This window comes from Hymenobacter sp. H14-R3 (assembly GCF_030063445.1).
GTDB lineage: Bacteria > Bacteroidota > Bacteroidia > Cytophagales > Hymenobacteraceae > Hymenobacter.
Map to the genome: position 1 here is coordinate 1 of NZ_JASITD010000018.1, position 57,671 is coordinate 57,671.

Here is a 57,671-nt window from a genome sequence, read left to right on the forward strand (position 1 = left end):
TCCGAACTGGTTTGCAGGGCCCGCCGGATGGCCGGCGTGGTGCGGGCGCTTGCGTGAAGTACTTGTTCCATAATTTTGCCTGACAGTCGCGGGTTAAAGGTACGCCATGACTCTCTGGGACCATACAGATAATTTCCAACTATCGGAGATTAATACGATGATAGTATTCTGCGAAAGCCCGGGAACTGACCCGCTCTGTTTCGATTTTAAAACCGGTGGTGTTTACCTGTTCTCGCACGACCCAACAAAGAAGGCGAAAGTATTCAGCGACTTGAGCCAGTACGTACTGCACGAGCTACTGGAAACCGAGCGCTTGGTAGGCGATAGCGACCTGAGAGAAGATGAAAGTAACCAACTGATTGACAAGTATCTATCAGGCGAAGGTATAGATTATAATTTCCGAAGGATGAAACTATAAATTCCGAAATTATTCGCCCTAAAACACAGTGCGTAATAACCCAGGGCGACGGAGATATCCACGACCAGAAATCGATGTATAACGGGTAAGCCCGGCGCACGGCTACCCGCCGCGGGCACCTTGATAATCGGCTAAAAAACCCAGATTCTTTTACCGTGCAATTACTTTTAATAAGCCTGCTATTTTTCAATGCTTTGTGCTTCTCCCTGTTTGCGCTAGATAAGCGCAAGGCCCGGCTGGGCCAGCGGCGCATTTCCGAAAAAACGCTGCACTTGGCTACGCTGCCGGGGGCAGCACCGGGCGCGTGGGCAGCCATTTTTTTACTGCATCATAAAAACAGAAAAGCGGCTTTTTGGAGCATTACCCTGCTGCTTACGCTGCTCCAGGGCGCGGTTGTTTACGTGATTATGCAGCCGCACCGGGCGCTGGGCTAGCGGCCCAAAACGCCCGCAGCCGGACCGCTATTTCCGGGGCCCGCGTGAGCACCATCCAGTGCGGCGCGCCGGGCAAAATCGTCACCTCCGCGTGCGGAATCTGGGTGGCCAAAAAGTGCGCCTGTGCCACCGGGAAGTGCTTGTCTTTTTCGCCCCACAAAATGAGCGTGGGGCAGCTCACCTGCTGGTAGCGGGCGGGCAAGCGCGGCAGCTGCGCCTCGTAGCCGGCGCACATGCGCACCACCACCTCGCGCACCGCCCGCCGCCGGAACGTGCGCCACAGCTCGCGGCGCAGCGCCGGGGCCAGCCCCGCCCGGCCACCCGGCAAAAACGTGTGCAGCGCCCGCTCAAACACCAGCCGGGGCAGGTGCCGCAGCAGCAGCTTGTTCACCCCGAAGCGCCGCAACCACTTGATTTCCCAGGAGGTAGCTTCCTCACCGCCGGCCAGGCAGTTCATCACCACCAGGCTGCGCACGCGCTCGGGGTAGGCGGCCGCGAACACCAACGCCGGCTGCCCGCCCATGTCCTGCCCCACAAGGTGGATTTTGGCCAAGCCCCAGGCGTCGAGTAGCGTCAGCAGGTGCCGGGCCAGCACCACCGGCGTGGCCCCGCCGGGCCAGGCATCGCTGTCGCCCTGGCCCGGCCAGTCGAAGGCAATAACTTGATAATCAACAGCTAGTAGCGGGGTTAATTCACTGTAAACCTGCAAATTATCGGGGTAGCCGTGCAGTAGCACCACGGCCTCGCCCTGGCCCTGGCGGGCCACCCGCAGCCGGCCGGCGGGGTGCGGCTCCAGGGTGGTATCAAGCAGCATGGGGCACGGGCAGGTCGTGGGCCAGGCAATCGGCGGCCAGCACGCCGGCAATGGCGCAGAAGCTCACCCACTGGCCGGGGTGCGTGCTGCTGCCGGTGAGGTAGAGGCCCTTCACGGTGGGGCTGCGGTGGGCCAGGCGGCCCTTCAGCATCAGGCGCGAGGTCATCACCGGGTTCATGCTGTCGCGGTAGAGGTTATAGTCGCGGCCCCACTCGAAGGTGGTGCGGCGGTGCAGCACTTTGTATTCGATGATGCCTTCCTGCCACCAGGTTTCGGCGAGCTGCTGGTCAATGAGTTGGCTCTGGCCCTCGGGGCCCAGCGCTTCGGCTTCGGCGTGGGCCAGGGGCGAGATGAGCCGGGCCGGAAACCAGTCCTCCTGGGCCAGTTCGGGGGCCAGCAGGCCGGGCTGCACGAAGGCCGTGCAGCCCGCGCCCCGCAGCTTAAAGCGGATGTAGTACGGCGGCTGCCGGCCCCGCACGGCCAGGTAGGCGCAGGTACCCGGCGATTGCAGCGGCAATTGCTGCAATTTCTCCTTTTCGGGAGTCGGAAAATCCTCCACCAACTCCACATACGTACCGATACCGCTGGAATCAGACATAACGGCCGCGGCGGGCCAAAACTCGCCGGCCACCGTGGTCACGCCCGCCACCCGGCCACCGGGAGCCTGAATGGCTTTCACCTTAGTATTATACTGAATATCAACGCCTTCCTTTAAGGCCGTAGCCGTAAGCAGTTCGGCCACGGCGCGCATGCCGCCTTGCGGATAGTATGCGCCCACGCCGTGAAACAGACCGGGGACGAACGCCATCGGGGCCGGGGCCTGGGTCATGGGCTGCCCGGCAATGTGCGTCCAGATGCCGATACTCTCCTGCAATTCGGGCGGCAGCGCGGCCTTATCGAGCACCGAGGCCAATGAGCTGAGCATAAACGGCACGCTGCTCAGCGAACCGTTGCGCAGCACATCCCACACCCCAGGGTGCGAGTGAAACGTGAGCGGCTGCACGTTGGCGTGGACAGCCATCATCTTGATTACGAACGCTTTATATCGCTCCCCGCTGCCGGGGTAGCGCGCCTCGAAGCCCGCCGCCGTGGTATCGAGGCTGCGGTCGAAGGCCGTGGCGGTGCCGTCTTCGTGCAGCACGTGGTACACGTGCTCGATGGGGGTGAATGGCAGCGCGCCGGCCGCAATACCCAACTCATTAAACGCCCATTCCAGCCCCGGCTTATCGAGCAGAATATACGGCCCGGCATCAAACGTAAAGCCCTCGGCCGTGAAGCCCGACGCCAGGCCGCCGGCCTGCGCCCGCGCCTCCAGTAGCTGCACAGCGTAGCCCTGCCGCGCCAGCCGAATGGCGGCGCTCAGGCCCCCAACGCCCGCACCGATGACGATAATTTTATTGGCAGTTGGGTTTTGGCTAGTCATATTGCGTTGCTGGTTTTTATTGGTCGTTAATTCACTAAGTCGCCCGAAATAATTTTAATAACTGGCGACTGATTTATGCTCCAATTGATTAATTATTTTCAGAATGGCCTCCCGATTTTTAGCAACTTTTATAAACGTCGGCAAGCGTTCTACCATTTTCGTATAAGAATGCAGCTGACGCTCCCGTAAAGTAGCCTGTATGTAGACTTTTATATCTACCAAATGCGTCCGGTTATGAGCCCAGAATACGTCGTTTTTTAGCGAATGCTGCAACCACAGCGGCAAATTAAAAACGGGGTCGTTTACCGCGCTAGCTGACTCGTATTTACTGACATATTCCTCGTGGCGAGGCTTGACTTTGTACGGCGTCTTGCAGTACGGACAGCTAATTAATAAGCTCGTGGCCTTTTGCTTATTATTCGGAATAGTTACTGCAATCGGGCGGCCGCAATTTGTGCAATTCATGTTCACAAGCTGCGTGAAGCGAACGCGGCTGGCGATATTTTCGGCGTGGTGGCAATTACCACAATAAAGCTCACCCCCGCACCGAAAACGGGCATCATAATTTGTTACCAAGGCATCTTTCTGGCACTTCGGGCACACCACTAAAAATTCGTTTCTATAAAAAAACGAGCGCTTTTTAGGACCGGTATAACGGCTATTTTCTGCGGAAAAATCCATTGGTTTCAGCGCATTAAAATTACGGATTACTTACTGTGCCGGTGGGCAATACTATTGCTCCTCTCCTACCCAGCCGCCGGCGGCGCGTACCCGCGCCAGCAGGGCGGCGTGGTGCGGACCGCGGCTCAGTACCAGCTCATTACCCAGCAAGATTACTTGCTGGCGCGCGCGCGTTACGGCCACGTTGAGCTTGCGGTCGACCTGGCCGGTTTCGTCGGGCGATACCATCAATTCCAATTGGTGCTCGTGGTGGCAGCAGAAGCTCACGATAATCACCTCGCGCTGCGAGCCCTGGTAGCGCTCCACGGTATCGACGCTGACCTGGGCCAGCGCGGGTAGCCCGTGCTCCTGGGCCAGCTGGGCCAGCCGCGCGCGGATGCGGGCCGCCTGGTTGCGGTAGCTGGCGATGATGCCCAGCGTGGCCTCGGGGTCGAAGGCCGGGCCGTAGCCCTGCACCACGGCGAGCGCAGCGCGAGCGGCCAGCTCGGCTTCCTGGCTCGATTCCTTTTGGGAAAGGTCGTCGGGCTGGCGGCGGGTGGGCACGAACACGAGGCGCTGGCGGCGCAGGGCCGCATCGAAGGCATCGGTGGGGTCGGCGGGCGCGGGCCAGGCGTGGGGGTTGAGGCTGGCGTGCTGCCAGGGCATAGGGCTACGCAGCTGGCCGTCGTAAAAATCGTCGTTGACGAGCGCGGCCAGGTCGGCGTGGGCCCGGTACTGGTTGGCGAGTGTGCCGTGGGCGTAGGGCCACTGCGCCTCGGCCCGGCGAAACAGGCGCTCGAAGTACGAATTACGCAAGTTGCTGAGGCCCAGCTGCTCGCGCAGCAGCTCGGCCACGGCGGGGGCGATGGCGCTCACCTCCGCCTCCTGGGTTACCACGGCGGGCAGCTGGCGGTGGTCGCCGATGAGAATGAATTTCTTGGCCTTGGCCAGCAGCGCCAGCATGGGGCCTTCGAGCACCTGGCTGGCCTCATCCACCACGGCCACGTCGAAATTCTTGAGCTGAAACAGCTCGGGCCGGCCCAATAAGCTGCTGATGGTGCCCACGTAGAGCGGCGTGCTGGTGAGGCGCGCCCGCACCATCTGGCGGGTGGGCAGGTCGCGAATCATGTTATCCAGCAAATACGGGCGGTAGGCCGGCGAGGTGCCCAGCCGCGAGCCGATGCGGATAAACGGCAGCCCGGCATCGAGCAGCTGCTCGCAGATTTCGTCCACGGCGCGGTTGGTGTAGGCAGCCAGCAGCGTCTGCTTATCGTCGGCCACGAGGCGCACGGCCAGCTCGCGCAGCACCGAGCGGGTTTTGCCGGTGCCGGGCGGGCCGCAGAGCACAAACCAGTCGGGCGCGGCCAGGGCGCGGGCCACCACCTCGGGCGCGGCGGTGGCGGGCACGGCGTGGGCGGCGTCCCAGCCTTCGGGCGGGCGCGGGGCGGTGCGGGCCAGCAGCTGGCGGCGGCGCGCCGGCGGCAGGCTGAGGAAGCTGGTCAGCCCCGCCCACTCGCGCCGAAAGGTGTCGTAGGTATCTGGTTCTAAGGCCCAATGCGAGTGACCGTGCAGGTAGCGCGGGGCCATGCGGCGGTTGCGCACGGCCAGCACCACGCGGCCATCGGCCCCGAGGTCCTCAGCCAGCGTCACTTTCACCACTTGGGCATCGAGGGCGCTGAGCGTCTTAAGGTTGTGGCTAGGCTGAATAAGTGTGCCAGCCATATTTTCCGCGGCCTCGCCTTCCGTTGCCGCCTCTGCAAGCGGCTGGGTTTCGGCGGTAGTACCACGGCGGCGTGGGTAGAGGATGAGCGTGTCGCCGGCGCGAAAATTGACTTCGCGCCCGCCCACCGGGCGCTGAAAAATGAGGTGCGGCCCCAGGCCCTCGCGGGCATCGTCGGGGGCGTTGCTGTGGTCTTCGATAAGCTCCAGTTCATCTAATAAACTGAAATTCTGGTGCTTACGGGCTTGCGGCAGCAGCCAGAGGCCGGCCTGGCCGCCGGCGTCGCCGGGGCGGCCTTCGTCGCCGAGCAGGGCCAGGCGCATTTCGCGGGCCGCGAAGCGGGTCATTTCCAGGCAGTAGGCGCGCTCGGTGCGGTCGGCGTCGGCCCACACGCGGGCGGTTTTTTCGGCCTTTTCTCGGTTGAAGGGCGGCACGGCCTGCAAGTTGGGGCGCAGCACGGGGGCCAGCAGGGCCGCTACCTGGCCGGGACTGGTGGCGCGGGCCAATTGTAACTCGGTGCCTACCAAGTGGTTGCGCGCGGCCAGCAGCTGGTCCACAAAGTCCTGGTTTTGGATGACCGGGCGCACGGCGGGCTGGTCCTCAGCGGCGTTGGAGTACAGGATGCTGGTGCGGCCCCGGCCGGCGGTTTCACCATCGGCCCCAAACACCGATTCTAATAATAAGCGGTAGAGCTGGGCCTGGGCGGCGTGGTTGGTCCAGGGCTCGGCGGCGGGCACTTTCACCGAGCTTTTGAGCTCCACGAGGTCATAGCCGGTGGGGCTTTCGTGCAGCAGGTCGAGGCGGCCTTGCAGGCCGTAAGTAGCTGACAGGAAAGTGGGTTCCAAAAAGCAATCGACCAGGCGCAGGGGCTGCTGCTGATAGCCGGTGCGCGAGCGGGCCGCGAAGCCCTGCTGCTGGGCCAGGCGCAGCGTGCGGTGGTGGCGGCGCAGGTCGTTGAGCAGCTCGGGCACGCCGGTGCGGGTCTGAAACTCGGGCAACGTGCTCAGCGTGAGCGGCTCAGCCCGAAAAAGCTTCTTGGTCAGAAAGTGCTCCAGGTCGAAATCAGCGGCCGGTGCGGGGCTGGCGGCCGGCTGGGGCTCGGCGGCGGCTTCGGCTGGGCGCAGCAGGGCCAGCGCTGCCACTACCTGCGCCTGGCGCGCCACTACCTGCTGGGCCGCGTGGCTCACTTCCTCGTCGAGCAGACGGTTTACCAGGTTTCCCACCACCAGCGAGCGCGAGGTTTCATCGGGCAAAAAAGCCTTGAGCAGCGCCAGCTCGCCGTAGGTGCCGTCGCGCTGCGCGCACTCGGCTAAGGTGGTGACGCTGATGAGGTAATCGGGCTCCAGCACCACGCGGCGGGGCCGCACGCGGCCGCCCGGCAGCACCACCGGGCCGATGAGGTTGAGGGCCGGGTGCAGCGCGGCGGCGGCCAGCAGCAGGCCGTCGTAGGCGGCCGGCAGCTCCAGCTGAAACGGGCCGGCCGGGCGGCCGTCGGCCGGCGTGCTCAGCTCCACGGTGATGACGCCGGTAGGCAGGTCGGCGTGCAGCACCTGCACCCGCCACACGGCGCGGGGGTCGGCAACCAGGGCGGCGCTGGCCGGGTCGGCGGGCGTGGCGGCCGGGCTGGCCGCCACCGCCGCCGGCGTTTCGGGGGCGGCGGGTTGCGGCGGATGCGGCCCCGTATAGGGCTCACCCGTAAGCACTTCCAGCAGTTCGGCCACGGCCGCGAAGCCGGCCGCTACCTCGGCGGCGGTGCCCCGGTAGCTTTCGTGCAGCACCAGGTTGGCGGTCAGGCGCAGGTCTTGCAGCTGGTCGCGCAGGGCGCTGGGCAGCTCCAGCGAGTAGCAGGCCCCGCCGATGGCCTGAAACAGGTTGCCAAACGGCGCTTTGCGGCGCTTGTAGTCGGCGCGCAGCAGGGTTTCGAGCAGCTTGCGCAGGCGCGGCAATTGGTCGGCGGGCGCGGCGAGCGGGTCGGCCAGGGCGGCAAGGCGGGCGTGGGGCGTGTCGGACAAGGGAAGGATAATCGGGCAGAACCTAAAGATAAGCCCAGGCCACAAAAATAGCGATTCCCGCATTCAGCCCCGGCCCGCCCGCTCGCCATATTAACCGCCGCTACGTGAGGTAATAATGCTGAATGCGGTTGAAATCATCGTCCAGCTCATACACCAGCGGCACGCCGGTTGGGATGTCCAGCGCCGTCACTTCCTCGTCGCTCAGGTGGTCGATGTACTGCACCAGGGCGCGCAGGCTGTTGCCGTGGGCGGCGATAATCACCTGCTGGTTGCGGCGCAGGGCGCCCATTATTTTCTCGGTCCAGAAGGGCATTACGCGGGCCAGGGTTTCGCTCAGGTTTTCGGTGGTGGGTAATTCGCGCTCCGTGAGGTGCTGGTAGCGCCGGTCGTGGCCGGGGAAGCGGGGGTCATCTTTGGTCACGGCGGGCGGGTGGGCATGCGGCGAGCGCCGCCACTCCTGCACCTGCTCGGCCCCATACTTAGCGGCGGTTTCGGCCTTGTTGAGGCCTTGCAGCGCGCCGTAGAAACGCTCATTCAGCCGCCACGATTTTTGCACCGGAATCCAGAGCTCGTCCATGTTTTCGAGGGCGATATCCAGCGTTTTAATGGCCCGCTTGAGCACCGACGTGAAGCCGATATCGAAGGTGAAGCCGTGCTGTTGCAGCAGCTGGCCCGCGTGGGCGGCCTGCTGCTTGCCCAACTCCGAGAGGTCCACATCGGTCCAGCCAGTAAAGCGGTTTTCCTGGTTCCACACGCTTTCGCCGTGGCGCAATAGCACGAGCTTTTGCATAATTATTTGATTAGCAGATAGTTATTAATACAAATAGAGAACGTCATGCGGAGCTTGCCGAAGCATGTCTACCGCACCGTTGGCTTGGCACCAGGAGGCGTGGTAGAGATGCTTCGGCAAGCTCCGCATGACGTGCTATACTGCGGATGAAGCCGATGGGCTACTTCACCATGAAATCAACCTCCGTTTTGGCCCACAGCAGCGCCACTTTGCCGGTTTTGTCGGCCGTGATGGTGAACTGCTCGGCGGGGGCGGCTACGGTTTTGGGCTTCACTTTCACGCGCAGGGCGTCTTCGGCGGCCTTGTAGTCGTAGGCGCCCCACTGCTTGGCGGTTTTGTTGAAGATGACGGTCCACTCGGTGGCCCCGGGGATGGTGAACAGGCTGTAGGTGCCAGCCGCCAACATTTGGCCCTCAATTTTGACCGGCTTGCTCACCGTGAAGGTGGTGGCCTCGTTGGCGCCCGTGCGCCACACCTCGCCGGTGGGGGCCAGGGGCGTTTTGGAGCCAAATGCCTCGCGGCTCTTCAGCGCGGGGCGGCTGTAGTCGATGGTGACATCGGTGCTGCCTACGGTGGTTTTTACCATGGCCGGCGGGCTGGGGCGCTTCGACTTGTCTTCGGGCATTTTGCCCTGAGCCAGGGCCGCCGACGTGTTGAAAAGGAGCGCCGCGCCCGCCAGGGCAGCTACGAAAGGAGTGGGCGAAAAGAAACGCATGAGACAACAGGGTAAGGTGTAGGCAGGTAAGCCCGCAGGCCGGCAAATGGTTTAAGGTAGCGTGCTACGCCGTTGCCCCGGTCCGCCGGCTTGAGTACTGGCCTCGTCCATGTGGCCCCTGGCCCGGCTCTCGCCCATGCGCCAGTACACGAGCAGCGAGAGCAGGGCGCAGCCCGTCACGTACCAGTAAAACCACTCTTCGCGGCCCTGCGCCTTGGCAAAGAGTGCCAGGTACTCGGCGGTGCCGCCAAAAATGGCCACCGTGAGCGCGTAGGGCAGCCCCACGCCCAGCGCCCGCACCTGGGTCGGAAACAGCTCGGCCTTTACCACGGCCGAAATACTGGTGTAGGCGCTCACCACAAACAGCGCCGCCACCAGCAACCCAAACGCCGCCCCGGCGCTGCGCGCGTGGGCCAGCAGCCGCAGCACCGGCACCGTGCCCAGCGTGGCCCCCACCCCAAAAAACAGCAGTACCGGCCGCCGCCCCACCCTATCCGACACGGCGCCCAGCAGCGGCTGAAACAGCAGCGCCACCGCCATCGCCCCAAACGAAATAAGCGTGGCCTGCTCCTTGCTGAAACCGCTGGTATTCACCAAAAACTTCTGCGCGTAGGTAGTAAAGGTGTAAAACGCCAGCGTGCCGCCCAGCGTGAGGCCCACCACCGTGAGCGTTTCGCGGGGGTAGGCCAGCAGCTGCTGAATGGCCGACGGCCGGGCCGCGCGGGCGGCGGGCGCGGCGGTGGCTTCGTACTCGAAGGCGGCGGTTTCGCGCATGTGCTGGCGCAGGTAGAGCGCGCCCAGCGCCGCCCCCGCCCCTAGCACGAAGGGCACCCGCCAGCCCCAGCTCGTCATTTCGGCGGGCGATAAAAACTGTTGCAGGGTCAGCTGCACGCTCAGGGCCAGCAGCTGCCCACCCATGAGGGTAAGATACTGAAAACTAGACCAGAAGCCCCGGTGCCGCGCCCCCGCCATCTCGGAGAGGTAGGTGGCCGAAGTGCCGTACTCGCCGCCCACGCTGATGCCTTGCAGCAGCCGCGCCAACAGCAGCAAAGCCGGCGCGCCCAGCCCGATAGTGGCGTAGCCGGGGGCCACCGCAATGAGCAGCGAGCCGCCCGCCATCAATTGCACCGAGCGCAGCAGCGCCGCCCGGCGGCCCCGGCGGTCGGCATACGCGCCGAGCAGCGCCGCACCCAGCGGCCGCATCAAAAAGCCCACCGCGAAGATGGCCGCCGTGTTCAGCAGCTGCGCCGTGGGGCTGGCCTTCGGGAAAAAGACCGGCGCAAAATACAGGGCGAACGCCGAGTACACGTACCAGTCGTACCACTCGACCAGGTTGCCGATGGAGCCGGAAATGATGGAGCGAAGTGGGGAAACAATAGCAGTGGACATGCGCCAAAAGTAGCGGCGCGGGCACCTACTGCCAACATCCTATTGCCAGGATTTTCGTTTAAAAAACCTGGTCAGTTTGCTGTTAGTGGGGTAACTCCGGTGCTTGGTTAAGTTATTGAATACCAGCGCCACCAGAAGCAGGATGCTTACGCCCGTCAGCACGGGCGAAAAGGCGTACATATACCCCAGCGATTTAATCTTCTCCGTTCCGGTAACCGCTAGCAGGGCCGTGGCGCCCCCAGGAGGGTGCAGGGTTTTGGTAAACTGCATGGCAATGATGGAGAATGCCACGGCCAGCGGGGCCGTCAGCCAGACTATATCCGGAAATATTTTATAAACCGTCACGCCAATCAGGGCCGACACTACGTGCCCGCCAATCAGGTTTCTCGGCTGGGCCAACGGGCTCTGAATTGCCCCGTAAACCAGCACGCTTGACGCCCCGAAAGAACCAATTAAAAAAACGTTTTCAATCTTGGGCAAAAAATCAGCTTGACAGAATGCAATCAGGCCAACCCCTAAAAAGGCCCCCATGAAAGACCAAAACTTCTCTTTATAGTCAACCAGGGTTTCTTTATATAGTACGTATTTTGAAACCCTTACTGCTCTTCTTATTTTCTTCTTAACCACTTTATCAGCTATCTAATCCCGAACCCGTTTGGGGTTTCTGCCAGCAGGCGGGTCTACTACGAAGGAACTCCCCCGGAAGTCGGGAATTTGTAGTACATCCCACTCAGGCGCTTATCCTCCAACAAAATTTCTTCGCAAAGGCATTATTCGCACCGGGCTACTGCCCTCCCGAAGCCCGGTGCCGGGCTGCCAGTAGCGGCTAGGGTCGCTAGGGAGCTGAGGGAGCGGGGAAGAAGGGCGCGAAGTGGGGAGGCGGGTATAGCGCCGAAGGGAGGGGCGGGATTGATTTAAATTAAAAAACGTCTGTTATGCTGCGCTTGTCGAAGCATCTCTACCGCTTCATTACAATGCCGTTCATTTAAGCACTAAGCCCGCTTTTTTGCCAAACGCCTATTAATAGTTTGACTTTTTACGTATTTATCATTCCGTTATTTATTATTGCCCCAAAATAATAAGTCAAATTTGATGATATTTTTTCAAAAACGCCAGGAATATAGTTTGTTATGCTTTCAACAGTTAGCTCATTACCTATCGGAAAATGATGATATTTATTAAGGTATTTTTTTACATCTGATTTCTCTGTTTCGCTAAGTTTATCAAATGGGTTTATTGTTGCATAGTTGTGAAAATCAGACAAGTGAATAAAACCACATCCAAATTTGTAAACATATTGAACATAGCCCATCAACTCGTTTGCCTTGTCCACCATGTCTTTATCAGTAACTTGCTTCCACTTGTTATTCGGTGTCAAAATTGTCCATTTTTCACCCGATAAAGTTTGTTTAATCAGTCTTTCTCTTTCATTAATGTTAGAAATTCTTCCTAGATACATAACTCGAATAAAGGAGTCTAATTCTGTCCTTAGCGTTTCCATACATTTTCCAATTCGTCTTTTAGCAAAATCATCTCTCAACGATTCGAAGTTTTCTTCACTTCGATTTCGGATTAGTTCTACAAATTGTTGTTTTATGTCTACCATTGTTTTAGTGTTGTTCTTGAACTGACCGCCAACATTACGATTCTCACTACTCACCACGGCAGCAGTAGAGGGTATCATACCACTTTGGTATAACACACGCAAGTATAAGCCACAACCCACACCCAAAACCCACCCATCCCGCCCCCCATCGTAATTTTGCGCTTGCTTAACGGCTAACTCCCGTTCGCCTGCTTTATGAAACAAGAACTAGACCTGGCCCTACCCCCCGAGGTGGCCTACGACGAGCTGGCCCGCTACGCGGCCATTCTGGCCGCCGCCGGCCTGCGCCCTGGCGAAGCCGACTTCGTGCACATCCGCAAGCGCTCGCTCGATGCGCGGGGTCGCCGGCCGCTCATCCGGCTGCGGGCCGACGTGTACGACCGCGCCACGCCCGCCCCCGCCCGCGAGCTGCTGGGGCCGTGGTTTGAATACCCCGATGTGCGGCAGGCGCGGCGGCGCGTGCTGATTGTGGGCGCGGGGCCGGCGGGGCTGTTTGCGGCGCTGCGCTGCATCGAGCTGGGTATCAAGCCGATTGTGCTGGAGCGCGGCAAGGACGTGCGCACCCGCCGCCGCGACCTGGCCGCCCTTAATAAGGACCACGTGGTGAACCCCGACTCGAACTACTGCTTTGGCGAGGGCGGCGCGGGCACCTACTCCGATGGTAAGCTCTACACCCGCGCCACCAAGCGCGGCGATGTGGGCCGCATCTTGCGGCGGCTGGTGCAGCACGGCGCTACCCCCGATATCCTGGTCGATGCCCACCCCCACATCGGCACCAACAAGCTGCCCGCCGTGGTGCAGAGCCTGCGCGATGCCATTATCGAGGCCGGCGGCGAGGTGCGGTTTGAGACGCGGGTCGAAGATTTAATCCTGGATAACAACTACTTGCGCGGGGTGGTCACGCACACCGGCGAGGCCCTGGAGGCCGAGGCTACCGTGCTGGCCACCGGCCACTCGGCCCGCGACATCTACGAGCTGCTGCACCGGCGCGGGGTGCTCATCGAGGCCAAGCCCTTCGCGCTGGGCGTGCGCGTCGAGCACCCGCAAGCGCTCATCGACGCGGCCCAGTACGGGCGGCCCGAGCGCGGGCTGCTACCCGCCGCCAGCTACGCGCTGGTAGAGCAAACGAAGGTGCGCGATGCCCAGCGGGGCGTGTTCTCGTTTTGCATGTGCCCCGGCGGCTTCATTGTGCCGGCAGCCACCGCGCCCGGCGAGGTGGTGGTAAACGGCATGAGCCCCAGCCGCCGCGACTCGCGCTTTGCCAACTCGGGCATCGTGGCCGCCGTGGAGCTGGCCGACATGGACGTGGCCCGTTACGGCGCGCTCGCCGGCCTGCACTTGCAGCAGGAAATAGAGCAGCGCGCCTGCCAGCTGGCCGGCAATACCCAGCTGGCCCCCGCCCAGCTCCTGGGCGATTTCCTGCAAAAAAAGCATTCTGCCACCCTCCTCGAAACCAGCTACCAGCCCGGCCTGGTAAGCGTGGAAATGGACGCCGTGCTCGGCCCCGCCCTCAGCGAGCGGCTGCGGCAGGGCTTCCGCGCCTTCGGCCGCAAAATCCCCGATTTTGCCACCAATGCCGCCCAAATCGTGGGCGTGGAAAGCCGCACCTCCTCCCCCGTCCGCATCCCGCGCGACACCGACACGCTGCGCCACCCGGTAGTGGCGGGCCTGTATCCCTGCGGCGAGGGCGCGGGCTACGCCGGCGGCATCGTGAGCGCGGCCATGGACGGCGAGCGCGTGGCAGAAGCGCTATCGGTTGTGAGGGTAAGAGGGTAAGAGGGTAAGAGGGTAAAAAACTATCCCTCCGCCAAAAGCTCACTACCCACCACCCGCACCTCAACCGCCTCCCAATCCGTACACCCCACTTAACCGTAGCCAGCTTGCGAAGCAAGCGTATCTGCGAAATCTGTTTAATCCGTTATAATCTGCGATGACGACCCTAGTTCTTGGTGCTACTGACAATCCCGACCGCTACGCCTACAAGGCGGTACATTCGCTCAAAAACCACGGCCACGAAGTAATACCCGTGGGCATCCGCAAAGGCCAGGTGGCCGGTCTCGACATTCATACCGACCGCCCCGCCACGCCCGGTATCGACACCGTCACGCTCTACGTGGGCCCGCAAAACCAGCCCGCCTGGTACGATTATATCCTGAGCCTCAAGCCGCGGCGCATCATCTTCAACCCCGGCACCGAAAACCCCGAGCTGGAGCAAAAGGCCCAGGCTCAGGGCATTATGACCGAGGAAGCCTGCACGCTGGTGATGCTGAGCGTGGGGCAGTATGAGTTGTAAGCCAGGAGCTAGTGCTGGTAAACTTTCTTCTGGCTAACGCGCTGGTACAGTCTTGGACAGCTTTCCAATCGAACTATTGACGAGAGCTATTTCTTCTCATAAATTGCTGATTCACTTTTACTTTTCTATGAAAATGCTTTTGCTTTTGGCTACGGCTTACGCCTCAATTATCACTGCTGGAGCTACGCTGCCGCCAAATCCCCGCACTGCAGAAATGCACAAGCTGCATGAGTATGTACTGGCGAAGGGCAAACATATTACTGGCCAGATTTCGGGTTCGCCGACAGCGCAGGTGCAGGCTTCTCAGCAAGACTTTACCAAACTCATGAAGCAGAGCACAGCGACTTTGCTGGCGCTTGACCAGCTAGACCATGCGGCAACGTTAACCTCCACTCAATTGGCGACGCAGGAGAAGCTTTTTAAGCAGGAGGGCAGCACCCTTGGCACGGCCAACAATGTCTTGGCCCGTACCGCTAATCTCTTGCAGGAAGCTCGCGATAAAGCATCGATGAAAGCGCTGATGGGTGGTAAATAAGCAACGCACCCAGCGTTTGGGAAAGGCTACTGCCTATCGCAAAATGAACGGCGAGCGGTGCTATAGAAGGGCCTTCCACTCTGCGTTTGCAGGCACCCTACCTTCCTAAAAGCTTCGGCCGCATCTGGCCGAAGCTTTTTTTGTAAACTTTATAATTTAAACTACCCAGGCAACCCCCGGCCGGCCGGCCGCATCTACCACGCCAAACATCCTTTCGCCGCTGCCCTACTTCTACCTTTTTCCGTGACTGAGCCCGACCTCATTGCCGCCTGCCTGCGGGGCGAGCCCCGCGCCCAGCGCCAGCTCTACAACCAGTTTGCGGGGCTGATGCTGACGGTGTGCCGGCGCTACCTCAAGCGCCCCGAAGACGCCGAGGAGGCGCTGCTGCTGGGCTTTGCCAAGGTGTTTCGGGCGCTGCCCACGTTCCGGCAGGAGGGTTCGTTTGCGGGCTGGGTGCGCCGCATTATGGTGAACGAGGCGCTGATGGAGCTGCGCCGCCGCGAGCCCCTGCACCTCTCGTTTGAGGACTTTGCGCAGCCCGAAAACCTGGCCACCACCCCCGCCACCGCCGATACCCAGCTGCAAGCCGAGGAGTTGCTGGCCCTGCTCCAAACCCTGCCCACCGGCTACCGCACCGTGTTCAACCTCTACGCGCTGGAGGGCTACTCGCACCCCGAAATCGCGGAGCTATTGGGCATCTCGGAGGGTACCAGCAAGTCGCAGCTCAGCAAGGCGCGGGCCATGCTGCAACGCCGCCTCCAGCTGGCCACCAGTAGCTAGGCCGCAGCATTCTTACTTAACTAATTGATAAGCAATAAATTATAGCATAATGGCCGTTAACGACCTCGACGACTTGTTTCGCCAGCAGCTGGATGGGCACGCCACGCCGCCCGGCCCCGGCTTGCAGCAGCGGCTGGCCGAGCTAGCGGAGGCCGAGCGCCTCGACACCCTGTTTCGGACGGGGCTGGGAGCCCATGCTTCCCAGCCCCGCCGCGCCGTGTGGGAGCGCCTGGAGGATGAGCACCTGCACCCCCAGCCCCGCCGCCGCCGGGTGGTGGCCTGGTGGCAATACTCGGCCGCGGCGGTGCTGCTGCTACTGCTGCTGGCCGGCGGGGCCGGGCTGTGGCGCGGGCAGCTGAGGCAGCCAGCGGGGCCCGTAGCTACCGCTACTACTAACCCTCAGCCGGCAGCACCCGCCACGGCTGCTCAGCCTAGCGCACCCGGCCGCCAAGCATTACCAAGCATTATTTCTGAAGCACAAATTATTGATAGTAAGATTATTGCGAATAACACGACCAGCACTTCTAAAAAAAATCAGGAAAATATTTTTTCCCAGGCAACGGCCCCGGCGCTTTCCCCATCTAGCCCCCCGATAGCCACTACTACCCGGCCGCGCCGCCCCGCCCCGGCACCCCAGGTAGCCAGTAGCTCTCGCCCAAAAACCCGGCGGCCGGACGCGGCCGCCGGCCAGTTGGCCACCACCGGGGGGCGGAAAGCCCCGGCTGGCCAGCCCCTCACTACCTCGCAGGAGACCCCGGCCACAATCGGTGCGCCAGCCCCCCGCGAAAACGCCACCCTCGCCGTAGCGGCCTTTACGGCCGCCACCGCCCCAGCTGGCGTGATTGAAGTAGACGTGCGGCGCGGCCCCGAAACCGCTCGCCCCGCCGCCGCCCCGGCCCCCACCGTGGTAGCTGAGGCGGCCCCGCGCCGCCGGCCCCGCCTGCGCCTCGGGGGCCTGCTACGCCAGGCCGACCAGCTGGTGCGTGGCGAATCGGTGAGCCTAGCCGAGGCCACCGGCCTGCCCGAGACCCTGACCGTGCACGCCCGCTTCGGCGGCCGCACGCTTAGCAAAACAATTGCCCTGTAGCCGCTGGCAGTAGCTTATTGCCAGCTTTAGTTTTCGATTTCCTTGCCTCTCCATCGGGGCAGCCTTCTTTTTTACAGCCTTTTCTCAACGCTCTTTCCCTGATGAAACCTGCTCTTTTTTCTGCTGCCTTGCTGGCGCTGTTTGCCGCCGCTACTACGGGCCAGGTCCGGGCGCTGGCCCTGCCCAAAATGCCCCTGGCCGGCACCGCGCCCACCGATACGATTGTGGTGCGGCTGCCCAACAAGGCGATTATGACGCTGGTGGTGCGCGATGCCGCCCAGCTGCGCCAGTTGCCCCAGTACCACCTCGACTCACTGGTGGCGCGGCTGGGGCCCTACATCAAGCGGGCCGATGAGGCAGCCAAAACGGCCACTACCGACCGCGTAACTACCCAGTTTTTTCCTAACCAGGACGCGCCCGGCCAGAGCCTGCCCGAAGAAATCCGCATTACGACCCACAGAGCGAGCGGTACGGGCCTTGGTTCCAGCAACCGGGTGGAGGTACTGCTGGATAAGGACAAAACTGCCGATGCGGGCAGCAAGCGGTCCCGGAAGGTAAATATTACCATCGGCGGCGGCAGCCAGGCCGCACGCGACTCGATGCGTGAGGCGCGCAATGACCGTAAGTCGTCTTCGACAAACTTTATATTTGACCTGGGGCTTAACGCGCTCGTTAATAACCATATAGACCGCGTGATGCCGGCTGGGCAGGTGCCCACCAGCCCGCTCGACCTGCGTACCGGCGGCTCACGCTACGTCAATCTCGGCTTCAATTTCAAGCAGCGGCTAGGCGCGCGGCGCAGCCCGCTCTACCTGATGGTCGGCCCCGAGCTCGCGTTTAACAACTACATGCTCGAAGGCAATTACAAGTGGATGAACCAGAATGGCTTGACCAGCGTGGTGCCCGAAAGCAGCAGCCGGCAGTACCAGAAAACCAAGCTGGCAACCTCTACCCTCACCGTGCCGCTAATGCTTCAGCTCAACACGCACGGCAGCAGCCACTTTCACCTGGGCGCGGGTGGCTTTGTGGGCTACCGCCTGGCCAGCTGGACCAAGCTCAAGTATTTTGAGGAAGGCACGACTTACAAGGACAAAGATTATGGCTCGTACAACCTCAACGACTGGCAGTATGGCCTGCAAGGCATAATCGGCTTTAAGTCGCTGACCTTCTTTGCCAAGTATAACCTCAATCCGCTCTTCCGCGACGGCCAGGGCCTCCAGGCCCAGACGCTGAGCTTCGGCCTGCGCCTGTTTCAATAGCGCGAAGTTTCCGCTTCGTACGCGAGCGCAGCGAGCAGGCGGCACCGGGCGACCGCATACGTAACTGCTCGCTGCGCTCACTCGCAAGCTGAAGCTTACGCTACGTCTCCTGGGCGACCGCATACGCAAGTTGCTCGCTGCGCTCGCTCGCAAGCTGAAGCTTACGCTACACTGCCCGGAAGAAGTTATCCAGCAGGATGGCGGCCGATACGGCTACGTTGAGGCTTTCGGCGCGGCCGCCGGGGCCGTGCGGAATGTGCAGCCGGCGTGTGAGCTGCGCGCCTACCTCGGGGCTGAGGCCGTGGCTTTCGCTGCCCATTACCAGCACGCCGGCCGGTTGCAGGTGCAGCTTGTGCACGTTATCGCCTTCTAAATCAGCCCCGTATATAGCCGCTTCCTTGGGGAGCGCGGCCAGCCAGGCGGCCAGGTCGCGGTCGGCCCACACGGGCACGCGGCCGAAGGCACCCATGCTGGCGGCCACGGCTTTGGGGTTGAAGGGGTCGGCGCAGTTTTCGCTCAGCACCAGGCCGGGCAGGCCGTACCAGTCGGCCAGGCGCCAGAGGGTGCCCAGGTTGCCGGGGTCGGCCACGTTGTCGAGGGCCAGCACGAGGCGGGTGGTGGGCAGGGCGGCGGGCAGCGGTATTTCGGGCGGGCGGCGCACTACGGCCAGCGCGGCGGCGTTGGTTTGCAGGGTGCCGAGCTGAGTGAGCTCGTCTTCGGTGGCGAGCTGCACCAGCAGGCCGGGCGTGGGCGGCAACTGCCCGGCAAAGGCGGGCGTGGCGAGCAGGTGCTCGATTTCGAGGCCCGACCCAAGCAATTCTAGCACGCTTTTCGCACCTTCGACCAGGAAGGCGGCGTGGCGTTGCCGATATTTGCGCTGGTGTAGCGACCGAACGTATTTGGCGAGAGCTTTTGAAACCATTAGTGCAACAAAGTAACGACCGGCCGCGCGTTGGCCCTACCAGCCTGGCCGCCGCGCTGCTGCTGGCCGTGGTGGCCCTGCTGCTGGCGGTGGGCTGCTCGCCGCTGCGCCTGCTCACGCCCCAGCAGCGCCTGCTCACCAAGGTGGAGGTGCAAAGCGAAGGCCTGAGCACGGCCCAGCAGGAGCGCCTGCTCACGCTGGTGCAGCAAAAGCCCAACCGCACCATTCCCATTCCCAAGCTGGCCGTGTATCAGCTGGGGCACTCCTTTTATGACTCGACCCGCATTGAGCGGCGGATAACTAAAATAAAGGACCGGTATACCAGCCGGCTGGCCGCCGTGCAGGGCGACTCGGCCCGCACCAGCAAGCTGCTGGCCCGCCGCGACCGCCTGCTGGCCCGCAAGCGCACGGCCCTCGAAAAGGGCAACTCCATTATGCGCCTGGGCGAGCCGCCCGTTATTTATGACCCCACGCTGAGCCAGCGCACCGTGGAGCAGCTCACTACCTACCTGCGCTCGCAGGGCTACTTTCGGGCGCAGGCCAGCTTCACCGATTCGGCCCGCTCGAAGCCCAGCCTCATTGCCAGCGCCCTGCGGGCGGTGGGCCTGCGCAAGCCCGTGCGGCCGGTGCCGCTGCGCGACTCAGCCGGCCAGCGGCTGCACCGGCTCGTTACGGTTACCTACCAAGTAAAAGAGGGCCAGGACTTTACCTACAGTCGCCTCACGCGCAGCATCCCCGACTCGGGGGTGGCGCGGGTGGTGGCCGGGGCGCAGGGCGCTACCGTGCTGCGCGTGGGCGACGCCTATAACGAAGACGTGATTGGCCAGGAGCGGCAGCGCCTCGAAAGCCTGCTAAAAAATGCGGGCTACTACGATTTCCGGGCTCAGTACATTACCCTGGAAGCCGACACCAGCTTCGAGACAAACCAGGTGCGCCTGCGGCTGCTCATTGCCAGCCCGCCCGGCGGACACCGCGCCTACCACCTGCGCAAGGTAACGGTGCTCACCGACGTGAGCCAGACCCGCGCCCTGCGCCTGGCCTCGGGCGACACTACCCGGCGGGCGGGCCGCCGCGCTGGCGGCCGGGTGGTGGCCCCCGCCGACAGCACCAACGTATCGGGCCGGGCGGTGGGCTCGGCCTCGGGCCGCATCTCCACGGCCAACATGCCGGCGGGCGTGACGCCGGCCGCCGTGGCCGACTCGCTGAGCGCGCGCCGGCTGCGGCGGGTGGGCCGCCGGGCTGCCCCGCGCGATACCGTGCGCCTCGACAGTATTATTTTTTCCAGCCGGGGCCCGCTACCCATCAGCCCGGGCATTTTGGCGCGGCAAGTAACGGTACGGCCCGGCCAGCTCTATAACCAGGCGCGTACGCAACGCACGCAACGCCAGCTCTCCAGCCTCGATATGTTCCGGTTTAACACCGTGAGCTACCGCAAGGTGACGGACCGCCCCGACGCCGGCGAGGTGGGCGGCAACACCGAGGGCGTGGCCGCCGACAGCAGCCGGACGCTCACGGCTAGCTCTGCGGCCGCGGTGCTCACCGGCCCCGCCGCTCCCGGCCTGCTCGATGCCATCGTGACTACCTCGCCGAGCCCGCGCTTTTCCGAAACTACCGAATTTGGCGGCACCTACGTGGCGACCAAGGTGGGGCCGTTTGCCAACTTTCGCCTTAAGTGGCGCAACCCCTTTGGCGGGGCCGAGGTGCTGGAGCTCAGCGCCCGCGCCGGCCTGGAAGGCCAGCTGGCCCAGCTCGGCAACGACAGCGTCAGCATTGCTACCTACACGTTGCAGTACGGGGCTACGGCGGCCCTGCTGGTACCGCAGTTTCTGGTGCCGTTCCGGCTGGGCAACTTTTTGGCCGACTACCAGCCGCGCACGCGATTTGCCTTGTCCACTACGTTTACCAAGAGCGCCTACTACACCCGCAGCAACACCGAGTTTACGTTCGATTACCTCTGGCAAACCAGTGCGTATCAGCAGTATATCTTCACGCCCGTGGACTTGGGCATCGTGAGCACGCCCGTTATCAGCAAATTTTACCGCGACCGCCTCACCAGCCTGCGCATCAACCAGGGCAGCCCGCTCTACCGCTCGTTTCAGCCCATTTACGAGCCCAGCTTCAGCTTCACCTCGCTTTATAATTCCAACGACCTTACCCAGACCCGCAACGCCAGCTACCTGCGCGTATTTGCCGAGCTGGGCGGCCTCACGCGGGGGCTGTACCGCAACGAGTCGTGGTTTCAGAAAACCCGCTTGTCGGTCTACAACTTTGCTAAAATCACGGTCGATTACCGGCGCTACTACAAGCTTTCGCCCACCACTTACCTGGCCTGGCGCCTTAATGGGGGCCTGGCCCACGCCCTCACCACCACCCCCGACACCACCGGCGAAAACGGCCGCGGCACGGTAGACCGCTTCATCATTCCCTACGACAAGTACCTGTTTGCGGGCGGCTCCAACAGCGTGCGCGCCTGGAGCCCGCGCCGGCTGGGCACCGGCTCCTACGCTACGCTGCTGCCCAGTGTGAATGGCCAGCCCCAGGAGCGCGACTATTACACCGAGCAGCCCGGCGAGGTGCTGCTGGAGGGCTCGGTGGAGTACCGCTTCCCGGTGTACTCGTTTATCAAGGGCGCGCTGTTTACCGATTTTGGCAACGTCTGGGCCCTGCAACCCGATACCAACCGACCGGGGGCTGAGTTCCTGGTCAACCGCTTCTACAAGCAGTTTGCCATAGCATCGGGCTTCGGCGTTCGCATGGACTTTACCTTCCTCATTCTGCGCTTCGATGTGGCTACCAAGGTGTTTGACCCCACCGAAACCGGCCAGCCCTGGCGCCTGCGCAACGCCATTAAAACCACTAACAACCAAACGGTTATAAACGTGGGTTTGGGGTATCCGTTTTAACGGTTTTATTGGTGAGGCAAACAAAAGGTCCTGTGGCCGCCGAGGCTCGACTATGCTCTTATTGCCTCACTACTTCATTTGCCTAAGTGACTGATTTACAGATTTTTTGCAAATAATATAGCTGCAAAACCTTAGGGCTGACTAAATTTGCGGGGTTTCCCCCTTTTTCTGCTAAATGAAAAATCTGCTATTCACTTTTCTCTTGTCCGGTAGCTGGCTATTGGCCCGCGCAGCCCCGGTGGCCAACTCCGATGCGGCCAGCACGCCGGGCAAAACGGCCGCTACCTTTTCCGTTACGGCCAACGACACTGGTGCGCCGGTAGCGGCCACGGTCGATTTTACCACCAGTACCACCGCCGCGCGCCTCACCACGCGCACCGTGGGCGGGCAGGGCACCTTCACGGTCGATGACCTGGGCAACGTCACCTTTACGCCCCTTGCCACGTTTTCGGGCACCAGTAGCACCACGTATTTTGTGCGTGATGCCGCGGGGGTAGCCTCCAACCGGGCCACCATCACGGTAACGGTGGGGCCCATAACCAGCAACGATTTTGTGCTGGTAACCTACCAAACCCCCCGCACGTTTCAGCCCACCACCAACGACGTATCGAGCACGGGCTTCGACTTTCTAACCCTCGACCTCGACTTGGCCCAGCCCGGCGTGCAGGCCCAGCTGGTGCTGGCCGCAGGCACCCTGCAAAGCGACGGGGCCGGCAACGTCACCTTTGCGCCCACCGCGGGCTTTACGGGCAGCGTGCCCGACGTAACCTACACTGTTTCGAGCGCGGGCAGCCCGGCGGCGAGCAGCAACGTGGGCACCATCCAGCTGCGGGTGGGCGGGCTGCCGTTTGCGTGCAGCGGCGAGTTTTACCAGATTAGCCAAGTGGGTGCCACGGCCCAGCTGTTTCGGCTGGTGCGCAACACCACGGGTGGCACGGTCAACTACACCGCTACGCTGCTCTACGACACCGGCGTACGGCTCAACAGCTTGGCGCTGAGCGGCCAGGATGGCTACCTCTACGCCGTGGGTATCAACACCAGTGCGCCCGGCATCATCAACGTGGGCCAAGTGTACCAGTTCAGCCAGAATGGGGCCGTGAACCTGGGCCTGATGCCGGGCTTACCGGCCCAGGCCTTCAACTCGGCCACGGCCGACAACCAAGGCAACTACTACCTGGCTAACAACAACACCAGTACCCTCTACCGAGCTGACCTGAAGACGTTTACGGCGGCGAGCGTGCCGCTGGCGAGCGCGGCCAACTGCGGCGACATCGCCTTCGACCCCACCACGGGCTATCTCTATGCCTCGCGCTACCCCAGCAGCCTCTACCGCATTGACCTAGCCAGCGCCGACGCCAAAAAGCCCGTATTGGCCCTGAGCACCGGCACCACAGGCGGCGACATGGGGTCCATCTTTTTCGATGCCAGCGGCACGCTCTATGGGGCCAGCAACCAGGGCGAGTTTTTCATCTACGACCTCACCACGGGCCAGAGTACGCTGGTAGGCACGGCCAACACGGCCAGCCAGGGCGACGGCGCCAGCTGCGCCTTCCCGGCCCAGAAGCTCGACGTGGTGAAGGCGGCCGGCGCTGTTAACAAGCGTAGCGCCACGGTATTCGACGTGCCGTTCAGCATGCAACTGCGCAATACCAGCAGTGCCGAAGACCCTAACATTCAGGTTAATGACTTTCTATTTTCGGCCAGTGCCGGCAACACCAACGTTACGTTTCCGGGGGCGGCCAGCGTAACTATTGTGGCGGGGCCTGCGGCTACCATTGCGGGAGCCGCCGTGGCCACCAACGCGGTTTTCACCGGCCAGCAGGGCAATACGGGCCTGCTACCGGGCACCCAGTCGCTGCAAGCCGGCCAAACGGCCGTGCTCACCTTCACGGCCCGCGTCACGTATCCGGCCGGCAGCGTGCCCAGCCAGGCCCAGAACACGGCCTACGCCAGCACCGCCAGCGCCACCCCCAACAGCGGCTACCAGCAGCTGAGCGACGGCTCCCTCGTATCGCCCGACCAGGTACTGGCCACCGACCGCTCTACTACGGGGGCTACCCTGCCCAGCTCGCCCAACGCCGACACGCCCGCCCCCACGATAGTTAACTTCAGCAACGCCACGCCTTTGCCGGTGGTGCTGAGCAGCTTTGTAGCCACGGCCGCCGGCAGCACCGCGCAACTCGCCTGGACCACCGCCAGCGAGGTCAACAACGCCTATTTTGGCGTAGAGCGCGCCACGGCCGCCGGCAGCTTTACCAGCCTGAGCACGGTGGCTGGGCACGGCAACCGCGCGCTCGGGGCCGCTTACAGCTTTGTTGATGCCGAGGCCGCCCACGCGGGCAGCCTGCTCTACTACCGCCTGCGCCAAGTCGATACCGACGGCACAGCAAGCTACTCGCCGGTGCGCGTAGTGCGGCTGGCTGGCGCGGGCCTGGCCACGGTAGCCCTCTACCCCAACCCCGCCGGCGCGGCCGCTACCCTCGACCTCACGGCCCTGCCCGCCGGCCCCTGCGCCGTTGCGGTCTACGACCTGGCGGGCCGGCTGCTAGCCACCTATTCGCTGGCCGGCGGCCAGGCCCACAGCCTCAGCCTGCGGGCGTTACCGCTGGGCGTGAGCCTACTGCGCGTAGCGGGCCAAACGCTGCGCCTGCTGCACCAGGAGTAGCCCTGGCCGGGCAATGCCTCTGCCTTTGCCCCTCCGCCAACCCCCCAATCAAAAAGGAGCCCCGGTGCGCACGCACCGAGGCTCCTTTTTTTGGTTAATTATTTGACTTGCAACATTTTAATAACCAAGCAGGTCGCCCAATGCTACGGCCACCTTGGCGGCGCTGGGCAGCATTTGCTTTTCCAGCTCCACATTGAGCGGAATGGCGGGCAGGTTGGCCGCGCCGAGGGTGAACACGGGCGCGTCGAGCTGGCGGAAACAGTGGCGCTGGATGCGCCCGGCCAGGCTCTCGGCAAAGGAGTTGAGCAACGGCTCTTCGGTGAGGACCAGGGCTTTGCCGTGGCGGCGCACGGCGGCCTGCACGGCGTCCCAATCGAGGGGATTGAGGGTGCGCAGGTCGAGGATTTCGACGCGGCCGGGGTAATTGCGGCTGGCGGCCCGGGCCCAGTGCACGCCCATGCCGTAGGTGACGACCACGCAGGTTTCACCGCCGGCCAGCTTGTCGGCATCGGCGGCCTGGGCCACGGCGGCCTGGCCCAAGGGGATGACGTAGCCGGCGGCCGGCTCGGTGGTTTTGGCCTCCTCCGTGCCAGGCACCTTGCTCCAGTACAACCCCTTGTGCTCCAGCATAATAACCGGATTAGGGTCCAGGAAAGCGGCGCGCAGCAGGCCCTTCATATCGGCGGCATTGCTGGGGTACACCACCTTAATGCCCCGGATGGTGAGCAGCGTGCTCTCGATGGAGCCTGAGTGGTAGGGCCCGCCCCCGCCATAGGCCCCCACCGGCACCCGAATGAGCGCCGGCACTGGAAACTTGCCCATGCTGAGGTAGCACGATTTCGACAGCTCCTCCACTAACTGGTTGAGGGCCGGCCAGATATAATCGGCAAACTGAATCTCGACGATGGGCCGTGCGCCCACGGCCGCCATGCCGGCCGTGCTGCCCACAATGTAGGCCTCCTGAATGGGCGTATTAAACACCCGCTTATCGCCGTATTTTTTGGCCAGCAGCGCCGCCTCGCGGAACACGCCGCCCAGCTCGCCGCCCACGTCCTGGCCATAGAACAGGGCCTCCGGAAACTCGCGCAAAATATCGTCTACGGCGTGCAGGGCGGCATCCACCATCAGCACTTTGTCGGCCCCGGCGGGGGCGCGCTCGCCGGCCTCGGCCAGCACGGCGGGGGGCGCAAACTCGTGGTCGGCGAAGGTAGCGGGGTCGGGGTCGGGCGCGGCCTGGGCGGCGGCCCAGTCGGCGGCCACGGTGGCGCGGGCCTGGGCAACCAGCTGGGCCAGCGCGGCCTCGGTGGCGCCGGCGGCCAGCAGGCGCTGGTGCAGGCGGGGCAGCGGGTCGTTTTGCTGGTGCGCGGTGAGGTCGTCGCCGCGGTACCACTCCCGCCGTACCCCACTCGTGTGGTGGCCCAGCAGCGGGCACTTGGCGTGCACCAGGGCGGGCCCGCGCCGCTCGCGCACGTGCGCAAACGCCTCACTCAGACCACTGTACGAGGATTCAAAATCGGCCCCATCGACCCGCACGCGGTGCAGGCCGGGGAAGCCGGCGGCAAAGTCGTAGGCGTCCATGGCCCGCATTTCGCGGCCCGTGGCCGAGATGCCCCAGTCGTTGTCCTGCACCAGGTACACGATGGGCAGCTGGTGCAAAATGGCCATTTGCAGCGCCTCGCTTACCTCACCCTCCGTCATGGCACCATCACCGATAGAGCAGAGCACCAGCGGCTTAGCCGGCGCCGCCGAAGCCAGCCCGCTGAGCCCCGGCAACGGCTGGCCCGACTCGTAAAAATCGCGCGGGTCGGGCGACAGCAGCCCCAGGCCCTGGCTTTCGAGGTAGCTGATGGCGTGGGCCATGCCCGTGGCCGGAATGGCCTGCATGCCCGTGGCCGAGCTTTGGTGCGGAATAATGGGGAACCCGGGCCGGTACAGGCTGGGGTGGCTGTAGTACGTGCGGCCGCCACTGAAGGGGTCATCGCGCTTGGCCAGCAATTGCAGCATCAGCTCGTAGGGGCGCAGGCCCATGCCCAGCAGCAAGGCATCGTCGCGGTAGTAGGGCGTGGCGTAGTCGCTGGGCCACAGCAGCGCGGCCGCGGCCAGCTGCACGGCCTCGTGGCCGCGGGCGGTAGCGTGCACGTAGCGGGCGGCTACGGTTTTGTGCGCTTCGTAGAGGGCGGCCATTTCGGCGGCCGTGTGCATGAGCAGGTAGGCACGGGTGAGCAGGGCCGTAGCGGGCACGGCCGGGGCCGCCACGCCAGGCGCGACAGGAGAATCAACAAACATATTCAGGAGTAGGTAGGGCCAGTGGGGATGGTAAAATTACGCCCCGGCCCGACCTTTGCCGGAAATCCAGGGGGTTTTAAAAACGGTTGTCCTTGCGCGCGCAACGAAGTGGAGCGCGGCAATCTTTCCTTCACCGCTTGGATTACTACCCTCAACGAGTAGGAAAGATTACCGCGCGCCCCTGCGTGGCGCGCAATGACAACCGATTCTTACCTAGCTATGTCCCTCACTCGCACCGATATCACTGCCTGGCTCCAGGATTTTCAAACCCGCCTTTGCGCCCAGCTCGAAGCCGCCGACGGCAGCGCCGTGCGCTTTGGGCAAGACGACTGGCAGCGGCCCGGCGGCGGCGGCGGGCACTCGCGGGTGTTTGAGGGCGGGGCCATTTTGGAGAAGGGCGGCGTGGGCTTTTCGGCCGTGGAGGGCGAAATGAGCGCCGCCGCCGCCCGGCAGCTGCACATGCCCGACCCGCATTTTTTTGCCACCGGCGTGAGCGTGGTGCTGCACCCGCGCAGCCCACGGGTGCCCATCATCCACATGAACGTGCGCTACTTCGAGGCCGGCAACGGCGAGGCGTGGTTTGGCGGCGGCATCGACCTCACGCCCATTTACGTGGATGAGGCGCAGGCCCGGCGCTTTCACCAGCGCCTCCAGGCGGCCTGCGATGCCCACAACCCGGCCTACTACGCCAAGTTCACGCGCTGGGCCGACGACTACTTCTACCTGCCCCACCGCCAGGAAACGCGCGGCGTGGGCGGTATTTTCTTCGACCGCCTCACCGTGGGCCAGGACGGCACGGTGGAAGAGTTATTTGCGTTCGTGCAGGCCGTGGCCGAGGTTTTTGGCCCCTTCTTCACCGAGCTGATGGCCGAAAACCATGCCTTGCCCTTCGGCGAGCGCGAGGAAGCCTGGCAAACCCTGCGCCGCAACCGCTACGCCGAGTTCAACCTGGCCTTCGACCGCGGTACCCGCTTCGGCCTCGAAACCGGCGGCCGCACCGAGAGCATCCTCATGAGCCTGCCCCCCCGCTGCGGCTGGAGCTACAACCCCGCCCCGCCCGCCCCCGGCTCGCCCGAGGCCACCACCCTGGCCTGGCTGCGCAAGGGCGTGGAGTGGGTGTAGCTAATTGTCGTTCCTCCTCGCAATGACAGACGTATTTTCATGCCCCTACCCGCTATTCTGCACCAGCTTACTACCCTCGACCACCGGCTGCTGCTGGCTATCAACCACGCCCGCACGCCGGCCCTGGATGCGGTGATGACGTTTGCCTCCCAGATTAAGGTCTGGTTTCCATTTTATGCGGTGCTGCTGGGGTGGCTCATCTACCATTTTCGCCGCCAGGCGCTGCTGCTGCTGCCGCTACTGGCCGCCACGGTAGCACTGGCCGACAGCATCACGAGCCGCGTTTTCAAGCCCTGGGCGGCCCGGGCGCGCCCCTGCCACGCCGCCGACCTGGCCGCCCAGCTCTACCTACCCGATGGTTGCGGCGGGGCCTACGGCTTCATGTCGTCGCACGCCGCTAATGCCATGGGGCTAGCTGTCTTTCTGCTGTTTACGCTACCCGCCAGCCGCTTTCGCTGGCTTAAAGCGGGCGTGTTTGCGTGGGCCGGCGTCATTTCCTACAGCCGCGTGTACCTGGCGGCCCACTACCCCCTCGACGTGCTGGCTGGCTGGCTGGTGGGCGCCGCGCTGGGCGCGGGCGCGGGCTGGGCTTTTCGGCGCTGGGCAACGCACTACTGGCCGCAGGCTACCACCTAAAAGACAAAAAGGCCGCTGGGTCGGCGGCCTTTTTGTCTTTTAGGTGGCAACTCCTTTTATTTACAAGCAGCATGCTACCAATAAGTTAAGCCTCCGCGCTGGCGATAAGCCCCTGGCTGGCCAGTAGCTTGGCCACGTACTTGCCCACGATATCAAACTCCAGATTTACGCGGTCGCCGGCTTGCAGCTGGTGGAAGCCCGTGTGCTCGTAGGTGTAGGGGATAATGGCCACCGAAAACTCGGTCGCCGTGCTCTCAAAACAGGTGAGGCTCACGCCGTTGATGGTGATGGAGCCCTTCTCCACGGTGAGGCGCTGCGGGCCGGCCTCGTGCCGGAACCGGAACAGCCAGGAGCCATCCTGGTCCTGCACGCGCAGGCACTCGGCGGTGGCATCGACGTGGCCCTGCACAATGTGGCCGTCGAAGCGCCCGCCCGCGGCCAGGCAGCGCTCCAGGTTGAGGTGGCGGCCGGGCTGCCACTGGCCCAGGTTGGTTTTGCGCAGCGTTTCATCAATGGCCGTAACTACGTGGGTGCCCGCGGCTACGTCGAGGGCCACTACGGTGAGGCATACGCCATCGTGGGCCACGCTTTGGTCTACTTTCAGCTCGCTCGCGAAGGGCGATTGAATGGTAAAATGGCGGTTGGTACCTTCGCTCGCAATACCAACAACGGTACCGACGGCTTCAATTATTCCTGTAAACATAACCGCAGATTCAAACGGATTTAACGGATTTCGCAGATACGCCGCTGCGCGGCTGGCTACGCGAGGTGGGTAGGTGGGGGCACCGCTGCGCGGCTATTTAGCCGTTTTTCTGTACCAAACCCGGTAGCCGGTGCCAAAGTTATCAGTGCAAGCCAGTGCCTTCACGCTGCCACATGGCCATCAAGCCGCGCCGCGGCGCCCCCACCTACCTACCCACCTCGCGTAGCCAGCCGCGCAGCGGCGTATCTGCGAAATCCGTTAAATCCGTTTGAATCTGCGGTTATTTGCCGCGGCCTTCCAGGATAATTTTGAGGGTGTAGAGCAGCACCCGGAAGTCCATGGCCAGGCTCATGTTTTCGATGTAGAGGATGTCGAATTTCAGGCGCTCGACCATCTGAGCCACGGTTTCGGCGTAGCCGTATTTTACCTGACCCAGGCTGGTGAGGCCGGGGCGCACGCGGTGCAGGTGGCGGTAGTGGGGCGCGATTTTAACAATCTGGTCGATGAAGAACTGGCGCTCGGGGCGCGGCCCCACCAGGCTCATATCGCCCTTAATTACGTTCCAGAACTGCGGGAACTCATCGAGCCGCACCCGGCGCATAAAGCGGCCCCACTTGGTAATGCGCGGGTCGTGGTCGGAGCTGAGGCGCGGGCCGTGCTGCTCCGAATCAACGTACATCGAACGAAACTTGATGATGTCGAACGGCACGCCGTGCCGGCCAATGCGCGGCTGCCGGTAAAATATCGGCCCCGGCGACGACGAGCGCACCATGAGCGCCGTGAACAGGTACACCGGCCAGGCCAGCAGCAGAAACAGGCTGGAGCCCCCCACATCGAGCATGCGCTTGAGCACCTGCTGCCACACGGGCAGCAAATCCTGCTTGATTTCGATAAGCGGCGTGCCAAATACGTGGTTAACCTTCACCGACCCTAGCAGCATCTGGTACAGGTCGGGCAGCACGCTGATGCGCACCGCCGAGCCCTCCAGCAGGTTCAGAATTTCCTGAATCCGACGGTGTTCGCTCGGCTCGATGGCAATGATAACCTGCTCGATACCGAGGCTGTGAATCAGCTCGGGCAGTTGCTGGTACGAGCCAACCGCGGGCAGCGCCTGGGCCAGCTCGGCCACCACGGTAGTGCCCATCGGCGTGAAGCCCACCAGCCGCAGACCCAGGTGCCGCCCGGTGTGCTGCAAATCGGTGTAGGTACTCAGGGCCAGTTGGTTGGACCCCACCAGCAAGACTGGAAATGAGATGTCGCCCCGCCGCACCAGCCGCTGCACGCTGCTCACGGCCCAGGTGCGCAGCACGGCCGTGATGGCAAAATGCAGCAGGTAATAGGCCCCAAACGTCTTATAGTAAGCGCGGTAGTCGCTCACCCCCTGGTCGTCGAGCAGCAGCGCGAAAAAAATAACGACCGTTCCCAGCAGTGACACCCGCGCCAAGCGGATAATCTCACTCAGGCGCGACTTGCGAAAAATATCGCGGTACTCACCCAGCAAGGCGTAGAGCGTGGTCCAGAACAGCGCCACCAGCACCGCCGCCCCCGCCAGGTATACCAGCGCATCCTCGGTGAAGCGGTAGCCCACCAGCTCACTCAGCAGGTGCTTGCGCAGCAGAAAAAAGACGACCCAGGCCAGCAACGCCGCACTAAAGTCGGCCGCCACAAGCTTAAAATACTGAATTCGACGAAGCGACAAGGGGCGGGCCAGATGGGGTGTAATTTTGCAGCGGACGCCGCAAAAATAGGCCTTTTACGTGGCTTTGCGGGTTTTTCATTCGCCCTATCGTTCAGTTGGCAGCTCTTTGGCTACTGCCTCAGGCTGTTGCGGGCCACCAGGCTCAGCTTGCGCTCGCCCGCTGGCCCCGTTTTTTGTTCACTAAGCTGCTTTCCCTTATTCAACTACTACCCGATTCATACCGTCACCGGGGCCAGCGCCGGGCCCTCGTCACGCTGCTGCGCGAGCGGCGCAACATTCGCGACGAACACGTGCTGGCGGCCATCAACGCCGTGCCGCGCCACTTGTTTTTTGAGCCCACCTTCGAGGCCCACGCCTACCACGACAAAGCCTTTCCCATTGGCGAGGGCCAAACGATTTCGCAGCCCAGCACCGTGGCCTACCAAACCGAGCTGCTGGGTATTCGGCCCGGCCAGCGGCTGCTGGAGGTGGGCACTGGTTCAGGCTATCAATTCGCTGTGCTATGCCAACTTTCTGACAGCGTGCAGAGTATAGAATTCAACCCGGTACTGTTTGAGCGCGGCCGGCAGCGGCTGGCGGCGCTGGGTCTGCCTACGGCGGGCCTGCACCTGGGCGATGGCTCACTGGGCCTGCCGGGCCACGCGCCGTTTGACGGCATCCTGGTTACGGCCGGCGCGCCGGGCCTGCCGCCGGCTCTGCTGCGGCAGCTGCGCATTGGCGGGCGGCTGGTGGTGCCGGTGGGTGCCGCCGACCCCGGCCAGCAACAGTTGCTGCGCATCACGCGCGAAGGACCCGAGTCGTACCTGCGCGAAGAGTTTGGCGACTGCCGCTTTGTGCCCCTGCGCGGCGCGGCCGGCTGGGCAACTTAGGAGCTGTGACTACGGAATTTGACGTAAAGAACTAGCAGGGCAACCCCCGCTCAAGCTGGATTTCTTCTTCTAAACGCAAGCGTTTTGCTCCACTGCCCTCGGCCGTACCTTTGCGCACCTTCCCATCCAATTCATTCTTTCTTCCTAATTCTTCATTCTAAATTCAACCCGCTGTGCGCAAGCAACGCCCCGTCTCCGACTCGTTCGTTATTATGACCGAGCTGGTGCTCCCCAACGACACCAATACCCTCAACAATCTGATGGGTGGCCGCATGATGCACCTCATGGACATTGCCGCTGCCATTGCCGCCCAAAAGCACTCCAACCGCATCGTGGTTACGGCATCGGTCGATAACGTATCGTTCCGCGACCCCATCCGGCTGGGCAACGTGGTCACGCTGGAGGCCCAGGTTACGCGGGCCTTCTCCTCCAGCATGGAGGTGCACATCGACGTGTGGGCCGAGGACATCCCCAGCGGCACCAAGCTCAAAACCAACGAGGCGTTCTTCACCTTCGTGGCCGTCGACCAGTCGGGCCGCCCCATCGACGTGCCCGAGGCCATGCCCGAAACCGCCGAAGAAATCGCACTTTATGACGGGGCCCTGCGCCGCCGCCAGCTGCGTCTGGTGCTCGCCGGCCGCATGAAGCCCGGCGATGCCAACGAGCTAAAAGCTATGTTTGAACTAGCCTAACCCATCGCATACATGACTGAGGACGAGCAAAGCGGCACCCTGGCCTTCCTGCAAAACTTCTATACCGGCGTCACGCTCTACATGCCCCAAGAAGCTGGCGAGCCTGCCGTGGCAGAAGCCGCAGAAGTAGCAGCGCTACCGACCGTGGCCGCCGCGCTACCCGCGCCAGCAGCCGCAATTGCGGCCCCAGTGACCGCTGCCCTGCTCCCGGCAACGCCTCCCCCAGTCATACCCAGCCTACCCAGCCTGCCGGCCCTATCCGGCAAATTGCCCTCACTGGCCACGGTGCCAGCGAGCCCGGTAGTGGCGCCAATGGCCAAGCCGGAGCCGGTAGCGCCGCCCGTGATGGCGGCACCGATGCCGCAACTGGCAGCCCCAACAGCCCCGGCAGCCATCAAAGGTCCCGGCCCAGCTACCGACCCGCCCGTGGCGCCTTACCTGCTCACCACGTTTGCCACGCTGGGTAGCAATGCGCGGGGTGTGGTGCTGCTGGTGCGCCTGTCGCCCGAGCAGTTCCAGAAGCTGCCGCGCAACGTTTTTCTCAATAAGTTACTGCAAGCCATTCAGTTAGTAATGGCCGATGTGGTGCTGGTAAATGTGGAAGGCAACTACCCGGTGGCCTTGCAAAACTTGCGCAAGGAAATTGCCGCCACCCACATTCTGGCCTTCGGCAAAAACCTGCTCGACGTGGCCGTGCGCACCACCCAGATTTACGAGCCGGTGCAGTTTCCAGCGGTGGGCCTCTCCTACCTGGCCGGAGCCGAGGTAGCAATGATTGAGTACGACGTGAGCCTCAAAAAGCGCCTGTGGGTCGGGTTGCAGCGCATGTTTTTGGGCTAGCCGCCTGCTGCTTACGCAGCCGAGGCAGCGCCAGCAGTAGCCCCAATGCACATTGCATCTTACTCATTACCAATTTATTGTCTTTTACAACCAATGACATTATCCTTCCACCCCCGCTGGCGGCCCGCTCCCCTGACGCTGGCGCTACTTTGCCTCTCCTTGCTGGGCCTGCGCGCCCAGGCCGAGGAGATTAAATCGCCCAATAACCAGCTCACGCTCACCTTTGCGCTGCAAGCCGGGGGCGTACCCACCTACAGCCTCACCTACAAGGGCCGGCCGGTTATCAAAACCAGCAAGCTGGGCCTCGACCTTAAGCAGGGGCCGGGCCTGACCAGCGGCTTTGCCGTGGCTGAGGCCAAAAAAACGACGTTCGACCAAAGCTGGCAGCCGGTGTGGGGTGAGGTCAAAACCATTCGCAACCACTACAACGAGCTGACCGTCACGCTCACGCAGGCGGCCACCAAGCGCACCATGCTGGTGCACTTTCGGGTATTCAACGACGGGCTGGGCTTTCGCTACGACTTCCCCAAGCAGCCCGAGCTGGCCTACTTCGTGGTGAAGGAGGAGCGCACGCAGTTTGCCCTGGCCGGCGACCACAAGGCTTTCTGGCTGCCCGGCGACTATGACACCCAGGAGTACAGCACCACCACCTCGAAGCTGTCGGAGGTGCGCGGCCTGATGAAAACGGCCGTGACGCCCAACGCCTCGCAAACCACGTTTTCGCCCACAGGCCTGCAAACGCCCCTCATGCTCAAGAGTGCCGATGGGCTGTATATCAACCTGCACGAGGCGGCGCTGATTGACTATTCGACCCTATCGCTGGAGCTGGATGATAAGAACATGGTGCTCGAAGCGCACCTCACGCCCGACGCCCAGGGCAACAAAGGCTACCTCCAAACGCCCTGCCTCTCGCCCTGGCGCACCGTTATCGTGAGCGACCGGGCCGGCGACATTCTGGATTCGAAGCTGGTGCTTAACCTCAACGAACCCACTAAATACCAAGACGTTTCCTGGATTAAGCCTACTAAGTACGTGGGCGTGTGGTGGGAGATGATTACCGGCAAAAGCACCTGGGCCTACACCGATGGCGGCAACATCAAGCTCGACTCAACCAACTACGCTAAGCTCAAGCCCAACGGCACGCACGCCGCCAACACGGCCCACGTGAAGGAGTACATCGACTTCGCGGCCCAGCACCACCTCGACGCCGTGCTGGTGGAGGGCTGGAACACGGGCTGGGAAGACTGGTTTGGCAAAAGCAAGGACTACGTGTTTGATTTCGTGACGCCCTACCCCGACTTCGACGTGCAGGAGCTGCACCGCTACGCGGCCGGCAAGGGCATCAAAATCATCATGCACCACGAAACCAGCGGCTCGGTGCGCAACTACGAGCGCCACCTCGATAAGGCCTACAAGTTCATGGCCGACAACGGCTACAGCGCCGTGAAAAGCGGCTACGTGGGCGACATTTTGCCGCGCGGCGAACACCATTACGACCAGTGGATTAACAACCACTACCTCTACACTATTACGGAGGCGGCCAAGTACAAAATAATGGTGAATGCCCACGAGGCCGTGCGCCCCACCGGCCTGGCCCGCACTTACCCCAACCTCATCGGCAACGAGTCGGCCCGCGGCACCGAGTACGAGGCCTTCGGTGGCAACAACGTGGACCACACCACCATTCTGCCCTTCACCCGCCTCATCGGCGGGCCGATGGACTACACGCCCGGCATTTTCCAAACGAAAATAAGCGCCTACAATCCCAGCAATAAGTCCTTTGTGCACAGCACCTTGGCCCGCCAGCTGGCCCTGTACGTGACGATGTACTCGCCGCTGCAAATGGCAGCCGACCTGCCCGAAACCTACAACAAGTTTCTAGACGCCTTCCAGTTTATCGAAGACGTGGCCGTGGATTGGGACGACTCCAAAGTACTCGAAGCCGAGCCCGGCGACTACATCACCATCGCCCGCAAGGCCAAGGGCAAGAGCAACTGGTTTGTGGGCAGCACCTGCGATGAGCAGGGCCGCACCTCAGCCATCAGCCTGAGCTTTCTCGACCCGGGCAAGCAGTACACGGCCACCATCTATGCCGATGGGAAGGATGCCCACTACGAGAAAAACCCGCAGGCTTACGCCATCCGCACCGTGAAAGTGACCAGTAAATCGAAGCTTACGCAGTACTGCGCCCCCGGCGGCGGCTACGCCATCAGCATCCACGAGGGAAACGCTGCGCGCTAGTAATCAGCCACTAACGAGCCTGGCTGATTACGGCCGGCGCAAACATACGAAAATCCCGTAGTAGTACGAATTATTCGTACTACTACGGGATTTTCGTATGTTTGCGCCGTGCTTCTTCTCCGAATCCTCTTCTTACAGCTGCTGTGCGCACTATCCGCGGTGGCGCAGGTTACCGTCGGCGGCACGGTGCGCGACTCGCTCACGCGCCGGCCGCTGCCGTTTGCCAGCGTGTTTCTGGCCAATACCACGCGCGGGGCTACTACCGATGCGCAGGGCCACTACGCGCTGGCGGGCGTGCCGGCGGGGCACTATGAGCTGACAGCCACTTACTTAGGTTACCAGCTTCGGCAGCGGGCCATTACGGTGGCCGAGCAAACCGGTGTGTTTGACGTGGCGCTGCCGCCCGCCGCCCAGCAGCTGGCCGAGGTGGTAGTGCGGCCCAACCCGCACCGGGCCGCCGACTACCAGCGCTTTCTGGAGCTGTTTTTGGGCACGTCTACCCTGGCCAAGCAGTGCCGGGTGCGCAACCCCGACGCCGTGCAAATCGACTACGACCCTGAGCGCAACGTGCTCATGGCCAGTGCGTCCCACGCCCTCGAAGTAGACAACCCTGCGCTGGGCTACCGCCTCACCTTCTACGACCTCGACTTCCAAGCCAATTTTGCCAGCCAGGAGATGACCGTGACCTCGCTCAGCCACCTCGCCTTTCGGGAGCTGCCGGGCGGGGCCGCCCGGCAGCGGCGCTGGGCTGCCAACCGGCAGCGCGCCTACGCGGGCTCGCTGCTACACTTTTTGCGCAGCGTACATGCCAACCAGGTGGCGGCGGCGGGCTTCGAAGTGCAGCGCCTGCGGCGCGTGCCCAACCGCCGCTGGGCCCGGGCCGACAGCGTGCGCCGCCTCGCGCTGGCTACGGGGCAGTTGCGGGGCCAGGCCAGCCTGCCCGATTCCGTCTGGCAGGCGCTGCAAGAGCCGCGCGTGCTCAACTACCTGTTTGCGCCGCTGCTGCCGCCCGCTGCCTACCGCCGGGCCGCCGCCGGACGGGTATGGCTGCGCTTCCCCAATCTGTTGGCTATAACCTACCTGCGGGCCAAACCCGATGCCAACTACCACCAGCTTAGCCTCACGCTCACGCCGGGGCGCGAGCAGGCATCATTGCTGCACCTCACCCAAGGCATTGAGGCTGAAATAGATACTCTCGGCACACCTGCCGACCCTCTGGCGCTGCTCAACGAAGGCTACTGGGGCTTCCTGCAAATGGGCGACCTGCTGCCTCTGGATTACCAGCCGCCGCCCATCGAATAGGCCTTTTAACGCCAGCTCTAAGCTGACAAGTTTATCTTTGAATCAGTAACTGAGATGGCAGAGTGGTGATTGCCGTCGTGTGCAAACACGCCGAAGGAAGCATTTAGCGGCTCCGCCGCAGGTTCGAGTTCTGCCCTTAGTTCAAATGTACAATAATTGAAAAGACCCTGCCGATAGAAATCAGCAGGGTCTTTTCAATTATTGTACGCTAATCCCTACTTCAGCACCTCGGCTAGCTTAGCTTCCAGGGCGGGGCCGCGCAGGTTTTTGGCGATGATTTTGCCGTTGGGGTCCAGCAGGAACGACTGCGGGATGGCCTGCACGCCGTAGGCGGCGGCGGCGGCGTTGCTCCACTTCTTGAGGTCAGATACGTGGTTGGGCCACAGCAGGCCGTCGGTGGCGATGGCTTTGGTCCAGCGGTCCTTATCATCGTCCAGCGACACGCTGAACACCGTGAAACCCTTGCCTTTAGCCTTGAATTGGTTGTAGGCTTTTACTACGTTCGGGTTTTCCTGGCGGCAGGGGCCGCACCAGCTGGCCCAGAAATCGACGAGCACGTACTTGCCACGCGTACTCTTGAGCGACAGCATTTTGCCGTCGGGCGTAGCCATGCTGATGTCGGGCGCGGCCGTGCCGATGGCCGTGGCCCGCAGCGGCTCCAGGCGCTCGCTCAGGGCCTGGGTGAAGGGCGAGTTGGGCTGCGCCTTGCGCTGAATGCCAGCGATGGAATCGGCGAAGGCGAAGTCATCGTCGGGGTTTACGAAGCTGAGCGTGGCGAAGCCTGCCGCCACCGAGTTGGCGTTGCGCCGGATAACAGCCTTGGCCCGGCTGGCCGTGGCGCGCTGCAACACATTGTATTTCTGCTCGATAATGGCCAGCGAATCCTTTTTACCGGCCGCGCCGGCGGCGTTGTAGCGTTGGCCCAGGCGCTCCATCTGGGCGCGGCTGGCGTTCATGGTGCGCGTGAGCTGCTGGATAACCTCTGAGTCTTTCGAACCCTTCACCGAGTAGCTGTTGGGCAGGCTCTTGGCATCGCCCGAGAGGGTGAGGTGGGTGTTATTATCGAGCACCAGCAGCACCTGGTTGGGCTCATCGACCTTGAGCTGGTACACGGCCGCCGCCACGGGCAGCGTACCCTTAAACGTGAACTTGCCCTGGGCATCGGTTTTGGCCGTACCGCGCTCCACAAACTGGCTGCTGGTGAGTTCTGAGAGGTGGAGCGTGGTGCCGGCCGGCAGGTTGCGCAGCTGGCCATTTATTTCGTAACCCTCAGCAGCACTGGCGTTTTGGCAGGCATTGGTGAGGCCCAGCAGCGCAATAGCAACGAGGGAAGGTTTCATAAAAGAGGTCATGGATGAAAGAAGAAGGACAGAGCCAGCCGGGGCCAGGTTGCCCGGTAAAGCTAAAAACGGGCCAACAGGTTCCGGCCGGAGCCGCTAGCGCCGCACCCGGCCCCAGCGCACAGAGGGGCCCATGGCACCAGCCTGCACCGGGCTGAGCATGGGCCAGGGCTGGCTGTGCACGGGCCAGCCAGCCGCCAGCAGACAGCTTATTTGCCCAGCCAGCCAGGCATCCTGACCGCTGATTTCGTAGCCTGCGCCCACATGCTGGGCTTGGGGTGCAAAATCGGTGGCCAGGCTGAGCGCTGCTGCACAACTTGCTATTTGCCAGAGCTTCATCCCGACTGACTTAGGAACAGGTTTAAGCCATCAATATTAGCCGTCGAGGCCCTTGCGCAGTAATTGGTTGGCCAGCTTGGGGTCGGCCTTGCCACCAGTGAGCTTCATCAGCTCGCCCATGAACATGCCGGTGAGCGACTTTTTGCCGGCGCGGTACTCGGCTACTTTGGCGGGGTTGGCGGCCAGCACTTGCTGCACCAGCGCCTCCAGCTCGCCGGCGTCGGCCTTGGTGAGCAGGCCCAGCTCGTCGGCCGCGCCGGTGGCGTTGGCTTGCGGGTGCTCCAGCAGGTAGGGGAACAGCTGCTTGCTGGCCACCGAGTAGTTGATTTTATCGGCCTCAATAAGCTCGATAATGCCGGCCAGCTGGCCAGGGTCGAGCGGGAAATCATTGATTTCCAGGGCCCGCTCGTTGAGGTACGACTTTATGGGGCCCATTATCCAGTTGGCGGCGGCCTTGGCGCTGGCCGGGGGCAGCAGGCGGGCCAGGTCGTCGAAGTATTGGGCCACTTCCTTCTGGTCGATGAGCACGTTGGCGTCGTAGTCGCTCAGGCCCAGCTCGCCGGTGAAGCGGGCGTAGAGCTGCTGCGGCAGGGCCGGCAGCTCGGCCTGCACGCGGTGCAGCCAGGCATCGTCGATGAGGAGCGGCGGCAGGTCGGGCTCGGGGAAATAGCGGTAGTCGTTGAGGGTTTCCTTCGAGCGCTGGCCGTTGGTGGTGCCGCTGGCCGCATCGAAGCCCCGGGTTTCGGAATCCACTTCACTCCCATTTTCCAGAATTTGAATCTGGCGCACTACCTCGTGCTCGATGGCGCGCTGCACGTTGCGGAAGGAGTTCATGTTCTTGACCTCCACCTTGGTACCATACTGAGTAGCGCCCTTTTTCATCACGCTCACGTTGGCGTCGCAGCGCAGGGAGCCTTCCTCCATGTTGCCGTCGCAAATGCCCAGGTACTCCACCAATTTCTTGATTTCGACCAGGTAAGCGTAGGCTTCCTCCTCGGTGCGGATATCGGGCTCGCTCACGATTTCGATGAGCGGCACGCCGGCGCGGTTGAGGTCCACGAGGGTTTCGGTTTCGCCGGCCAGGTGCATGCTCTTGCCCGCGTCCTCCTCCAGGTGAATGCGGGTGATGCCGATGCGGCGCGTGCTGCCATCAGCCAGCCGGATATCGACGTGGCCGCCGTAGCAGATGGGCGTTTTGTCCTGGGTAATCTGGTAGCCCTTGGGCAGGTCGGGGTAAAAGTAGTTTTTGCGCGCAAACAGGTTTTCGCGCTGAATCTGGCAGTTAGTGGCCAGGCCCATTTTAAGGGCAAAGTCTACGGCCGTGCGGTTCACGCGGGGCAGCGTGCCGGGGTGGCCCAGGGTAATTACCGAGAGGTTGGTATTGGGCAGCGAGCCGTACTCATTCTCATCGGAAGAATACATTTTGCTGTGCGTCAGCAGCTGCGCGTGTACTTCGAGCCCAATAACGGGCTGGTAGCTGGCAAGGAGAGCGTCGTCCATAAGAGCAAAGTTGGCGGCCGCGACCGTTGTCGTCGCAACCGGGCTGCAAGTTAAAGCCGATTCGGTGCGCCGTGGTTTGCGAATCAGGCCACGGCCACTTTCTAGGACACAAAAAAAGCGGCCCGCTCGGTAAGAGCGGGCCGCTTTTTCAATCGGCATTCAGCGTTTCGGCCAAATTACTTGCGCTTGGCAGGCGCCTTTTTCACCGGAGCCTTGCGGCTGCGGGGGGCACCAGTACCAGTCGTTTTCTTGCCGGGCAGCTTCTTGCCTTCGGCCTTCACTTCCGAAATGGTGGGGGCGGCACCGTACTTCACTTCGGCGGCGTTGGTTTCGCCGGTGAGGTAAGGGTCGAAGTCCACGCGGCGGTTCAGGGCCTGGCCGGCGGCCTTGGCGTTGTCGGCAATCGGCTTGGTTTCGCCGTAGCCACGGGCCTCAATGCGGTCGGCGGGGATGCCTTTGCTGAGCATGTAGGCCCGGGCCGAAGCGGCGCGCTCGTAGCTCAAGCGCAGGTTGTAGTCGTCAGCACCCTTGCTGTCGGTGTGGCCAGCAATGCTGAGCGAGTAGTCGGGGTACTCGTTCATAATCTGCACCATTTGCTCCAGCTTGGAGTAAGAAGTGGGCTTCAGGGTAGCCTTGTTGAAGTCGAAGTTGATGTACTTCGTGGCCTCCTGGAGAATCTTCTTGGTTTCGGCCTTAATCTCGGGGCAGCCTTTGTTGCTGGCGGGGCCGGCGCGGTCGGGGCAGCGGTCCTCGTAGTCGGGCACCCCGTCGCCGTCGCGGTCGAGCGGGCAGCCATTGGCGTCCACTTTCACACCAGCGGGGGTGTTGGGGCACTTGTCTAGGTAGTCAGCTACGCCATCACCGTCGGCGTCGAGCGGGCAGCCCGAGGCGTCCACTTTCACACCAGCGGGCGTGTTGGGGCATTTGTCGTCGGCATCGGCTACACCGTCGCCATCGCTGTCGGGGCAGCCTTGCAGGGCCGCGAGGCCTTTCACGTCGGGGCACTTGTCGAGGTAGTCGGCTACGCCGTCACCGTCGGTGTCGAGCGGGCAGCCTACTTCGTCCACTTTCACGCCGGCGGGCGTGTCGGGGCACTTATCCTTGCGGTCGGGCACGCCGTCGCCGTCAGTGTCTTTGGCCTTGCCAAAGTTGGCGGTGAGGCCCGCCGAGAACTGCATGTAGCGGTCGTACTTATCCCAAAAGATAGTACCGCTGTTGCTCACGCCGTCGAGGCGGTCGTCGTCGCGGTCGAGGAAGTGCTGGCCAGCCTGGGCAAACATGCTGAAGCCCGGCGTGATGCGGAACGTGAGGCCCAGCGCGGCCTGGCCATCAAACGAGCCGTAGTTGGAGGCGTTGCTGTTGGCGTTGGAGTTGTTGGCGTAGCGCGTGGTATAGATATACGCGTAGCCCGGCTGCAACAGGATATAAGGCTGAATAACAGCATCTTCCTTTAGCGCCCAACCGTTGTTGAGCTTGAACTTGAAGCCCAGGCCAAACGTGCTGATGTTGGCGTAGAAGCGGCGGCCCGACGTGGCGCTTACGCCAGTGTTGGTGAACGTGCCAGACTCGCCGGGGTAGCGCAGGGTGCTCTGATTGGCCGACAGGTTGATGTCGATGCCCTTGGTAACGTAGCGGCTCAGGGTGAGGCCGCCGCCGTAGGTGAGGTTATGGGCGTTCCAGAAGCTGCTGCCCAGGTCGCCCCGGTATTGCAGCGTAGTGGCGTAGCCGCTCACGCCCCACTTGCGGTCGGAGTTTTGGGCTTGACTGCGCGGCGCGGCGGCCAGCACGGCAGCCCCGCTCAGCAGCGCGGTTTTGAATAGGAGGTGCTTCATATAAGAAGGAAAAGTGAAAGCCGGGAGTTGGTCAGTCCCGGAGGAATAATCGGTTGAAAAATCGGCCGCCGCCAGCAGCGCCTGCCTCTACGAAAAGCAAGGGCTCGTGGACAAGGAGTGGCCGGGCCGGTGGGCTACCCGGCGGGCAGTGGCAGCACGCACAGCTTAAGCAGCGCGGCGCGGGAAAGAAGCGAGGGCGAAATAAAACAGGCCGCTTCCTGCGAAACAGCCTGTTTTATTTCGCCCTCAAAGATACGCGCGCGGCCTTGTTCCTCTTCTGTTTAAGCCCATGGCCTCCGATAGCAACAATTTCTTAACGCGCCATTGGAGCCTGGCCAGCGGCCGGGCGGTCAATATGCTGCAAGGCCGTCATGTTACGCAGGCTTTTTTCGAGGCCTTCGTTCGAGCCGTCGAGAAAGATGACGTTGCCCTTGCCCTGCTCGGCAAAGTGCTTGATGGCCTCCGTCCACATGGAGAAATATACTAAGCTGGGGTCCAGGTTGTTATCGGCTAGCTCCTGCACGGCGTGGGCCATGCCCTTCGTGACTTCCTCGCGGAACAGCGCCACGCCCTGGCCGCGCAGCTGGGCGGCAATTTTCTCGGCCTCGGCCGATATTTTGATGGCGTTGCCTTCGGCTTCGGCGGCCTTGGTTTTGGTGATGAGCAGGGCCTGGCCCTCGTTTTCGGCAGCTGCCTTTAAGTTGCTGCTAGCCACTACTTTAGCCATCGAGCGCATAATCTCCTCGTCAAAAGCTATGTCGTTGAGCTGCAAGTCGATGAGGTGGTAGCCCCAGCTTTCGAGGGTTTCGTCGAGCTGGTCCTTCACGTGCAGCACAATCTCGCCGCGCAGGCTCAGCACCGCCGCCTGGCGCTGGGTGGCCACGAAGGCCCGGATGCTGCCCTCCACGGTGCGAATGAGCGCCTGCATGAGGCTGCGCTCGTCCACAAACTTGAAGGCCACGCGCTTGATGGCCTCCTCGCTCTGGTCGAACACGGCGTACACCAGCATGGCCTTAAAGTTAACGTTGGCCTGGTCGATGGTAATGGCTTGAAACTCCAGCTCTAGTGAGCGGCTCTGGATGGAGATGCGCTTGTACACGTTCTCGATGAAGGGCAGCTTGAAGTTGAGGCCCGGCATCATAATGCGCCGGTATTTGCCAAAAACCGTGACTACCGCCACCGTACCCTGCGGCACAATGACGTAGCTGAGAAAGAGGGTGAGTAGCGCAAGGCCGAATAAAATCAGCGAATAGCTCATGAGAAACAGGCGTTTGGCGCCCCAAAGAAGGTGAAGTAAAGCTGAACCGGCCGGTAAGGTACGGGCTGGAACGACAGTACTGGAAGAGTATATCGCCGGGGCCGGCCGGGCATTACAGGGGCCGGCCGGCCGGACCACTATTTTTGTCGCTCCCTTTATTAAATGCCCAACCGCTTCGCCGCCCATGCTCACCCACCGCACCCTGCGCCGCCTCGCCAATGCCACCAGCTTCGAGCGGGGCGAAAGCTACTACCACAATGGTGAGGTGCAGAAGCTGCGCCGCGAGGGTAATAACTTTCAGGCTACCGTGCGGGGCAGCCGCCCCTACCGCGTGGAGCTGCGCCTGGAGCCAGCCGGGCCCGCGTTTAGCTGCACCTGCCCGTACGATTTCGACGGCATCTGCAAGCACAAGGTGGCGCTGGGCCTGGCCGTGCTGGAAGCCTACGACGTGGGCCAGCCCAGCCCTGCGCCTACCCAACCTACAACGGCCACCCTGGCTGGCAATGCCCTGGCACTAGCGGTGCAAACGGCCTGGGCCGACCGCAAAAAGGGCGACCGGCTGCGCTTTCTCAAGCAGGCCCTGGCCAAGAACGAGGACCTGGCCCGGCAGTTCCTGGCCTTTGGCCAGCCCGTATTAGCGGCCCCGGTTGCCCCCGCCAGCCTGCTCGCCGACCTGCCTGCACGCCTCACCGACACGCTCCTGACGCTGGACTTTGACGAGGACATGTGGGAGAACAGCGCCTCCTACTACGAAGACGACGAGGGCGATGGCTTGCAGGAAGCGGCCGAGGAATTGCTGCGCGAAACCCTGGTTCCGTTCGGCACCGAGCTGCTGCGGCTGGCGCGGGGCGGGCAGCTCACGCTGGCCCTGCGCTACTGGGCCACGGCCTGCGCGGCCATTTACCAGGTAGAGGAGCCGGCCAGCGACGACTATAGCTTGTTTAATGACTACGGCGAGGATGCCCTGCACCAGTGGCACGGCGTGCTGGCGGCCGACGGCTGGCCCGGCGCGCTGCTCACGGCCGTGCTGCCACCCACCGAGCTGCCGGCCGCCCTGGCCTGGCTGGGCCAGCACCTGGCCAATCCGCCCGCCCGCTGGCCGGGCTTCGAAGCCAGCTGGCAGCCGCTGCTGGTGGCCCTGGCCGCCGATGCCACCGCCGCCCCCCAGCTGGCCCCGCTGCTGGCCGCCCCGGCCCTTAGCCCCGCCGCCAAAACCCGCCTGCGCCTGCAAGCCGCCCAAACCCTGGCCGACGATGCCACCTGGGCCGCCACCGCCGAGACTCTGCTGCGCACCGACGCCGCCGTGGCCCAGCAGCTGCTGCACTACTACACCAGCCAGGCCGACCTGCCCGCCCAGCTGCGCACCGCCGCCGCGGCCTTCGCCACCTGGCCCGACCAGTTTGCCGACTACACCCTACGCACTTTCGCCGCCGGCCAGGCCCCCGACCTCACCCGGGCCGCCCTGCGCTACCGCGCCCTGGCCAACCACAGCCTCGCCGATTTCGACGCGCTGCGCCCGCTGCTGACCGAGGCCGAAACGGCCGCCTTTGTGCACGAAGCCGTGGCCACCGCCCAGGCCCGGCGCGGCAGCGTGTCCTTTGCCGCCGAGCTGCTGGCCCGCACCCACGATGTGGCCGGGCTGCGCAGCTTTGTGCTGGGCCTAGAGTGGCTGAGCGTAAGCCCGCCCTACCACATCGAAATTGCGATGGTGCGCCTGGCCACCACCGACCCTATGCCCCTGATGCTGGAGCTGGAAACCCGCCTGCCGGCTTATTTGAATGGCCGCGCCCAAGCCAAGCGCGGGGCCTTTCTCTACGAGCGCATTGGCCGCTGGCTCGTGACGATGCGTGGCACCGCCCCCCGCCTCACCGAGCCCGTGCTGCGCCTGGCCCAGGAGCTGCGCACGGAGTTTCCGACCCTGCACGGCCTGCGCGATGTGCTGCGGGCCGAGGGCCTGCTGGCGGCCGCGGAGCCAGACGTGCCAGTAGCCAAAAAGAAAAGCGGCCGCAAGCCCAGCTAGCCCCGGTCCGCCGGCGCGAGCCGGCCGACCGGTTGTCGTTGACACATTTAAGCAGACTCAATCGGTTACCGCTGACACACTTAATAGCGTCAACTATCTATCAACTAGATAGTTATATGGAACAAATCGATTGTCGTTGACACGCTCAAAAGAGTTAAATATCTATCAATTAGATAGTTAAATAAAATACGCCACTTATCCTTTCTACGCTTAACAGAGTCAACTGGTCGGCCGGCTGAAAAAGCCGGTCGGCCGGGGCAGCCTCAGCTGATTAGCGCGCGGCGGCGGCCAGGTGGCACTGCTCACCGGCCCCGGTGTACTTTCGCCGGGTCTTTTTCACCCTACCATCTCCCCCCATGTTGCCAGATTTTCTTGGCGAGTTTCGGCCGCAGCTCGAACAATACAAGCTCGATTACCTGAAGCTGGTGGCCACGCCGCTCGGAGCGGGCGCGCCCACGGCTCTCACCCAAAGCAAGCTGCTGGGCCAGCCTTATTTGCCAGTGGGCACGCCCTACCCCCACGATGAGCTGGGCCAGCCCATGATTTTGCTGGCGCAGCTCAACTTTGCTGAGGCCCCCGCGCTACCACCCTACCCCACGGCGGGCATTTTGCAGCTGTTTGTGTCGCCCACCCAATGGTATGACATGGACGACTACAGCGTGCTGTTTCACCCCGATACCAGCGCCGAGGCCCAGACCGACTTCAATTTCCTGCCCCCCGACCTCTACGCCGACTCTCCAATTAGCGCGGAGCATACGCTCAGCTTCAGCCTGGCCACTGAATACGGAGGAGCCGAGGACTGCCGCTTTCAACCAGATTTTGGGGGCAAAGACTACTACGAATACCTGAAAACCTTACCCAAGGAACAGGAGGAAGCGCTAGACCGCTGCTGCTATAATGTAGGACACAAAGTAGGCGGCTACGCCTACTTTACGCAGGGCGACCCCCGCGATGCAACCACCTCGCGGGCCAACGATGTGCAGCTGCTACAGCTTGATTCGGACGACGAAATCATGTTTGGCGACAGCGGCCTGGCGCACCTCTTTATCAACCCAACCGCGCTGCAAGAGCGGCGGTTTGACCAGGCTTACTTTTACTGGGACTGCTGCTAGCCGCCCAACTACATACTAATGAAATACTTACTAACCCTGCTTTGTTGCGGGGGCCTGCTGCCCGCCCGGGCGCAACAGCCACAATTCACGGTGCACAACCTGCGGCTTCCCAAGGAGCTGGCCTACTACGACAACCAGTTTTCGGGCCTCGCTACCAGCGCCGACAAGCTGTTTCTGCTGTCGGAGAGCCGGCTTCAGGACAAGGCCGAGGCCAAGCTCTACACCGTGCGCCTCGCCGACCTCGGCCGCCAGCTTGCCGATACCACCTACGTGCTGCCCTACCAACCGCTGCCCATCACGGGCCTGCCCGCGCTGCGCGCCCGCATGGCCGCCGCCGGGCAGCGCTATGAAGGCCTGGAGGCCATGCTGCTGGTGCAGGACGTGCTGTACCTGTCCGTCGAAACCGACACCCCCTCGCCCACCTGCTACCTGCTTAAGGGCCAGCTGCGCGCCGACGCCGTGGTGCTCGACACCACCTTTCTGCTGCCCCTGGCCAAGCCCCTGGCGGCCGATGGCAGCCACATCTACAACGCCGGCTTCGAGGCGCTGGCCGAGGCAAATAAGCACGTGCTGGCCTTTTTTGAATACAACAGCTTCCCGGGCCAGAACTACGTTTTTGACTTAGCCGCCAGCCACTTATCCAGCGCCAGCGCGCCCGGCAAGCTGCCGTTGGCGCGGCTACCCTTCCGCATCACCGATATCACGGCGGTGGGCCCGGGCCGCTACACAGCCCTCAACTACTTTTTCAAGGGTGAGGGCGGCGATGCCATTTACCGCCTGCCTGCCAGCGACTTGCCCAACGCGAAGCTCATCCTGGACCAGGGCGGCTACAAAAATTACTCCCGCCTGCTTACTATCGAGCTCAAAGACAATAAGTTGACCTGGCAGTCGCTGTGGGAATTTCCCGAAAAATACCGGGGCTATAACTGGGAGGGTATCGCCGCTTACCAGGGTGGCTATTTCGTCATCAACGACAAGTACACGCCCAGCCGGCCGTACCAAACGACCCTGCTGTATTTGCAGCTTAAGGGGCCCCGCTAATGGTCAGCTACTTGGCCTTTTAGCCTGGGCCATAAGCGGGTCGGACCATTTTCCCTCGGGGCACTACGTAAAAAACCCCGCCTGGCAGTCGCCAGGCGGGGTTTTGTGCAAAAGAAGCAATGCGCAGGCTAGTTCCAGCCGCCGCCCAGGGCCCGGTACATGCTTACCGTGGCGTTGAGCTGCTTCATCTTGTTTTCGGTAAGGTCGAAGCGGGCGTTCAGCGCGTCGCGCTGCGTGAAGAGCACCTCGGTGTAGTCGGCCCGTACCGATTTGAAGAGGCTGTTGGAGATGCGGATGGACAGGCTCAGGGCCCGCACTTCCAGCGCTTTGGCCTCGTAGCTTTTCTCCAGGTTGTCGATGTTGGCAACCTGGTTGGCTACTTCGAGGTAAGCGTTCAGCACCGTTTTCTCGTAGTTGTACACCGCTTGCAGCTGGAAGGCATTGGCCGTGGAATACAGGGCCTTGATGCCGTTGCGGTTGATGAGTGGGGCCGACAAATCGCCGGCTATCGAGTAGAGCAGCGCCCCCGGCGTGGTAAACAGCAGGCCGGGCTTGAACGCCCCCACCCCCACCCCGCCCGAAATGCCCAGCGACGGGTAGAAGTTGGCGCGGGCCACCAGCACGTCGAGCTTGGCAGCTACCAGCTGCTGCTCGGCCTGCCGGATGTCGGGCCGGTTGCTGAGCAGCTGCGCGGGCACGCCGGCCTGCATCAGCTTGGGCACCAGGCCGTTGAACTCGGCATCGTTGCGGGCGATGGGCTGCGGAAAGCGGCCCAGCAGGAAATTGATGCGGTTTTCAGTTTCGACAATGCGCTGCCGGATGCCGTACTGCTGGCTAGTGGTATTCTGAATCTGGGCCTCGAAGCGCTTCACGGCCAGCTCGGTTACCCGGGCGGCTTCCTTCTCCTGGCGCACTACTTTCAAGGCATTAGCCTGAATCTCAATATTTTGCTGCAAGATGGCCAGCTGATTATCCAAAGCCAGCAGCTCGTAGTACGAGGTAGCAATTTCGGAAATCAGGTTGGTTACCATGAAGTTCCGGCCCTCTACCGAGGCCAGGTAGCGCGTGGCGGCCGACTTGCGGGCGTTGCGCAGCTTGTGCCAGATATCGACCTCCCAGCTCGCGTAGGCCCCCAGCTGGAGGTTGCCCAGCGGGTCGGGCGTGCGGCGGTCGGGCTGAATGTTTATCTGGTCCTCCGTGGCCCCCTGGATGGTGTAGCGGCTCACGCGGTCGAGGGCCGCCTGGGCGCCCAGGCTCACCGAGGGCAGATACTCACCCTTGCGGGCCTGAATCTCGTTGCGGGCTATCTGCAGCTCCTGCTGCGTGATGTTCAGCTCCTGGTTGCGCTGCAAAGCGCTGTCAATCAGCGCCTTCAGGTTGGGGTCGGTGAAAAACTCCTGCCACCGCACCTTGGCGGTGCTGAGGGTATCCTGGGGGCTGCCCGCGTAGGTGGTGGGCACGCTCCGGTTCACGTTGCGGCCCACCAGCTGGGGCAGTTTGCAGCCCGCCACGGCCAGCGCCAGGCAGGCGGCGCTCAGGCTCTGATAAATGCGTTGCTTAAGCATAGGGCTCCATTTCTTTGAGCTCCACGCGGGGCTCCACTCCTTCACTTATGGGGTATTCGTTTTCGTCCTGAATCAGCTTGTGGCCCTCGGCCAGGCTGCCGAACACGTAGTACAGGCCCGGGATGATAATTACCCCGAACACGGTGCCGAACAGCATGCCGCCCAGCGCCGCCGTGCCAATGGTGCGGTTGCCGATGGCGCCCGCGCCGGTGGCCAGCACCAGCGGAATCAGGCCCGCGATAAAGGCAAACGAGGTCATCAGGATGGGGCGGAAACGGGCTTTGGCACCCGCAATGGCCGCATCGCGCACCGACATGCCTTTCTCGTGCTCCTGCACCGCAAACTCCACAATCAGCACCGCGTTTTTACCCAGCAGGCCCACCAGCATCACCAGCCCCACCTGGGCGTAGATGTCGTTGGCCAGGCCCAGCATTTTGAGCAGCAGGAACGAGCCGAAAATACCCGCCGGCAGCGACAGCACCACCGCAAACGGCAGCAGGAAGCTTTCGTACTGGGCCGCGAGCACGAAGTACACGAAGGCCAGCACCACCAGGAAAATCACCACGGCCTCGTTGCCACGGCCCACCTCATCTTTCGAGAGGCCGCCCCAGTCGATGTCGTAGCCGCGGGGCAGGGTTTTGGCCGCTACTTCCTGCACGGCCTTCAGGGCCTCGCCGCTGCTGAAGCCTTCGGCAGCGCCGCCCCGGATGGAGGCGGTGGTGTACATGTTGTAGCGGTTAATCTCGTTGGGGCCCTGCGACTTCACAATTTTCATGAAAGCTGAGAACGGTACCATCTCGCCCTTGTCGTTCTTGGCCCACATGTTGAGAATGTCTTCCGGCAGGCGGCGGTACTCGGGCGAGGCCTGCACGTACACCTTAAAGAAGCGCTGGTACTTGATGAAACCCAGCTCGTAGGTACTGCCCACCATAATGGAGAGCGTGTTCATGGCATTGCCGATGGTGATGCCCTTCTGCATGGCCAGGTCGTTGTCAATCTTGAGCTCGTACTGCGGATAATCAGCCGAGAAGAAGGTGAACAGACCGGCCAGCTCCTTGCGCTTGCGCAGGGCGGCCATAAACTCCTCGTTCACTTTTTCCAGCGCCTTGTAGTCGCCGGTGCCGGTTTTGTCCAGCAGCTGCAGCTGGAAGCCGCCCGCCGCGCCGTAGCCCGGCACTGCCGGGGGCTCGAAGAACTCGACGGTCGCGCCGGGAATTTCCCGGGCCTTTACCTCCAGCGCGGCGATGATTTTGGCCACCGACTGGTTTTTGCGCTCGTCCCAGGGCTTGAGGTCAATCAGGCAGGTGCCGGCGTTGGAGCCGCGGCCTTCGGTGAGCACTTCGTAGCCGGCCAGGGTCGAGATGTTCTCGATGCCGGGCACGTCCTTGGCCAGGGCCGACAGGCGCTGGGCAATGGCGTTGGTGCGCTCCAGCGTCGAGCCGGGCGGCGTCTGAATGATGGCGTAAATCAGGCCCTGGTCCTCGCTCGGAATAAAGCCCGACGGCAGCTTTTGCGAGATGCCAAAAATGCCCAGCCCGAAGGCCAGCAGCATGGCAAACGTCACCAGCCGGCGGTCGATGATGCGCTCCAGAATGTTGGTGTAGTGCCCCGTCAGCTTCTCAAACCCGCGGTTGAAGGCGTCGAAAAAGCGCTGAATGGGCGTCTTTTTCTTGGCGTGGCCGTGGTTGTTTTTCAATATCATGGCGCACAGCACCGGGGTCAGTGTGAGCGCTACCAAGCCCGAAATCACGATGGCCGTGGCCATGGTAATGGAGAACTGGCGATAGAAAATACCCACCGGCCCGCTCATAAAGGCCACCGGAATAAACACGGCCGTCATCAGGATGGTGATGGCGATAATGGCCCCGCTGATTTCGCCCAGCACCTTGCGCACCGCGTTGTAGGGCGAAAGGTGCTCCTCCTCCATCTTGGCGTGCACGGCCTCCACCACCACAATGGCGTCGTCGACCACAATACCGATGGAGAGCACCAGCGCAAAAAGCGTTATCATGTTGATGGTGAGCCCGAAGAGCTGCATCGCCATGAACGAGCCCACCAGCGACACCGGCACCGCCAGCGCCGGAATGAGCGTCGAGCGCCAGTCGCCCAGGAAGATGAATACCACCAGCGCCACCAGAATAAAGGCGTCGCGCAGGGTGTCGATTACGTTTTCGATGGAAGCGTCGAGGAAGTTCGACACGTCGTAGCTGATTTTGTAGTCCATGCCGGGCGGGAAGGACGTTTTCTTCATCACTTCCAGCTTGGCCTTCACTTCCTTAATCACGTCCTTGGCATTGCTGCCATAGGTCTGCTTCAGCACGATAGCCGCCGAGGGGTCGCCGTTGAGGTTGGAGTAGATGTCGTAGAACTCGCTGCCCAGCTCCACGTTGGCCACGTCCTTGAGGCGTAGTATCTCGCCGTTGGGGTTGGCTTTGAGAATCACGTTCTTATACTGCTCCACGTCGTTGAAGCGGCCCTGATACGTGAGCACGTATTCGAGCGCTTCGGCCCGCTGCCCGTCCGAGCGGCCAATGCGGCCCGGCGAGCCAATCACGCTCTGCTCGTCCAAGGACTTCATCACGTCGTCCACCGAGATGCTGTAGGCGCGCATGCGGTCGGGCTTTAGCCAGATGCGCATGGCGTACTGCCGGCTACCCAGGATGGTGGCCCGCCCAATGCCGCCGATGCGCTGCAGCTCGGGCAGCAGGTTCACGCCGGCAAAGTTGAACAGGTACTTCATGTCGGTGTGCTTGTCCTTGCTATACAAGTTCACGTACATCAGCATGTTAGGCACCACGCGGTTCACGATAATGCCCTCGCGCTGCACCAGCACCGGCAGGCGGTTCACCACCTGCGCAATGCGGGTGTTCACGTTTACCACCGCCTGGTCGGGGTCGGTACCCAGGTTAAATACAATCTGAATGTTGGCTTCGCCAGCGCTCACGGCGTCGGAGGTCATGTACTTCATGCCCGGCACGCCGTTCACGGCCTGCTCCAGCGGGATGAGCACCGATTCGGTGAGCACCTTGGCGCTGGCGCCGGGGTAGGCGCAGCTCACCATCACCATGGGCGGCGATATCTCGGGGAACTGCGAGGTAGGTAAGGTCTTGATAGCCAGCATCCCCATAAAGAGGATAACCACCGAGATAACGATGGCGAACACTGGCCGACGAATGAATTTACTAAACATACGTTTTTAGCTGTTAGCTATTGTTCTGAGAAAAAACCGTTAGCCAGCACCTGTCTGCTCCCAGCCTGTCAAAAGGCTAACGGCTAGCAGCTAGTGGCTAATAGCTAAAAGAATCTATTCAGAATACACTTTCAGGCCCCGGAACACCTTTTTGGGCGCTTCGTAGGTGAAGCTGATTTTATCGCCGTCCTTCACCTTGCGCAGGCCTTCGAGCAGGATTTTGTCGCTGCTGGTTATACCGTCCTTCACCACGTAGAGGTCGGGCATCTCCGACGCAATATTGATTTCGCGCTGGTGCACGATGTTCTTAGCGTCAACCACATACACGTAGCGCTTCTCCAAAATTTCGAACGTGGCCTTCTGCGGAATGAGCAGCGCGTGCTTGAGCGGCACGGTCATGAGCACGCTGCCGGTTTCGCCGTTGCGCAGCAGCCCGTCGGGGTTTGGGAAGGTGGCCCGGAAGGCGATGTTGCCAGTTTCGTTGTTGAAATCGGCCTCAATGGTTTTTATCACGCCGGGGTATTTAAACTCCTCGTTGTTAGCCATTCGCAGCCGCACATTCACGATGTTATCGGCCTTGGCCTGCTCCTTGTAGGCCAGGTACTCGGCCTCGGGCACGTTGAAGTACACCCACATTTTGCTGTTATCAGAGAGCGTGGTGAGCAGGTCGCCCTCGTTCACCACGCTGCCCAGCCGGCCCTGGAAGTGGTCCATGATGCCGCTAAACGGCGCGTTGATGGACGTGAACTGCAAGTGCGTGCGGGCCAGCGACACATCGGCCCGGGCCTTGTTGAGCTTGGCCCGTGACAGAGCTAACTCGTTCTTCGACACGATGTTACTATCGGCCAGGCTCTTGGTGTTCTTGTATTCGATGTCCACGTAGTTGGCCTCGGCCTGCGACTTCTGCAAGTCGGCCTGGTACACCAGCGGGGTAATCTGAAACATGGGCTGGCCCTTGGTAACAGCCTGGCCCTCATCGACAAATATCTTTTGCAAATAGCCTTTTTCCAGGGCCCGCAGCTCGATGTGCTGGTAGGCGTGAATCTGGGCCACGTACTCTTTGGTGATGGTGGTGTCGGTAGCCAGCGGGCTGGTAGTCAGCAACTTGATTTGCTCTTCCTTTTCCTCTTTTTTCTCCGCGCAGCTGGCGAAGCAGGTTACGGCACCCAAGCTCAGGAACAGAAATATCCTTCTCATAAAAGCAGTAAAAACCATGGTAAGCGAATTGGTACTTCCGAAAAAATAGCCGGTTGAAAAACGGATTAAATACTGATTACCAGCCTTCCCGGTGCATGGGAGGCCGGCAGCAAGAAACTTACCCGTTTTAGAAAAATTAATTGGTGGCCAGGCAAATTGACCGCCGTGGCTGCCAAAATCTAATTTCCATCGCTCGGATGGAGTAGCCTAAATAGATGTTTTTACATGCTTCGCAATCAGCTTTTCTGGCGGCTTAAGACACTGAAAACCAGCAATAACGCCGGAATTAATCAAAATCTGGGAGAGCTAAACCGTGGGAATGGGCCGCTGCTGAATAGGGAGCGTTGGCCTGCTGGATGATACAAAACAAGCTGGCCTACATTAAAATAACATGAATTATGAAGAAGCCGCCGCTGAATTATGAAGAAATCTCCGCTGAGTAGCCGCCGACTTTTTTGAGTACGCGACCAATAAGTCAACTGCTTGTTAATCTTATAGTTAATACTAATTAGTAGTGAGCCAGTTTCGAGTAATAGCCGAATTAATTGTACACAATCAAACCTTACGCAACTGAATGCCGTTTACTAGTCGAACGCCATGGATATCACCCCCACCCCCACCGCCCCGAACGACTTGCTCAAGCTGGAAAACCAGCTTTGCTTTCCGTTCTATGCCGTGTCGCGGCAGCTCACCAAGGCCTACCAGCCCTACTTGCTGGCGCTGGGCCTCACCTACCCGCAGTACCTCGTATTTCTGTTATTATGGGAGCATGAGCAGCTGACGGTGAAAGACTTGGGCGAGAAACTGCTACTGGACTCGGGTACGCTTACGCCCCTGCTCAAGCGCATGGAGCAAAAGCAGTGGCTGAGCCGCCGCCGCGACCCGCGCGACGAGCGCTCGGTTATCATTGGCCTGCTGCCGGCGGGGCGGGCTCTTGAAGCCCAGGCCAGCCACATTCCGGCCGCCATGCTAGCCCGGGTGCACCTCACCCTGCCCGAGCTGGCCGCCCTGCGCACCCAACTTACCCACATGCTTACCCACCTGGCGTAGCCGGGTATTTTTACTAACTACATGAAAATCACCAAAGTATTTACCGCCCAGGCCAAGGCCATCGGTGGCCGCGACGGCCACGTTACCTCCGCCGACAACGTGCTCGACCTCACCCTGAGCACGCCCAAGGAGATGGGCGGCCCCGGCAAAGCCGGCGCCACCAACCCCGAGCAGCTCTTCGCCGCCGGCTACGCCGCCTGCTTTGAGGGTGCGCTGGGCGTGGCGGCCCGTCAGGCCAAGGTGAAGCTGGAGAACGTATCGGTAGAGGCGTTCATCGGCTTCGGCCAGGCCGAGGACGGCGGCTACGGCATATCGGCCGACCTGCACGTGAACTTGCCCGGCTTTGAGCAGGCCCAGGCCGAGGCTTTGGTAGAAGCCGCCCACGGCATCTGCCCCTACTCGCGCGCTACCAGAGGCAACATTGAGGTGAACCTCACTACCACGACCAACGCCTAGGCAGTGCCCGGACTTAGGTCCGGGCACTTCTTCTTTATTGCCCGCCTGTAAAACGGAGGCGCATTCCGTTTCGGCGTGCGAGCGGCGACGAAGTACCACTCCGTTTTGCATTTTCTTATTCCTATGAAAACCAACACCATTCTGCTGGCCAGCCGGCCCCAAGGCGTGCCCACGGCGGCGCAGTTCCGCTTCGAAACCCGCGAGGTGCCCGAGCCCGCCGCTAGCCAAGTGCTACTCAAAACGCTGTACGTGTCGGTTGACCCCTACATGCGTGGTCGCATGAGCGCGGCCAAGTCGTACGTGGCCCCGTTTGAGGTGGGCGAGCCCCTTGCGGGCGGCGTGGTGGCCGAGGTGGTAACCAGCCACAGCGACGCGCTGCCGGTGGGTAGTGTGGTGGTAGGCAACCTGCCCTGGCAGGAATTCAGCGTGGCCGATGCCAACACCCTCAACCGCGTGCCCACCGACAAGGCCCCAGCCAGCTTCTTCCTGGGCTTGCTAGGGATGCCCGGCCTCACGGCTTACTTCGGGCTGCTCGACATTTGCCAGCCCCAGGCCGGCGAAACCGTAGTAGTATCGGGTGCGGCTGGCGCGGTGGGCCTCCTTGTGGGCCAGCTGGCCAAAATCAAAGGCTGCCGCGTAGTAGGCACCGCCGGCTCCGATGAGAAGGTGGCGCACCTCAAGGCGCTGGGCTTCGACGAGGCCATCAACTACAAAACCACGCCCGACATTGCCCAGGCGCTGGCCGCCGCCGCGCCCAACGGCGTAGACTGCTACTTCGACAACGTGGGCGGGGCCATCACCGATGCCGTGTATGACCTGCTCAACAAGCACGCCCGCATCGCGCTTTGCGGGCAGATTTCGACCTACAACGCCACCGAAACCCCCACCGGCCCGCGCCCCGAGGGCAAGCTGCTCAAAACCAGCACCAAGCTGCAGGGCTTCATCGTGAGCGACTACCTCAGCCGCTGGCCCGAGGGCGTGCAGCAGCTCACCGAGTGGTACGCCGCCGGCCAGCTCAAGGGCGAGGAAACCATTACCGATGGCTTCGAGAATATCCCGGCCGCGTTCCTGGGCTTATTCTCGGGCGAGAATACGGGCAAAGCTGTGGTGAAGGTGGCCTAAGGCCCGGCCGGGCCAGCCAGCGCCAGCAAACCGGACTCTGGCACCCACATTTATCTTTTTACTACCCCTATCCCTTCTACTGTATGGATTCTGCAACCAACAACATCATTGCCGTTGCCGCCGAGTGGCGCGCCCTGCCCGGCCAAGAGGAAGCCGTGCGCCAGCTTATGATAGAGGCCGCCGCCGCCGTGCGCCAGCACGAGCCCGGCAACCTGCTCTACGTAGGCCACCAAGACCCCGCCGACCCCGCGCATTTTCTCTTCTACGAGCAGTATGCCGACCAGGCCGCCCTGGAGGCCCACCGCGACTCGGCGCATTACCAGGAGCTGGTAGTGGGCAAACTAGTGCCCCTGCTGGCCGAGCGCACGGTTACGTTTTATACGCTGCTGGGCTAACGCGACGAACTGTACAACGGAGTGGCACTCCGTTTCCGGGCGCGCCGGATTTTAACGCGCCGAAACGGAGTGCCACTCCGTTTTACTACCACCCTCACCTTATTAGCAGAAGATTATGAAAATTGCCATGATTTTGACCTCGCACGACGAGTTGGGCACCACGGGCAAGAAGACCGGCTTCTGGCTGGAAGAATTTGCCGGCCCCTACTACGTGTTTCAGGATGCCGGCGTGGAGCTGACCCTGGCCTCGCCCAAGGGTGGCCAGCCGCCCCTCGACCCCGCCAGCGACGTGCCCAGCGCCCAAACCGCCGCTACCGAGCGCTTTAAGAAGGACCCCGCTGCCCAGCAGGCCCTGGCCCACACCGTAACCCTCGACACAATTAAGGCCGCCGACTTCGACGCCGTCTTCTACCCCGGCGGCCACGGCCCCCTCTGGGATTTGGCCGAGGATAAGCAGTCCATCAGCCTCCTCGAAACGGCCTACGCCGCCGGCAAGCCGGTAGCCGTAGTGTGCCACGCCCCCGGCGTGCTGCGCCACGTGAAGGCCCCCAACGGCGACCCGCTGGTGAAAGGCAAGCCCGTAACCGGCTTCACCAACACCGAGGAAGAGGCCGTGCAACTCACCAACGTAGTGCCCTTCCTGGTGGAGGACATGCTGAAGGAGAACGGTGGCACCTACTCGAAAGGCGCCGACTGGCAGCCCTACGTGGTAACCGCCGGCAACCTCATCACGGGCCAAAACCCCGCCTCGTCGGAGCCCGCCGCCCAGGAAATGCTGAAGCAATTGAGCAAGTAGCTTGCGGCGTAGCTCGCAAAAATGAACCGCCCCGGTAGCCCTTCTTTTGGGGGCCGCCGGGGCGGTTCGTTTTTAAGCCATTTTACAGCATGAAGCCAGATTAGCCACGCCTACCCGCCGTGGCCCTGCACCAGCCGCGCCACGTAGAAAGCGGCGGCGGCGGCGGCGGCCCCGGTGGCGGCCATTTTAATGGCTCCCAGCACGGGGGCCTGGCCCGTCATCCGGCTTTTGAAGAAGCCAAATACCAGCAGGCACACCAGCGTAATGGCCCCCGACCACAGCAGCCCCTCGTGCGGCGTGGCCGTGAGGAAGTAGGCGCTGAGCGGAATGAGGCCGCCCACGGCGTAGGCTCCGGCAATGGTGAAGGCGCTTTTGAAGGCCTGCTTAGGGTCGGGCTCTTCGAGGCCCAGCTCGTACTTCATCATGAATTTGACCCACTGCTCGGGGTCGCGCACCAGCTCGGCGGTGGCCTGGGTGGCGGTAGCTTCGGAGAGGCCCATTTCCATGAGCAGCTCCTGCACCTCGCGGCGCTCGGTGTCGGGCACGGTGCGCACTTCCTCGTGCTCGCGGGCCAGTTCCGAGCTGTAGTGGTCTACCTCGGTGCGGCCGGCCAGGTAGCCGCCCAGGCCCATGGCAATGGAAC

The 57,671-nt window shown here is 62.4% G+C and carries 46 protein-coding genes (1 of these 46 running past the window's edge); 24 read left to right on the top strand and 22 right to left on the bottom strand.

The genetic code is table 11. The annotated features are described in order from the left end of the window. Positions 1-612: 612 nt before the first annotated feature. Positions 613-852: a DUF1294 domain-containing protein gene (locus tag QMK33_RS15885; protein WP_283565597.1), complete on the top strand. Its 240-nt coding sequence runs from the start codon at positions 613-615 to the stop codon at positions 850-852. On the opposite strand, the gene QMK33_RS15890 is transcribed toward QMK33_RS15885, so the two are convergent. From QMK33_RS15890 to QMK33_RS15930, 9 genes are all read right to left on the bottom strand, one after another. Beyond that, complete coding sequence (locus QMK33_RS15890) at positions 824-1,666, bottom strand: alpha/beta fold hydrolase (RefSeq protein WP_283565598.1); 843 nt, start codon at positions 1,664-1,666, stop codon at positions 824-826. The genes QMK33_RS15885 and QMK33_RS15890 overlap by 29 nt on opposite strands. Then, complete coding sequence (locus QMK33_RS15895; protein WP_283565599.1) at positions 1,656-3,089, bottom strand: phytoene desaturase family protein; 1,434 nt, start codon at positions 3,087-3,089, stop codon at positions 1,656-1,658. The genes QMK33_RS15890 and QMK33_RS15895 overlap by 11 nt, the downstream gene beginning before the upstream one ends. 54 nt (positions 3,090-3,143) lie before the next feature. Further along, positions 3,144-3,770: a hypothetical protein gene (locus QMK33_RS15900; protein ID WP_283565601.1), complete on the bottom strand. Its 627-nt coding sequence runs from the start codon at positions 3,768-3,770 to the stop codon at positions 3,144-3,146. Between the two features lie 51 nt (positions 3,771-3,821). Then, positions 3,822-7,481: an AAA domain-containing protein gene (locus QMK33_RS15905; RefSeq protein ID WP_283565602.1), complete on the bottom strand. Its 3,660-nt coding sequence runs from the start codon at positions 7,479-7,481 to the stop codon at positions 3,822-3,824. A 100-nt stretch (positions 7,482-7,581) separates the two neighbouring features. Continuing rightward, on the bottom strand, positions 7,582-8,271 hold the full coding sequence (gpmA, locus tag QMK33_RS15910; protein ID WP_283565603.1) for a 2,3-diphosphoglycerate-dependent phosphoglycerate mutase: 690 nt from the start codon (positions 8,269-8,271) through the stop codon (positions 7,582-7,584). A 160-nt stretch (positions 8,272-8,431) separates the two neighbouring features. Further along, the gene (locus QMK33_RS15915) at positions 8,432-8,986 is read right to left on the bottom strand and encodes a DUF2911 domain-containing protein (protein WP_283565604.1); all 555 of its coding nucleotides are present in this window, start codon (positions 8,984-8,986) and stop codon (positions 8,432-8,434) included. 51 nt (positions 8,987-9,037) lie between these two features. Beyond that, on the bottom strand, positions 9,038-10,375 hold the full coding sequence (locus QMK33_RS15920) for an MFS transporter (RefSeq protein ID WP_283565605.1): 1,338 nt from the start codon (positions 10,373-10,375) through the stop codon (positions 9,038-9,040). Positions 10,376-10,414: 39 nt separating this feature from the next. Further along, positions 10,415-11,002, bottom strand: a complete 588-nt coding sequence (locus QMK33_RS15925; protein ID WP_283565606.1) for an HPP family protein — start codon at positions 11,000-11,002, stop codon at positions 10,415-10,417. Between the two features lie 409 nt (positions 11,003-11,411). Next, on the bottom strand, positions 11,412-12,185 hold the full coding sequence (locus tag QMK33_RS15930; RefSeq protein ID WP_283565607.1) for a hypothetical protein: 774 nt from the start codon (positions 12,183-12,185) through the stop codon (positions 11,412-11,414). Here QMK33_RS15930 and QMK33_RS15935 point away from each other — a divergent pair. The 6 genes from QMK33_RS15935 to QMK33_RS15960 all read left to right on the top strand — a co-directional run bounded on the left by QMK33_RS15935 (position 12,177) and on the right by QMK33_RS15960 (position 17,935). Continuing rightward, positions 12,177-13,757 carry an NAD(P)/FAD-dependent oxidoreductase gene (locus tag QMK33_RS15935; protein ID WP_283565608.1) on the top strand — a complete coding sequence of 527 codons (1,581 nt, stop codon included), beginning with the start codon at positions 12,177-12,179 and terminating at the stop codon, positions 13,755-13,757. The genes QMK33_RS15930 and QMK33_RS15935 overlap by 9 nt on opposite strands. Positions 13,758-13,911: 154 nt before the next feature. Next, positions 13,912-14,274, top strand: coding sequence for a CoA-binding protein (locus QMK33_RS15940; RefSeq protein WP_283565609.1), 363 nt, complete (start codon positions 13,912-13,914; stop codon positions 14,272-14,274). Positions 14,275-14,401: 127 nt separating this feature from the next. Beyond that, positions 14,402-14,809: a hypothetical protein gene (locus QMK33_RS15945; RefSeq protein WP_283565610.1), complete on the top strand. Its 408-nt coding sequence runs from the start codon at positions 14,402-14,404 to the stop codon at positions 14,807-14,809. A gap of 243 nt (positions 14,810-15,052) precedes the next feature. Then, a complete protein-coding gene (locus tag QMK33_RS15950) occupies positions 15,053-15,589 on the top strand; it encodes an RNA polymerase sigma factor (protein WP_283565611.1) in 537 nt (178 codons plus the stop codon). Between the two features lie 49 nt (positions 15,590-15,638). Continuing rightward, complete coding sequence (locus QMK33_RS15955) at positions 15,639-16,676, top strand: hypothetical protein (RefSeq protein WP_283565612.1); 1,038 nt, start codon at positions 15,639-15,641, stop codon at positions 16,674-16,676. A gap of 101 nt (positions 16,677-16,777) precedes the next feature. Then, positions 16,778-17,935 (top strand): porin family protein, encoded by a 1,158-nt coding sequence (locus QMK33_RS15960; protein ID WP_283565613.1) that lies wholly within the window; start codon positions 16,778-16,780, stop codon positions 17,933-17,935. A gap of 166 nt (positions 17,936-18,101) precedes the next feature. Here QMK33_RS15960 and QMK33_RS15965 read toward each other — a convergent pair whose 3' ends face one another. Further along, positions 18,102-18,857: a TrmH family RNA methyltransferase gene (locus tag QMK33_RS15965; RefSeq protein ID WP_283565614.1), complete on the bottom strand. Its 756-nt coding sequence runs from the start codon at positions 18,855-18,857 to the stop codon at positions 18,102-18,104. Here QMK33_RS15965 and QMK33_RS15970 point away from each other — a divergent pair. Together QMK33_RS15970 and QMK33_RS15975 are read left to right on the top strand one after the other, a co-directional pair. Continuing rightward, a complete protein-coding gene (locus tag QMK33_RS15970) occupies positions 18,848-21,760 on the top strand; it encodes a BamA/TamA family outer membrane protein (protein WP_283565615.1) in 2,913 nt (970 codons plus the stop codon). The two genes, QMK33_RS15965 and QMK33_RS15970, sit on opposite strands and share 10 nt — an antisense overlap. A 175-nt stretch (positions 21,761-21,935) precedes the next feature. Further along, a complete protein-coding gene (locus QMK33_RS15975; RefSeq protein ID WP_283565616.1) occupies positions 21,936-24,425 on the top strand; it encodes an Ig-like domain-containing protein in 2,490 nt (829 codons plus the stop codon). Positions 24,426-24,542: 117 nt separating this feature from the next. On the opposite strand, the gene QMK33_RS15980 is transcribed toward QMK33_RS15975, so the two are convergent. Continuing rightward, positions 24,543-26,711, bottom strand: coding sequence for a thiamine pyrophosphate-dependent enzyme (locus QMK33_RS15980; protein WP_283565617.1), 2,169 nt, complete (start codon positions 26,709-26,711; stop codon positions 24,543-24,545). A gap of 219 nt (positions 26,712-26,930) precedes the next feature. On the opposite strand from QMK33_RS15980, the gene hemF reads away from it, so the two are divergent. Continuing rightward, on the top strand, positions 26,931-27,833 hold the full coding sequence (gene hemF, locus QMK33_RS15985) for an oxygen-dependent coproporphyrinogen oxidase (protein WP_283565618.1): 903 nt from the start codon (positions 26,931-26,933) through the stop codon (positions 27,831-27,833). A gap of 39 nt (positions 27,834-27,872) precedes the next feature. Beyond that, positions 27,873-28,469, top strand: a complete 597-nt coding sequence (locus QMK33_RS15990) for a phosphatase PAP2 family protein (protein ID WP_283565619.1) — start codon at positions 27,873-27,875, stop codon at positions 28,467-28,469. Between the two features lie 85 nt (positions 28,470-28,554). On the opposite strand, the gene QMK33_RS15995 is transcribed toward QMK33_RS15990, so the two are convergent. After that, positions 28,555-29,172, bottom strand: coding sequence for a riboflavin synthase (locus tag QMK33_RS15995; RefSeq protein ID WP_283565620.1), 618 nt, complete (start codon positions 29,170-29,172; stop codon positions 28,555-28,557). A gap of 280 nt (positions 29,173-29,452) precedes the next feature. Beyond that, positions 29,453-30,838, bottom strand: a complete 1,386-nt coding sequence (locus QMK33_RS16000) for a sugar transferase (RefSeq protein WP_283565621.1) — start codon at positions 30,836-30,838, stop codon at positions 29,453-29,455. Between the two features lie 206 nt (positions 30,839-31,044). On the opposite strand from QMK33_RS16000, the gene QMK33_RS16005 reads away from it, so the two are divergent. The 5 genes from QMK33_RS16005 (at position 31,045) to QMK33_RS16025 (ending at position 36,815) form a co-directional block, all read left to right on the top strand. Continuing rightward, positions 31,045-31,740: a protein-L-isoaspartate(D-aspartate) O-methyltransferase gene (locus QMK33_RS16005; protein ID WP_283565622.1), complete on the top strand. Its 696-nt coding sequence runs from the start codon at positions 31,045-31,047 to the stop codon at positions 31,738-31,740. 212 nt (positions 31,741-31,952) lie between these two features. After that, the gene (locus QMK33_RS16010) at positions 31,953-32,432 is read left to right on the top strand and encodes an acyl-CoA thioesterase (protein WP_283565688.1); all 480 of its coding nucleotides are present in this window, start codon (positions 31,953-31,955) and stop codon (positions 32,430-32,432) included. 12 nt (positions 32,433-32,444) lie between these two features. Next, complete coding sequence (locus tag QMK33_RS16015; RefSeq protein ID WP_283565623.1) at positions 32,445-33,272, top strand: hypothetical protein; 828 nt, start codon at positions 32,445-32,447, stop codon at positions 33,270-33,272. Positions 33,273-33,365: 93 nt separating this feature from the next. Continuing rightward, positions 33,366-35,513 (top strand): glycoside hydrolase family 97 protein, encoded by a 2,148-nt coding sequence (locus QMK33_RS16020; RefSeq protein ID WP_283565624.1) that lies wholly within the window; start codon positions 33,366-33,368, stop codon positions 35,511-35,513. 108 nt (positions 35,514-35,621) lie between these two features. After that, a complete protein-coding gene (locus tag QMK33_RS16025) occupies positions 35,622-36,815 on the top strand; it encodes a carboxypeptidase-like regulatory domain-containing protein (RefSeq protein WP_283565625.1) in 1,194 nt (397 codons plus the stop codon). A gap of 215 nt (positions 36,816-37,030) precedes the next feature. On the opposite strand, the gene QMK33_RS16030 is transcribed toward QMK33_RS16025, so the two are convergent. From QMK33_RS16030 to QMK33_RS16050, 5 genes are all read right to left on the bottom strand, one after another. Then, the gene (locus QMK33_RS16030; RefSeq protein ID WP_283565626.1) at positions 37,031-38,155 is read right to left on the bottom strand and encodes a TlpA disulfide reductase family protein; all 1,125 of its coding nucleotides are present in this window, start codon (positions 38,153-38,155) and stop codon (positions 37,031-37,033) included. 96 nt (positions 38,156-38,251) lie between these two features. Continuing rightward, positions 38,252-38,494 (bottom strand): hypothetical protein, encoded by a 243-nt coding sequence (locus tag QMK33_RS16035; RefSeq protein WP_283565628.1) that lies wholly within the window; start codon positions 38,492-38,494, stop codon positions 38,252-38,254. Between the two features lie 36 nt (positions 38,495-38,530). Beyond that, positions 38,531-39,994 carry an Asp-tRNA(Asn)/Glu-tRNA(Gln) amidotransferase subunit GatB gene (gene gatB / locus QMK33_RS16040; RefSeq protein WP_283565629.1) on the bottom strand — a complete coding sequence of 488 codons (1,464 nt, stop codon included), beginning with the start codon at positions 39,992-39,994 and terminating at the stop codon, positions 38,531-38,533. Between the two features lie 176 nt (positions 39,995-40,170). After that, positions 40,171-41,826, bottom strand: a complete 1,656-nt coding sequence (locus QMK33_RS16045) for an OmpA family protein (protein WP_283565630.1) — start codon at positions 41,824-41,826, stop codon at positions 40,171-40,173. Positions 41,827-42,139: 313 nt separating this feature from the next. Next, a complete protein-coding gene (locus QMK33_RS16050; protein ID WP_283565631.1) occupies positions 42,140-43,084 on the bottom strand; it encodes an SPFH domain-containing protein in 945 nt (314 codons plus the stop codon). 184 nt (positions 43,085-43,268) lie between these two features. Between QMK33_RS16050 and QMK33_RS16055 the strand changes: the two genes are divergently transcribed. The 3 genes from QMK33_RS16055 to QMK33_RS16065 all read left to right on the top strand — a co-directional run bounded on the left by QMK33_RS16055 (position 43,269) and on the right by QMK33_RS16065 (position 47,257). Further along, entirely contained in the window at positions 43,269-45,104 is a 1,836-nt protein-coding gene (locus tag QMK33_RS16055) for an SWIM zinc finger family protein (protein WP_283565632.1), read from the top strand. 356 nt (positions 45,105-45,460) lie between these two features. Next, positions 45,461-46,216 (top strand): YwqG family protein, encoded by a 756-nt coding sequence (locus QMK33_RS16060; RefSeq protein WP_283565633.1) that lies wholly within the window; start codon positions 45,461-45,463, stop codon positions 46,214-46,216. A gap of 18 nt (positions 46,217-46,234) precedes the next feature. Further along, positions 46,235-47,257, top strand: coding sequence for a hypothetical protein (locus QMK33_RS16065; RefSeq protein WP_283565634.1), 1,023 nt, complete (start codon positions 46,235-46,237; stop codon positions 47,255-47,257). A 128-nt stretch (positions 47,258-47,385) separates the two neighbouring features. Here QMK33_RS16065 and QMK33_RS16070 read toward each other — a convergent pair whose 3' ends face one another. The 3 genes from QMK33_RS16070 to QMK33_RS16080 all read right to left on the bottom strand — a co-directional run bounded on the left by QMK33_RS16070 (position 47,386) and on the right by QMK33_RS16080 (position 53,209). Then, entirely contained in the window at positions 47,386-48,822 is a 1,437-nt protein-coding gene (locus QMK33_RS16070; RefSeq protein ID WP_283565635.1) for a TolC family protein, read from the bottom strand. Further along, entirely contained in the window at positions 48,815-52,012 is a 3,198-nt protein-coding gene (locus QMK33_RS16075; protein ID WP_283565636.1) for an efflux RND transporter permease subunit, read from the bottom strand. Before QMK33_RS16075 ends, QMK33_RS16070 begins: the two co-directional genes overlap by 8 nt. Positions 52,013-52,126: 114 nt before the next feature. Further along, on the bottom strand, positions 52,127-53,209 hold the full coding sequence (locus tag QMK33_RS16080; RefSeq protein ID WP_283565637.1) for an efflux RND transporter periplasmic adaptor subunit: 1,083 nt from the start codon (positions 53,207-53,209) through the stop codon (positions 52,127-52,129). 597 nt (positions 53,210-53,806) lie between these two features. Between QMK33_RS16080 and QMK33_RS16085 the strand changes: the two genes are divergently transcribed. From QMK33_RS16085 to QMK33_RS16105, 5 genes are all read left to right on the top strand, one after another. Beyond that, entirely contained in the window at positions 53,807-54,259 is a 453-nt protein-coding gene (locus QMK33_RS16085) for a MarR family winged helix-turn-helix transcriptional regulator (protein ID WP_283565638.1), read from the top strand. 21 nt (positions 54,260-54,280) lie between these two features. Then, positions 54,281-54,715: an organic hydroperoxide resistance protein gene (locus tag QMK33_RS16090; protein ID WP_283565639.1), complete on the top strand. Its 435-nt coding sequence runs from the start codon at positions 54,281-54,283 to the stop codon at positions 54,713-54,715. Between the two features lie 123 nt (positions 54,716-54,838). Further along, positions 54,839-55,837 carry an NADP-dependent oxidoreductase gene (locus QMK33_RS16095; RefSeq protein WP_283565640.1) on the top strand — a complete coding sequence of 333 codons (999 nt, stop codon included), beginning with the start codon at positions 54,839-54,841 and terminating at the stop codon, positions 55,835-55,837. An 83-nt stretch (positions 55,838-55,920) separates the two neighbouring features. Beyond that, entirely contained in the window at positions 55,921-56,232 is a 312-nt protein-coding gene (locus tag QMK33_RS16100; protein WP_283565641.1) for a putative quinol monooxygenase, read from the top strand. A 115-nt stretch (positions 56,233-56,347) separates the two neighbouring features. Further along, positions 56,348-57,028 carry a type 1 glutamine amidotransferase domain-containing protein gene (locus QMK33_RS16105; RefSeq protein ID WP_283565643.1) on the top strand — a complete coding sequence of 227 codons (681 nt, stop codon included), beginning with the start codon at positions 56,348-56,350 and terminating at the stop codon, positions 57,026-57,028. Positions 57,029-57,138: 110 nt separating this feature from the next. Here the strand turns inward: QMK33_RS16105 and QMK33_RS16110 are convergent, their stop codons facing one another. Then, positions 57,139-57,671, bottom strand: partial view of a VIT1/CCC1 transporter family protein gene (locus QMK33_RS16110; protein WP_283565644.1) — the 3' portion only. Its footprint extends 181 nt past the window's final position; 533 of the gene's 714 nt are visible here — the last part of the coding sequence; the start codon falls outside the window, past its right edge; the stop codon is at positions 57,139-57,141.

Excerpts from the sequence above, each read along its gene's own strand:
- QMK33_RS15945 (WP_283565610.1), top strand. The coding sequence starts at position 14,402 with ATGAAAATGCTTTTGCTTTTGGCTACGGCTTACGCCTCAATTATCACT.
- QMK33_RS15895 (WP_283565599.1), bottom strand. The coding sequence starts at position 3,089 with ATGACTAGCCAAAACCCAACTGCCAATAAAATTATCGTCATCGGTGCG.
- QMK33_RS16075 (WP_283565636.1), bottom strand. The coding sequence starts at position 52,012 with ATGTTTAGTAAATTCATTCGTCGGCCAGTGTTCGCCATCGTTATCTCG.
- QMK33_RS16070 (WP_283565635.1), bottom strand. The coding sequence starts at position 48,822 with ATGCTTAAGCAACGCATTTATCAGAGCCTGAGCGCCGCCTGCCTGGCG.
- QMK33_RS15900 (WP_283565601.1), bottom strand. The coding sequence starts at position 3,770 with ATGGATTTTTCCGCAGAAAATAGCCGTTATACCGGTCCTAAAAAGCGC.
- QMK33_RS16060 (WP_283565633.1), top strand. The coding sequence starts at position 45,461 with ATGTTGCCAGATTTTCTTGGCGAGTTTCGGCCGCAGCTCGAACAATAC.
- QMK33_RS15990 (WP_283565619.1), top strand. The coding sequence starts at position 27,873 with ATGCCCCTACCCGCTATTCTGCACCAGCTTACTACCCTCGACCACCGG.
- QMK33_RS16100 (WP_283565641.1), top strand. The coding sequence starts at position 55,921 with ATGGATTCTGCAACCAACAACATCATTGCCGTTGCCGCCGAGTGGCGC.
- QMK33_RS16080 (WP_283565637.1), bottom strand. The coding sequence starts at position 53,209 with ATGAGAAGGATATTTCTGTTCCTGAGCTTGGGTGCCGTAACCTGCTTC.
- QMK33_RS16090 (WP_283565639.1), top strand. The coding sequence starts at position 54,281 with ATGAAAATCACCAAAGTATTTACCGCCCAGGCCAAGGCCATCGGTGGC.
- QMK33_RS16085 (WP_283565638.1), top strand. The coding sequence starts at position 53,807 with ATGGATATCACCCCCACCCCCACCGCCCCGAACGACTTGCTCAAGCTG.
- QMK33_RS15975 (WP_283565616.1), top strand. The coding sequence starts at position 21,936 with ATGAAAAATCTGCTATTCACTTTTCTCTTGTCCGGTAGCTGGCTATTG.
- QMK33_RS15890 (WP_283565598.1), bottom strand. The coding sequence starts at position 1,666 with ATGCTGCTTGATACCACCCTGGAGCCGCACCCCGCCGGCCGGCTGCGG.
- QMK33_RS16010 (WP_283565688.1), top strand. The coding sequence starts at position 31,953 with ATGACCGAGCTGGTGCTCCCCAACGACACCAATACCCTCAACAATCTG.
- QMK33_RS16030 (WP_283565626.1), bottom strand. The coding sequence starts at position 38,155 with ATGAAACCTTCCCTCGTTGCTATTGCGCTGCTGGGCCTCACCAATGCC.
- QMK33_RS15915 (WP_283565604.1), bottom strand. The coding sequence starts at position 8,986 with ATGCGTTTCTTTTCGCCCACTCCTTTCGTAGCTGCCCTGGCGGGCGCG.
- QMK33_RS15995 (WP_283565620.1), bottom strand. The coding sequence starts at position 29,172 with ATGTTTACAGGAATAATTGAAGCCGTCGGTACCGTTGTTGGTATTGCG.
- QMK33_RS16050 (WP_283565631.1), bottom strand. The coding sequence starts at position 43,084 with ATGAGCTATTCGCTGATTTTATTCGGCCTTGCGCTACTCACCCTCTTT.
- QMK33_RS16105 (WP_283565643.1), top strand. The coding sequence starts at position 56,348 with ATGAAAATTGCCATGATTTTGACCTCGCACGACGAGTTGGGCACCACG.
- QMK33_RS16095 (WP_283565640.1), top strand. The coding sequence starts at position 54,839 with ATGAAAACCAACACCATTCTGCTGGCCAGCCGGCCCCAAGGCGTGCCC.
- QMK33_RS15920 (WP_283565605.1), bottom strand. The coding sequence starts at position 10,375 with ATGTCCACTGCTATTGTTTCCCCACTTCGCTCCATCATTTCCGGCTCC.
- hemF (WP_283565618.1), top strand. The coding sequence starts at position 26,931 with ATGTCCCTCACTCGCACCGATATCACTGCCTGGCTCCAGGATTTTCAA.
- QMK33_RS15955 (WP_283565612.1), top strand. The coding sequence starts at position 15,639 with ATGGCCGTTAACGACCTCGACGACTTGTTTCGCCAGCAGCTGGATGGG.
- QMK33_RS16020 (WP_283565624.1), top strand. The coding sequence starts at position 33,366 with ATGACATTATCCTTCCACCCCCGCTGGCGGCCCGCTCCCCTGACGCTG.
- QMK33_RS15980 (WP_283565617.1), bottom strand. The coding sequence starts at position 26,711 with ATGTTTGTTGATTCTCCTGTCGCGCCTGGCGTGGCGGCCCCGGCCGTG.
- gpmA (WP_283565603.1), bottom strand. The coding sequence starts at position 8,271 with ATGCAAAAGCTCGTGCTATTGCGCCACGGCGAAAGCGTGTGGAACCAG.
- QMK33_RS16045 (WP_283565630.1), bottom strand. The coding sequence starts at position 41,826 with ATGAAGCACCTCCTATTCAAAACCGCGCTGCTGAGCGGGGCTGCCGTG.
- QMK33_RS15935 (WP_283565608.1), top strand. The coding sequence starts at position 12,177 with ATGAAACAAGAACTAGACCTGGCCCTACCCCCCGAGGTGGCCTACGAC.
- QMK33_RS15940 (WP_283565609.1), top strand. The coding sequence starts at position 13,912 with ATGACGACCCTAGTTCTTGGTGCTACTGACAATCCCGACCGCTACGCC.
- QMK33_RS15960 (WP_283565613.1), top strand. The coding sequence starts at position 16,778 with ATGAAACCTGCTCTTTTTTCTGCTGCCTTGCTGGCGCTGTTTGCCGCC.
- QMK33_RS15965 (WP_283565614.1), bottom strand. The coding sequence starts at position 18,857 with ATGGTTTCAAAAGCTCTCGCCAAATACGTTCGGTCGCTACACCAGCGC.
- QMK33_RS16065 (WP_283565634.1), top strand. The coding sequence starts at position 46,235 with ATGAAATACTTACTAACCCTGCTTTGTTGCGGGGGCCTGCTGCCCGCC.
- gatB (WP_283565629.1), bottom strand. The coding sequence starts at position 39,994 with ATGGACGACGCTCTCCTTGCCAGCTACCAGCCCGTTATTGGGCTCGAA.
- QMK33_RS16055 (WP_283565632.1), top strand. The coding sequence starts at position 43,269 with ATGCTCACCCACCGCACCCTGCGCCGCCTCGCCAATGCCACCAGCTTC.
- QMK33_RS16035 (WP_283565628.1), bottom strand. The coding sequence starts at position 38,494 with ATGAAGCTCTGGCAAATAGCAAGTTGTGCAGCAGCGCTCAGCCTGGCC.
- QMK33_RS16015 (WP_283565623.1), top strand. The coding sequence starts at position 32,445 with ATGACTGAGGACGAGCAAAGCGGCACCCTGGCCTTCCTGCAAAACTTC.